Raw genomic sequence first — 57,671 nt, forward strand, 5'->3', positions numbered from 1 at the left:
GTATTGTAAAACTAGCGCGAGAGCATGGTATTTGGATTGTACATGATTTAGCTTACGCGGATCTTTCATTTGATGGTTATCAAGCACCTTCTATCTTACAAGTAGAAGGCGCTAAAGAGATTGCTGTTGAATCGTATACTTTATCTAAAAGTTATAATATGGCTGGATGGCGCGTAGGTTTCATGGTGGGCAATCCGACTTTAATTGCGGCGCTGACTAAGATGAAGTCATATCTTGATTATGGTTCTTTTGCACCGATTCAATATGCAGCGGTTGTAGCACTTACTGGCCCGCAGGATTGCGTGGAAGAGGTTCGTTTACGTTATCAAAAGCGTCGTGATCTGCTGTGTGAAGGATTAGCATCTATTGGCTGGGAGGTTAAAAAGCCGAAAGCTTCGATGTTCTTATGGGCTAAAATTCCAGAAGCATACCGCGCGATGGGCTCTATGAAGTTTGCCGAAAAATTGATTAAGGAAGCATCCGTAGCTGTCTCTCCGGGAATCGGGTTTGGTAAAGGTGGGGAAGGTTATGTGCGCTTTGGATTGGTGGTGGAAAATGACCGAACAGAAAAAGCCATTGAAAATCTTAAAGCGATGTTTATTAAAGATGGTTTTATATAATTTGTTGAAATAACATTCATTCTTTATACCCAATAATTTATTGTCTAATAATGGTATAGTTGCTATGAGCCTACAAACGTATTATGCGTTTGTAGGTTTTTTGTTTAGGATTTGTAGTTTTTCTGAAATAGATGGTGAATTTTTATCTAAAAAGGTTGGTAGATTTACCTTTTTATAAACGGTAAAATGGAGTTGTTTTCAATTTATGTAGGAGATGTGTAGTTATGACGAAGGTTCTTGATGTAGTAAAACCTGGAGTTCTATACGGTGATGATGTTCAGAAAGTATTTGCAGTAGCGAAAGAGAATAACTTCGCGCTTCCTGCAATTAATGTTGTGAATACTGAGTCGATTAATGGCGTGCTAGAAGCTGCTGCAAAAGCAAAATCCCCTGTGATTATTCAATTTTCAAATGGTGGTGCGCAATTCTACGCTGGGCGCGGATTAAAATTACCAGGTAATAACGGTCATGAAGCGGCTGTTCTAGGTGCTGTTGCAGGTGCGAAACATGTGCATGCATTGGCTGAAGCTTATGGTGTTCCTGTGATCTTGCATACTGACCATGCTGCCCGTAAATTACTTCCTTGGATTGATGGTTTACTTGATGCCGGTGAAAAGTTTTATGCAGCACATGGTAAACCGCTTTTTTCATCGCATATGATTGATCTTTCTGAAGAATCCCTTGAAGAAAATGTTGCAACATGCGCAGAATATCTTAAACGTTTAGATAAATTAGGGATGACTCTTGAAATTGAATTAGGTATTACCGGTGGTGAGGAAGATGGTGTTGATAACTCTTCTGTCGATAATTCACTTCTCTATACACAACCAGAAGATGTTGCTTATGCGTATGAAGTATTAAGTAAAATTAGCCCTCGTTTTACAATTGCAGCGTCTTTTGGAAATGTACATGGTGTATATAAGCCTGGAAACGTCGAGTTAAAACCGATTATTCTTGAAAATTCTCAGAAATATGTGGCTGAGAAATTCAATCTTTCAAATCACCCATTAAACTTTGTTTTTCACGGAGGTTCAGGCTCTGATCTTAAAGATATTCGTGATGCAATTAGTTATGGTGTTGTAAAGATGAATATCGATACTGATACACAATGGGCAACGTGGGAAGGAGTTTTAAATTATTACAAAGAAAATGAAGGTTATCTACAAAGTCAATTAGGTAATCCCAAAGACCCTTATGGTCCTAATAAAGCCTACTATGATCCACGTGCTTGGCTGCGTAAAGGTCAAGAAAGTCTGATTAAACGTGTTCTTGTAGCTTATGATGATCTTAACTCTCTAAATCGTAATTAACTATATAAATTCTTAGTAACGCTAAAAGCCCGTAGGACTTAGGTTCTCGGGCTTTTTTGATGCTATTAATTATGATAGTAGAAAGATTATCTACGATATTTCTTTATTGTAAGTTTTTGAGGATGGTTTGTAGTTATGATGTCTTTTTACTGTATAAGATAGATAAAAAAACGCGCTCGTAATGAGCACGTTTTTAAAAGCGAATGGGTCCTCGATATATATCGATCAGTTATTGCAATGATTATTAGTTAATACCCAACTTCATCATGTGGTTTAATTTTCCCACTAAAAATTTTATGAACATAAAATGTATAGAGTAAAATTAAAGGCAAGACAATTGCTACGCCCCAAAGCGTAAATTCAAGGGATTTAGGTGCAGCACTTGCTTCCCATATTGTCAATTCTCCAAGTACAATATCAGGGAAAATGCTGTAACCAAAGCCGATAAAAGTACAGAGAACAATGAGTACCGCGAAGAAGTAGGGCAGCCAATCGCGTTTATAAGTTGTATCTTTTTCAATGAATCGAAGGCTTAAGAAGATAAGTACTGCGAAAATAAGGCATGCAGCTGGAATTGGCGCTAAATAGATAATGTTTGGATAAGAAAACCACTTAGCATAAACGATTGGGCTAGTATAGGGCATTGCTAATGAAACAAGAACAATGGCGATAAATGCTAAGAAAATTGAGTGGCGAATTGACTTTACTGCAAAAAGACGAATATGGCCCTCTGCTTTAAAAATTAACCAAGCAGATCCTAAAAGCGCATAACCAAAACAGACAGCAATACCGATACAAATTGCAAATACCCAATTTGCCGGCGTTGGATTTAATCCAGTTGCATAGAGCCCGATCATAATTCCTTGTGAAATTGTCGCGAGATATGAGCCAAAGCAAAAAAGTTTATCCCACATAGGCTGACGATGAGGCTGTGCGGTATTTCTAAAGTCAAAAGCGGCACCTCTAATAATTAATCCTCCGAGCATAAGGACAGTAGGAATATAGAGCGTTACTAAAATATCCCCATAAGCTTTCGGGAAAGCGATAAATATAACTCCGATTCCAAGCACTATCCATGTTTCATTTGCATCCCAAAAAGGGTCGACTGTTGCGACCATTTGATCGCGATCTTCGCGATTTTTAACAAAGGGGAAGAGAATGCCAACCCCTAAATCATATCCATCAAAAATGATATAGAAGAAAACAGCAGCGGCCATTAATCCCGCAAAAATGACTGGTAAAATTGTAGCAGCATCCATAATTACGCTCCTTGTTGTTCTGCAGCGATATTTTTCTTAATGGTCTTATTGATCATAAAGAAAAGTACTGAAAGATAACTTACTAAGACAAATACGTAGATTAATATGTAAATCAATAATGATGGGATCATTACGGATACACCATGAGGAGCGACGGCATCTGCTGTTTTAATAAGATTATAAACAATCCATGGTTGACGACCAATCTCTGTTGTGTACCAGCCAAAGAGTACTGCTCCCCAGCCAGAGAATGTCATTAAACAAAAGATGCGAAGCATTTTTTTGCCGATCTCTTTTTTACGCATGAGTTGAACGGCGCCAATCCAAGATGTTAGAAGCATCAATAGCCCAATTGCAACCATGATACGAAAGCTCCAGAAGACAATAGCAACGGGGGGATGCTCTTTGAATTCATTTAAACCACGAACTTCCCCATCTAAACTGTGAGTTAGGATAATACTGCCTAAGTGAGGAATTTGAAGTGCGAAGTCATTACTACGAGTCTCTTCATTTGGAAAGGCGATCACATTGAAGGCAACCGGTGCTTCTGTATCCCAAATTGCTTCAATTGCCGCAAGTTTATCAGGTTGATGTTTAAGTACTAAAAGCCCTGATTGATCCCCGATAAAGATCTGGACAGGGATTAAAATTGCCGCAATAATGATTCCTAAATTGAGTGTTTTACGACTAGCTTCTGAAGGATCGCCTTTAAGGATTTTATAAGCGGAAATTCCCGCTACTAAAAATGCTGCGGTTAATCCAGAAGCTAATAGCATATGCGCAAGACGTGTCAAGAATGATGGGGTAAATATAGCATCCCACCAGCTTGTCACATGTGCAACACCATCGATCATTTCATAACCCGCTGGTGTTTGCATCCATGAGTTGAGTGCAATGATCCAGAATGCTGAAAAAGTTGTACCAATTGCAACGAGTAGAGTTGCTAAGTTGTGAATAAATGGCGATACGCGCTTTTGTCCAAAAAGCATCACTCCTAAGAATGTTGCTTCCAAGAAGAACGCGGTTAATACTTCATAGCCTAAAAGTGGGCCTGCAATATTTCCAACTTTTTCCATAAAGCCCGGCCAGTTTGTACCAAATTGGAAGCTCATGGTAACACCGGTAACAACGCCGATAGCAAAGCTAAGGGCAAATATCTTCACCCAAAAATTATAAGCATTAAGCCATTGTTCATTATTTGTCTTTTGATAACGAATTTTAAAAAATAGCAAAATCCAAGCCAGAGCAATATTAATACTTGGGAAAATTATGTGAAAAGAAATATTGATGGCGAATTGAATTCGCGCGAGTACAACTGGATCAAGTTCCATAGAAAGCCCTCTAAAAACATCAAAAATAGATTTCAGCATTATAGACTATTTTTTTGATAAAAAATAATATAACCACTTATTATTTTTCGTTTATTTACATTAAGTTATTTTAAATAGTCTAGGAAAGTTAAATGTTTTGGATTACTCTTGCTATTTGTTAATAGACGTTTATTTTTTTATTAAATTTTAATTTTTTTTTAATAAAGGATTTTAATGAACTCCAAGCCACTCATCATGGACTTTGAATTGAAACATGCGATAATTATTTCATTTTTTTGTAAATGGATGAATAATGGCAGAAGAGTGGATTTATGGATTTCATGCGGTAGAAGCCGCAATCCGAGAAGATAAGGTATTAAGGGTAATGGTAGACCCAACCCGTAAAGATAAGCGAATGCTCTCATTTTTAGATATTCTCCATCAGTTTCATATTCGTTTTGAGCGTGTTGATGGAACAAGTTTAGATCGTGTTGCTGCTGATGGTCGCCATCAAGGTGTTGCGGCACTTGTTGAAGTCCGTGCGCCAGAAAGTGAAGAGTATCTCTATAAATTACTTGATCAATTAGATCATCCCCCCTTTTTATTGATTTTAGATGAGGTGCAAGATCCTCATAATGTGGGTGCATGTCTGCGTAGTGCAGAGGCATTTGGTGTAGATGCAGTGATTGTTCCGAAAGATAATGCCTGTTCATTAACGCCTATTGTGCGTAAGGTCTCTAGCGGTAGTTCTGAGCGTATTCCATTTATAGAGGTGACAAATCTTTCGAGAATGCTTGAAAAAATTAAAGAACGAGGTATTTGGGTGACGGGGCTAGCAGGTAGTGGTGATCGAACTATTTTTGAAAGCGATTTTCGTGGTTCTGTGGCGATTGTGATGGGGGCAGAGGGTTCAGGCATTCGTCGGCTAACAGAAAAGAATTGTGACTTTGTTGTAAAAATCCCAATGGAGGGAGAGATTGAGAGTCTAAATGTTTCTGTTGCAACAGGTGTTACTTTGGCGGAAGCTTATCGTCAGCGTCGTGTCCTTTAATGGTGACAATTATTTAGCTGAACGCTTCTCTTGAATGCAAAAGCCCCAGCCAGGTGCTGGGGCTTTTTATCTTTTTTATATATTAATCAGGCACTTGTCGTTGATATTTTTGTGCCGCATCATGTTCTTGATCAGCTTGCTGACGCATAGAGTTTGGGCGTAAGAATGTGTAGGCAACAAAACCGGTAAACCAGAGTAAAAATCCAACGGGTACGCAGATTGTGACAAGATAGAGTCCAATTTGTTGATAGCCAAAAATCAGTAGCGGAATTCCGATAAATGTTCCAATTAGACTGATAATCATGCCAATATAAAAGAAAAATTTATTCAGAGCGAGCATCGTTAGACCCCTTGAGATTGGTTGGATAGTAATGGTTGTTCATAATATCATATTTTTTTGCGGTAAAATTAGTACTCTCGATCAACATCTACAAGATTACTAGGGGGTAATCCTTTGGTTATTCGTCTGAAATTTTCGATGACTTGTTCTGCAGCCGTTTTTGGATTTGTGGCAGCGGCAATGTGGGGAGTTATGGTTATTTGGGGATGCTGCCAAAAAGGGTGATTGTTTGAAAGGGGTTCTGTTTGAAATACATCGAGAAGTGCACCAGAGAGCTGTTCTTTATTGAGCGAACTTAAGAGATCATTTTCTACAAGATGTTCACCTCGTGCAGGATTAACAAGATAGGCTCCAGATCGAAGTTGATTAAAAAGTGTTTGATTAAGAATTCCTTTTGTTTGTGTTGTAAGCGGTAGTAAGCAAACCAGCAGATCTAGGTCTTTTGCAAAATTCATCAATTGCATTTCACCTGCAAAAGATTCAATGTTATCAAATGTTTTGGAGGTTCTTGACCAACCACGGATATTTTTAAAGCCATTGAGTTGTAGATGCTTTGCAACTGCAAATCCAAGCTCACCAAGTCCCATAATGCCAATATTAAATGTCTCATGAAAATGCCGTCTTTGAGGTTTCCACTCAGATTTTGTCTGTGATATGCGATAGCACTGAAAATTACGGTATGCAGTTAATGCACCAAATAGTACATATTCTTGCATCTGTATTGTCATATCGGCATCAACAATGCGGGCAACAGGAACATTTCTCGGTATATCCGTACATGAGAGAAGGTGATCAATCCCCATCCCTAGAGACTGAATAAGTTTCAGGTTAGGAAGCTTCGAGAAAATTCCTTGGGGTGGTTTCCATGCTAAAACAAATTTAATTTCGCTAAAATCCTGAACTTCTTGTGGCAATACGATAGAAAACGAAGGATCAATCGTTGCAAATATATCACGCCACGAATCAATCCCTCGTCCTGTTTCTGTTAAATAGAGCACTTTTTCCATATTAATCCCTCCTCCTTATTGTCGTTATTAGAGGAGTATAGCAATGGAACTTCGTTAATTTCTATTATTTTGATTTTAAAATATCGCGAATCTCTGTTAAAAGTATTTCTTCTTTTGTTGGCTCTGCCGCAACTTCTTCAGCAACCTCCGTAACTTCTGCATCTTGTTTTTCACGAAGTTTATTCATTACACGAATCGCAAGAAAGATTGAGAATGCTACGATAACAAAGTCGAGGATGTTTTGGATAAAAACTCCATAATTTAACAATACAGCCGGCTCTTCGCCGACCGCTTCTTTTAAAGTAATTGCAAAATCTTTGAAATCAACACCCCCAAGAAGTAGCCCTAATGGAGGCATGATGATATCTGATACTAATGATGATACGATTTTGTTAAATGCGGCACCAATGATTACCCCGACGGCTAAATCGATCACGTTGCCGCGCATCGCAAATTCTTTGAACTCTTTTAAAAATTTCACAACGATTCCCTCTGTAATAATTTAATATTAAATTGTGCGCGTTAAAAATAGTCATGTACGCGCTCGCAATAATACCGTAATTGATGAAAATTTTTAAATGATATTTTAAGAAAAATGTAATTGATTCTATGGGATGTTTTGCGGAGTAGGATCACTTGAAAAGATAAAAAATGGGATTAACTAACAGAGGAAAAAGAGATATGAAAATCGTTGTAGCGCTTGGTGGGAATGCATTGGGAAATAGTGTAAAAGAGCAGGAGACAATTTTACAATCCACCGTGGTGCCGATTGTAGATTTGATTGTAGAAGGTCATGACTTAGTCGTGGCTCATGGTAATGGGCCGCAAGTAGGAATGATTAAGTTGGCGATGGACAGTGCGGAAAAAATATTGGGTAAACCAGAAGTACCGATTACGGAGTGCGGCGCTATGAGTCAAGGATATATCGGTTTTCATTTGCAACGAGCTCTTCGGGATGAGTTGCAACGCCGCAATCTTGATAAAGAAGTTGTTACGATAATTACAGAAGTTGAAGTTGATCCAAAAGATCCTGCATTCAATGCACCGAATAAACCTATCGGTTCTTTTTATACTTTAGAAGAAGCAGAGAAGTTGCGTCAGGCGGGGCATACGGTGATGGAAGATGCAGGCAGAGGTTACCGCATAGTTGTTGCCTCCCCGTTGCCCCAAAAAATTGTGCAGATTAAAACTATCGAAAATCTTATTAAGGCAGGAGAATTAGTGATTACTGTTGGTGGAGGCGGAATTCCTGTTGCAACTGAAGGAGATCATACTATTGGTAAACTTGCCGTTATTGATAAGGATTTTGCCAGTGCTAAACTTGCCGAACAGATTGATGCGGATCTTTTGATGATTTTAACGGCGGTTGAAAAGGTTGCGATCAATTTTGGGAAAGCAGATCAAGCAGATATTTCTGAAATGACGTATGATGAAGCAGAAAAATATATCGCTTCCGGTGAATTTGCACCGGGTTCAATGTTACCGAAGATTCGTGCGGCAATGAGATTTGTCAGGAGTCACCCTGATAAACGAGCGTTAATCACCTCTTTAGAAGCTGCAAAGGCAGGATTTTTAGGAGAGACAGGTACTTGGATTCGATATCAGTAATTATGTTTTTTTTGTTAAAGGAGTAATGAAATGTCCCCACGAAAACCGGCAGAATATTATCACGAGCAATATGGTTTAACTTTACCACACACCGATGTTGTCGAAATGGTTGAGAAGTATGGTGTTGAGCCATGTAAAGTGTTAGATTTGGGATGTGGGCAAGGACGAAATTCACTCTATCTTGCCGATCGTGGTTTTGAGGTTACATCTTATGATCTAAGCCCGGGTATGTTAGCAACAATTAACGATATTATCGCAAAAGAAAATATCGTTAATATTGACGTTCATCAGTATGATATTAATAGTGCCGATATCCAAGGTGAATATGATCTGATTATCTCAACGGTTGTTTTTATGTTTGTAAATCGTGATGCGGTGCCACAAATTATTCCGAATATGAAGGCTCATACAATATCGGGCGGATACAATCTTTTAGTTGCGGCGATGTCGACAGAACAATATCCTTTTGATGGCTTCTCCTTTACATTTGGGGAAGGTGAATTAAAGGATTATTATAAAGATTGGGAATTAGTGCATTACAACGAAAATGTTGGTGAAATGCACCGTTTAGATAAAGATGGTAATCGGCTAAAATTACAATTTGCCACGATATTGGCGAAAAAACCTTAATTTTAGAGCACTTTTTCATTACAATTAGATATTGATAGAGCAAAGATCTAATTCTTTGCTCTATTCATTTTAGGCAGAGTATTGGTGGTAAAGGAATTCTTGGTGATTAGTGATGAAGATAAGCAACTTTTTCGAAACAGTATCGGAAAAGTTGAATCTCTTAAAAACCCAGATGATACGATTCGACATCCTCGTCCGAAGCTTCGTCTTGCTATTCGTAAAGCACTACGAGAAGAAACGCCCTTTTTCGATTTAATGAGTGATGATACGAATTGGATTAATAGTGATCCTGAATCGGAGATGCGTTATGCGCGTGATGGTGTGTCATCTAAATTATTACGGCGTCTCGCACAAGGTGATTTTCTTCCAGATGACACAATTGATCTTCATGGTTTAACAGCAAGTAGTGCGCGAGATGAATTACAGATGTTCCTCTATTCAGCCTTAAAGCGGAATCTTTTTTGTGTGAAGATTATTCATGGGCAGGGCAATAGTTCGAAAAATGCCCCAGTAATCCGCGGATTAATCGATCGTTGGCTACGTCTGCAAATTGATGTGCTCGCTTTTGCTAACCCTCCTCAACGCTATGGTGGTCGAGGTGTTACGCTCTGTATTTTACGAGCTCAAAGTCCTTTTGAAAAATATTCATAGATTTGGGTTTTGTATTATATAAATGATTGATATATTTCCAGTAAAAGCTGATTTTTAGTTGTGTTAAATAAGTATTATTCACAATTTTAAGAGTTTTTTATTTGCGAAATAGTAGAACTCCCGTATGATAAGCTCCACATTATTTTCAATGTTGGTGAATTTAATTCATTAACCCCATTGGGTTCCCTCACCCCAAGTTAATATAAAAGGAAAAGTCATGCGTTATCTCTATTTGACCGCGTATGTGGTCTCGATCTTTGTTGCCAATCTTCTTATTGATAAATTTATCGAACTTCCTTTTTATGGGATGTTGAGTGCGGGCACAATATTTTTTGCTTTTGTTTTTACGCTTCGCGATCATCTTCATCGTTACGGTATTCGATTTGCGTTAATGGGTATTACCATAGCGTTAATCATTAATACTGCTTTGAGTATTATTTTAGAGATTCCTTTTCGATTTATTCTCGCCTCATTTTTGGCAATTATGTTCAGTGAGCTTGCCGATACAGCGGTATTTGAACGATTGAAAGAGCGTTCTTGGGCACTTAAAGTGGTGGCAAGTAATGCTGTGAGTGTGCCGGTGGATAGTGTTGTGATGACGTTAATTGCATTCTTAGGCGTACTAACATTCGAAGAGATGTTAGCGATTATTTTTGCCGATATTTTAGCGAAATATTGTATTGCTTTAACGGTCATTATTCGTCCTAAAACACTCAAAAATTTATGGCAAAGATTCTTTGTAAAGGAGCATACAGATGTTTATTCCCGAAACTAGAAAGATGAGTTATCAATCCCCGCATCATGAGATGACGATTGATTTAATCGCAAATCGCAATCCGACACTATGCACAAAACAATGCCATATTTTGGCAATGCCGATTTTATGTACTAAGAGCCAAAACCCCGGTGAAGGATCAGAGCTCTATATTCGTTATCGAGCAAAGGATTATTTTTTGGAGTTATTTTCACTCGATCGTTATATCGCTGCTTTTTATCAGCACCAAGAGGTTCGCGATATTGAATTTTTAACGCAAGAAGTTGCCAAAGATTGTGCAAATGCCTTAGGACAAAAAGTGACGGTTGAAGCAAGAGTGAATCTTAATGGCGTTGCACAAAAGCAAGTTATTAAGGTAAAAGCAGAGCCAGCGCCTGAATATCGAGCACAAAAAGGCAAAAAACGATATTGATCTAATCAACCTTTAAGGGAATGTCTGCCTTTATAGTGGAAAGATCGTTATAATGAGTGCATTATTATTTCGATTATGAGATTGTTCCGTATGCCAATATCCGCCCAATCAACTCAGGTTTATCCGATCCTCGATCCGCAAACAGTTCCTATTGTGGGGAATATGATGATTGAGGCGTCGGCAGGAACGGGAAAAACCTATACGATTACGCTTTTGGTATTACGGCTTCTACTCGGACTTAACGAAAAGAATCCAGAGCCGAAGAAGTTGCCGGAGATTCTCATTGTTACGTTCACTAATGCTGCAACGGCGGAGTTAAAAGAGCGGATATATACGCGAATTGTTGAATTAAAACGCGCTTTTTTTGTCACATTAACTGGCGCAGAGAGTGGTGATAGTGCATTACAAACGCTGATTAATCAGTTCTTAGAAATCGAAGAGCAACAGCTAGGAACTCGTGGTGCACTTGAAAAAGGTATTAATCTTTTAAATCAGGCAGAGAGTAGTATTGATCAGGCTTCTATTTTTACGATCCATGCTTTCTCTCAACGTGTTTTAAAAGAGAATGCACTCGATTTAGGGCAATCGTTTAAATTTGAACTTGCAACGGATCTGTCGATGCTCCACCGGGAAGCTGTCTACCATTTTTGGCGAGAAGAGTGCTATCCTCTCAATTATGAATTAACTAAAATTGTTGCCGATTACTTTTCGGTCCCAATGGGCAATATTTCTCGGCAATCGAGTCTCTTTTCAAAAATCCGACTATTGTTAAGTTATCCTGATCTAATTGATCGTTCGGGGTTTAATGATGACGATACTTTAGAGATGGTATTGTCATCTCAACAACAATTGCTCAATGATATTCGTGAGCGTGTATTAATCCATTTGGGAACGGTTGAAGATTTCCGAAAATTAGTCGATGAGATTGGTTTAAATAAACGCTCATACAACAAAACGGTTATTGAAAAAAATCATACTCAGCTTATTGAATGGGCAAATAAGGGCGGGATATTAGATTGTGCTGTGAAGGATCGATTCTCTTTATCATCAATGGCGGATCGGCTGGCTGCTAATGGGGATCTTGCAAAATTAAAACCTGAGCATGAAGCGATTTTTGCCGATCTTGATAAAACAGATGCCTTTAAACATGTAGCCCTACACTTTGCGGCTGATCGTGTTGTAAAAATATTACAGACCTTGAAGCATGAATCAGGTGTTTTAGGATTTGACGATCTTTTAACAGTGCTTAACCGTAAGGTAAAAAGTGTTTCAAATCATTTTATAGAATCACTCCATCTGCGTTATAAAACAGTAATGATCGATGAATTTCAAGATACGGATCATCTACAACTTGAGACATTTCGAAAACTTTTTTTTGACCACTCGGACATTGCATTTGTGATGATTGGTGATCCCAAACAGTCGATCTATGGTTTTCGTGGCGCAGATATTAATGCGTATTTAAGTATAAAAAAAGATGTTGATGCGATCTATACACTCAATACCAATTATCGTTCTGGTACATTACAAGTGGATGCTGTGAATCGTCTTTTTGATAATAACGATGTGCCATTTATTGAAAAAGAGATTCCATTTATCAATATTCAAACGCCCGAAGCTGCCAACTTTACGAAAGTGATTGTCGGCGATGAGGATTCATCGGGAATGGTACTGCTTGATTATATCCCTCATGAAGATGAAAAAATGGGGATGCCAATTTTTAGAGAGCGGATAGCTGCTGGAGCTGCAGTTGAGATTGCGAGTCTTCTTGAAAATGGTGAACTTGAGTTAATGAAGGGTGATGAATTGATTAGCCGTAAAGTCATGCCAGAAGATATTACAATCCTCGTTCGAAGTGGAACAGAAGCCGTCGATATGCAAACAGCTCTTCGCGAGAAAGGCTTAAATAGCGTCTATCTCTCCGAGCGAAATTCAGTATTCGATCCTGAGAATAGTATCGTCGTTGATCTCTATCTTTTTCTGAAAAGCTTGGTCTTTAAGCATGATCAAGGACTCTTTCGGCAAACACTTGGTTCTATCTTATATGGATTTTCAGTTGAAGAGCTAGAAACAGTAAAGCATGAAGTTCATCAATTAGAACAATTACTCATTGAACGGAATGAGCTTAATGAAATCTGGAATAGGCATGGTGTTTTAGCGATGCTTCGTACCTTTATGGTTCGAGAGAATCGTTTAGCACGTCTACTTGCTCTAGATAATGGCGAGCGTTATGCGAGTGATCTTTTTCATCTTGGAGAGTTATTACAGCGTGAACAATTTAGCAATAAAGAAGCCTTACTATTGTGGTTGCAAGAGAAGATGCAAAGTGCCGATAGCGGTGAAGGTAGTGAAGTTCGATTAGAGAGTGATTTTAAAACCATTCAAATTATGACGATTCACAAATCGAAAGGTTTGGAATTTCCAATTGTCTTTCTTCCTTTTGGGCTTTTTAAAACGAATGCTAAAAAAGAGGGCGTATATGTTGATTCTAATGGAGAACGCCGTTATCTCTTTTCAGAGGAAGCGGATGCAGAGGCTGTAAACTTTTTTAAGAAAGAGACATTAGCGGAGGATATTCGTTTATTGTATGTCGCCTTAACACGCGCAAAATTCCAAACGTATGTTGGTTTTTGCCAGTCTCTTTCGGATAGTAGTTATCGGGATAATGCGCTTTCTTATCTCTTGGAGTTTGAGGAACAAAAACGCAATGAGGCGCCTTTGGCTGCATATCTTTCACGTTTTTTTGCAGTGAAACCTCTGTTATTGAAAGATCTAAAGTTGGAGAAAAGTGTTCCTAGTATAGCTATGGATACAACTTTAATGCCGGCAATATTTACTCGCAAAATTGCACCATTGTGGCGCTTTACTAGCTTTTCAAATCTCTCCTACAATGCTAAACCCAATTATTTCACGCCATTAATCACGGATGAGAAAGAGCTAAACGAAGATCCGATCAATATGGATCAAGCGGAAAGTCTTTTCCCCAAAGGGAGTATTACAGGAAACTTCATACATGAACTTCTTGAAAATTATACGCCGACACAATTGCAAGATCGTCAGGTTTTAGCGCAGAATATTGAGAAGAGTTTTGCACATATTCTTGAGGCGGAACTTTTTCCACTCTTAACCGATGAACTAGAGAAGTGGCTTAAAGATATCTTCTATGCAGCATTACCATTATCGAGTAATCTTTATGAAATTTTAGAAGGTCATCAAAATGTTAAAGAACTAGAATTTATTTTTCCGATCGAAAATATTTTGCATAAACAAGATCTTAATATGCTGTTAAATAGCCATTTGAAACGTGATGGTGAAGAGATGCTTCAATTTGAAGATATTCGTGGGTTTTTACGTGGGTTTATCGATCTCTTTTTTGAAATTGATGGACGCTATTATGTTGCGGATTATAAATCCAATACTTTAGGAGCACGAAAGAACGACTATCATCTTGCGCAGATGGAGCATTCCATTAAGCACGCACATTATGATCTGCAATATCTAATTTATACCGTCGCAATTGTGAAGTTTTTACGAAATCAAAAACCTGATTTCGATTATGATCATGATTTTGGTGGTGTTTTCTATTTCTATCTTCGCGGAATGGAAGCAGAAATGGCCAGCGGCATCTATTTTATTAAGCCTGATTATCAAGTTGTCGAGGCATTAATGACACTTTTTGGTGAAACAGAAGTGGGGGACTTATAAATGAGTGATCTAAATAGAATCAATAAAACAACTGTTTCAGAAAATACCCCGCAAATTGAGGCATTAGAATTAATACAATTAAAAATTGCATTATCACAGAAAAAGGCTGATTTAGCTGCGGCACAACAAGGGGGGGTGGCCGAACTTAATAATATACAAAAAGCATTTTGGGTGCTGCTTAAACGTTATGCGACACATTTAATTGATCGTCGTTATTTGAGTTATATCGATTTTTACTTCGCAGAGTTTACAGCTAAAAATCGTATTTATAAAGACGTTCATCAGGGACTTGGATATTTTTTATTAACACTTCTAGTCAGTCGTGCTTACGGCTTAGGTCATACAGCTCTACCAAAATCATTTTTATTAGAACCTCAAAAATGGTTTTTGGAGAGTAACGACCCTAATATCGTAAAAGAACAAGAATTTATAGTAACGTTTTTTTTAGGGCTTCAAATGGAAGAATCTGCTTCATTACTTACTAAGCGTTGGTCTGCGGTTACTGAAGAGTTAGCAATTCCATTAGTCAAAAATGAATTTGGAATCTATCTTGATCGTCATTATCAGCAAGAATCAGCGATTGTGGAATTCTTTCATAGCATCGAAGAGAAAGAGTATTCAGCGGAGTCAATGCAGTTTTTGCAAGAACGCCTCGATCATTATTTCCCTATAAACAAAGATGAGGTTGATTGGCAAAAATTCGCAGCAGCCAATACATTATTAAATCATGTTTCTGTTATTTCGGGCGGGCCAGGAACAGGAAAGACGACGACAGTTTTTAAGATTCTACAAATTTTAATTGATTTTTATTATGCAGAGCATAGCGAGAATATTGAGCGTCCATTCTCAATCTATTTAGCGGCCCCAACGGGAAAAGCGACAGCACGACTTTCAGAATCGATTCTAGCGCAAATTCGTCATCTACAAGTACAGGTAATCGATGCACCGCTTGTTGTGCAAGAAAATGCTCAATTACAGATATCATTAATTCCTCATAATGGGCAGACATTGCATCGATTGCTGATGATCAATCCTTTTACGCGAAAGCCTCAATTTGATGCTAATAATCCTTTAGATTTTGACCTTTTAGTGGTCGATGAGGCCTCAATGGTCGATCAGCAGATGCTCGTGCAGCTGATACGTGCTGTTTCGCCTAAAGGACGAATCATTTTTTTAGGGGATAAAGATCAATTAGCATCAGTGGAAGCAGGCTCAATCATGCATGAACTCTGCGCATGCGAGAATTACTCAAAAAACCATTTTGAAAAATTGCAAAAATTACTTTCCACTTCAAAAGTGCCAGAGAAAAATAGCATTGTCCGAGAAAATCAAGCGCCCTTTAATTACCTCTCATTTTTGAAAAAGAGTTATCGCTTTGATGCAAATTCTGGATTGGGGCAATTAGCAACGGTGGTGAATAATCTTCAAAATCTAAGCTTCTCGAAACAATATACAGCTTTAGAAAAGTTATTAGAGACTGAAAACCATTTAAATGAGACAGACCGAAGTGTTGAATTGACGCCATTGCCAATCCATAATCAGCAGTTAGAAACGTTGTTTACAAATGAGTTTGCGTCTTATAAAGAGGCATTAAAACAATATTCAAAAGGGAGATTAGATGTTGCTTCACTTTTTAAAATTTTTACGGGAATTGGCGTATTAACAGCCCGAAGAACGGGAATGAATGGGGCAGTTGATCTTAATCAGCGTATTCGACAAATACTTTTCCCAAAAAATTACCGCCGAGAGTTTTTCCATGGTTTGCCGATTATGGTGACCCATAATAGCAGTGAGAATCAACTCTTCAATGGTGATATTGGGCTTATTTTAGAGGATGAGGCCGGAACGCTTGTTGCATATTTTGAAGGCGTTGATACTCCGCGCCGGTTTTCGATCCATGCATTGCCGCAATTTGAAACAGCATTTGCTATGACAATTCATAAGTCACAAGGAAGTGAATTCAAACGCGTGCTGCTCTTTTTAGGGGATGAGTCTTCAATGGTTTTAACAAAAGAGCTTTTCTATACCGGTATTACGCGTGCGAAAAAATCAGTGCATATCTTTAGTAGTAATTCCGCCCTTAAACAAGCACTCAAAGGGCGCGTTGATCGTTATAGTTTTATTCATAAGCGATTGGAAAATTTACATTTTTTTACTAAATAATTCGCGTAAAAATTGGTTGGCTACTTGTGAATTTCTTGCTTCGGAGCGATAATAATTATCATTTATAAAATTCTTATCGGTCTGTCTCGCGCTTGTGTCCTCAAGTGGTTTCTTTGAGACAGCGTTTTTCTATTCCTGAAATAAAATTACAAAAAGGATCTCATGGAAAAAGTCGACCAACTTCAAGAGCTTCGTGAAGCTCCTATAAAAAAGCTGCTCTGGAAATATTCATTACCTGCCATTATCGGTAGCACTGTTGCAGCACTTTACAATATTATTACTCGGTATTTTGTTGGAAATGCGGATTATCTTAATGACCATGCCTTAAGTGCAATGGGAATTGCGTTGCCCGTTATGACCATGATGGCAGCTTTTGGAATGTTGGTAGGTGCCGGCGCTGCCAGTCGGATCTCAATATTTTTGGGAAACCAAGATCAAGATAAAGCGGAGCGAGTTATTGGAACCTCTTTTCTATTAACACTGATTATTACACTTACGGTGTCTTATTCATTTTTTTTATTTTTAGAGCCGCTTGTCTATAAGCTCGGGGCAGATGAATATACCTATCAATATACGTATGATTTTCTCCGAATCTTCTTACCAGGTTCAATTTTCACAAATCTCTGTTTTAGTTTTAATAATATGATGCGAGCATCCGGTTATCCCCGTAAAGCAATGTATACTATGCTCTTAACCCTCGTTGTCAATACAATTTTAGCACCATTATTTATCAATGTGTTGAAATGGGGAATTCAGGGTGCTGCAATCTCCATTGTGCTCTCTATGATCACTGGGACATTCTTTGTCATGGGGCACTTCATGCATAAGAATAGTATGTTGCGCTTACGTGTTTCTAAAATGCGCTTAACGCCGGCAATTGTTAAAGCAATTTTAGGTATTGGTATGTCACCCTTTTTGATGAATGTGGTATCCGCCGTAATTATTTTTATTATTATCCATCAAGTACGTATTTATGGAGGGTCAATAGGGGTTGCAGCTTATACGATTGCCAATGTAACATTAATGCTTGTGGTCTTAATTTTGCTTGGATTGACGCAAGGTATGCAGCCAATTGTTGGGTATAGTTATGGTTCAGGTGCGTACAACCGACTTAAAGAGGCATTACTCTATACCATTAAGGTGGGAGTTTGTATCGGTATTGTCGCTACTGCAATTGGCCTATTTTTCCCCGCCTTAGTCGTTAGACCATTTAATCCGTCAGAAGCTTTAGCGCAAGAGACAATGGAGGCAATCCATTTTGTAACATTAATGTTCCCATTAGTCGGCTTCCAAATGGTGGTGACTATATTCTTCCAAAGTATCGGTAAAGTTGGGCATTCGATTTTTTTAAGTTTAAGTCGTCAAATTATTTTCTTAATTCCGGCACTTTTCATTTTGCCTCCAATCTTTAATCACTTGGGGTATAAGCCAATTTTAGGCGTTTGGGCATCAGTACCAACGGCGGATTTTATTTCCGCATTCACGGCGGCCCTCTTCTTGTGGATTCAATTACGAGAGTTCCGTAAAATCCGCGATGTAAGAGAAGCTAACCAAGCAAAATCGATTGAAAAAGCGGCGTCAAAATCGACTGCTACTGTAAAAGAAGTTTAGCCGCAAGATCACCATTGCAATATTCAATGGGACTGCTATCGTAGAGATTAGAGATAGCAGTCATTATAATGAAGGAGCAGTCGATGGATAAACAGAAACTCCAAAAGACCAATTTGGATAAAAAACCATCTTTAAACCATGATTTTCAGACGATGAGTTATTCTCGAATGATCTTTAGTGGTCTTGGGAATTTAGTACTGTTAATTATCTGCTTTTGGATTCATTGGGGGCTAGGAATTGCTTTTTTAATTTTTTGGCTCTTTATCTTGCCATATCTTGATTTACGAAGACTTCGTAAAAGAGAAGCTGAAAATCCTCCGACGTTGCCGTCAAGTGATGAGTATGATGATTCCGCCTTTTTCGATAATGACCAAGAAAAATTGGAAGAAGATGATCGTTGGAAAGCTTGGAATGATTGGGATGAATGGAAAAAGGATAATGAAAAATAGTAATTAAAAAAACGCCGCGGTGAGATTTGCGGCGTTTTTTATATAGTAAAGTTACGATGGGTAAAAGTGATTTTTTAAATTCCTTGCTCTACTTCCATCTCTTCAATCGCTTCTAGCTCTTCGATTGCTTTTAACTGAGCTTCCGTGGGCGTTTTATCTTCGCTATTTTGCTGATATGTGCTAAAACCTTCTTCTAAAATCTTAAAACATTGCGTGAATTCTTTTTCAAACTCGGCATTTTCGAAGCGTTTAGCAATTCGATTGGCAAGTTCCACTTCATTTGCTGATAGCTGTTTTAGAGAGATATTCCCGCTGAGTGCTTTAATGGCAAATGCTTCCTCATCTTGTGGAAGATTAGCATCCGCTAGGTTTCGTTCGTAAACAGATGAAACGCAATGGCAATAATCTTCAGTCGCAAGTGACTCTTGCATACAGTACTGAAAGTTTGCATCAGCAATACGTTTTGCCTGTGCTGAATCTGCATAACTGATAAAGGGTAATAGCGCCGTAATTGCAATGAAGATCGTTGCAAAGAGAGATTTTAATAACATAGGTTTCCCTTGAAAGTATTCTAAAAACAGTACAAAAAATGATATTTTGTGAAGTTTAAACTTTTCTTAGTGTAGAGGAATCCTTTTTATTGTGCAAAGTTTAGGCTCTCTTGTTTTTGATATTCTATCTCCGCTTTCTCATAAACATCATCAATCGCTGTAATGGGTTTAAGTGAAATATCGCCTTTATCTACCGCAATAAACTGTTGCGATAATTGTTTGGCTTCCAGACGATTATGTGTGACATAGAGAATTGGAATATTAAATTGCGTTGGTATTTGTGCAAGATATTTTAATATTTCTTCTTTGCGTGCTTGATCCAGTGCCGAAAGCGGTTCATCCATAAGAAGTATATCGGGTGAACTTAAAAGTGCGCGTCCAATGGCGATACGCTGTTTTTCACCGCCCGAGAGATAGGCAATTCGTTTCTTGAGTAAAGGTTTAATTCCTAAAAGATTGGTAATACGTTCAAATAGCTCTGTATTTTTATGTTTCTCACCGTAGAGTAGATTCTTTTCGACCGAATAATGCGGAAAGAGTGTCGGTTCTTGAAAAACATAACCGATGCCGCGTTTATGAATCGGCAAACTAATTTTACGCTTGGTATCTAAAAGAATTTTGCCATTTATTTCTACCAATCCATTCTTTGGAATTAACTTCCCAGAGATAAAGTTTAAAAGCGTTGTTTTTCCAGAGCCGGAAGGTCCAAAAATAGAGATAATGCCATCGTCATTAATCTGGAGATTCGCATGAAAGGTAAAATCTTGAAATGGGTGAGTAATATTAATTTTAATCATCGTTAATTACCGTAATCCGAGACGTTTTTTATGAGCTCTTTGTAATACCTCTGAGAAGAAAAGTGCGATAAAGGAGATCGCAATTGCAATGATACACAGGCGCATTGTCGCGGCTTCCTGATTGGGAATCTGAATGAGCGTATACATAGCAAGCGGTAATGTACGAGTTTCCCCTGGGATATTTGATACAAAGGTAATCGTTGCGCCAAATTCTCCAAGGGAACGGGCAAAAGCTAAAACAACTCCGGCGATAATTCCCGGCATTGCAAGCGGAATAGTGATGGTGAAGAACATTCTTATTTTGGATGCTCCTAGGCTACGTGCTGCAAATTCTAAATTTTGATCAATAGATTCAAAACTAATACGGATCGCTCTCACCAAAAGAGGGAAAGAGACGACTGCCGAAGCTAACGCTGCACCTTTCCAATTGAAGCTAAAAGATATCCCAAAAATCTGATCGATCCATTGACCTGCATAACCATTTCTCCCCATGGTGATGAGAAGAAGATAGCCGATAACAACAGGCGGTAAAACGAGTGGGAGATTAATAAAACTATCTAAAAATGTTTTTCCCTTAAATTCTTTACGAGCAAGAATCCATGCGAAAAATATTCCAATAGGGAGCGAGAAAAGAATGGCGACGCCACCGATTTTTAGGCTTAAAACAATAATAGACCATTCATATTCTGTTAATAGTGTCATAAGTTGGTTTTGGATTGTTAGTTGTAGTAAATGGCTATAAATATTGAATACTCACATCTTCAATGATCATTCGATAATTGTCGGTGTGAATATTCCTTGTTTTGACAGAAAGAAAATGTGTCGAAATTTTCTGCCGATGACATTGCTACTATTTATTTTGCGATAGATGGTGTTGCAAAGCCATATTTTTTAAAGATAGCTGCAGAATCATCGCTTAATAGATATTTGTAGAAACTATCGACCGCTTCATTTGAATGATCCTTGATAATGGCAATTGGATATTCAATTGGTTCATGAAGATCTTCAGGGAAAATTGCGATAGTTTTAACTTTTTGGCTGATACTCGCATCAGAAGAGTAAACCGCACCTAAATCAGCTTCTTTCACCTCAACTAAAAGAAGAGCTGCGCGAACATTTTGTGCCGATGCAACTTTGGGTTCTACGGTTTTCCAGACACCCAATTTTTCAAAAGCTTCTTTCGCATAAAGACCAGCGGGAACATGATCGGGATCACCGAGTGCAATACGTGTATCGGTCAAAGCATTTTTCCAGAACTCATTTGAAGCAAATTCAACTTTATATTTTGTTGGATTATCTGTGAAAGTAATTAGTGCTAATTCGTTTTTAACGATATTTGTGCGAGTTTTGTTATCAATTAGATTTTTTTCCTGAAGATAATCCATCCAGCTTTGATTGGCGGAGATAAAAATATCCGCAGGAGCACCTTGTTCGATTTGACGTGCAAGATTTGAAGAGGAGTCATACAGCGCTTCGATTTGGTCTTTTGAATCAATTTTTGCATAAGCTTCTTTAACTTCGTCAATCGCATTTTGAAGTGATGCAGCTGCAAAAACGGTGATATTTTCGGCTTGAGCCATAACTCCTACATTAAGGAGTAAAAGTGCAAGAGCGCTCATTTTTAATTTCTTCATTCGATGTTTCCTTTTAGTTAAGTTAAACGTAATTTGAAGATATTGATTATTCATAACCTTTATCAGCGATTTCCGTTAAGAAAAATTGCCTGATTCATCAATGTAAGACTTTTTGTTGTAAAATGTAATTACCCAATATAACTATATGAATATGCAATGGTTCGTATGAATTAAGGATATATTTGCGTCTTTGAGCGCTGCCCCCTTAAAAAAAGAGATTGGAAAATCACTTATAACCACTATAAGATGAAAATCGAGAGTATTTATCAGGTATAAATATTGCTAAATAGGGATAGAACCGATAGATATCAGATCAAACAGTGATGTTACAACATTATAAGTAACAAGAGGATTGAATAATGATTGAAAACAGAGAACCCAAACTTCTTTGGCAACATTTTGCTGAAATGAGCAAAATTCCTCGTCCCTCTAAAAAAGAGGAGAAGATCCGTGCTTTTTATCGTGATTATGCAAAAGAGCATAATTTAGATTTTAAAGAAGATGCGATTGGTAATATCGTTATTAAAAAAGCAGCAACAAAAGGGTATGAAAATTCACCAAAGGTTATTTTGCAAGGCCATATTGATATGGTCTGTCAAAAGCGTGATGAGAGTACACATGACTTTGATAATGATGCACTGCAATTGCAGATCAAAGATGGTTGGCTCTATGCAACAGATACGACTTTAGGCGCTGATAATGGTATTGGGGTTGCGGCATCTATTGCTATTTTAGAAGACGAAACTGCTGAACATGGGCCACTTGAAGTGCTATTGACTGTCGATGAAGAACAAGGTATGGGTGGCGTTCAAAATATCGAGGCTAATTGGTTAGAAGGGCAATATCTTCTTAATCTCGATAGTGAACGAGAAGGTGAATGTACCGTTGGTTGTGCGGGAGGTTCTGATTTTGAAGTGACTAAAACGCTCCATTATGATGATGAAACGCGTGGCGTGTTTTATGAAGTGGTTGTGGAGGGATTGCGCGGTGGTCATTCAGGAATTGATGTTCATAAAGAACTTGGGAATGCAAATATTCTTCTTGCAGAAGTGCTTGGGGCATTTACACATCATTCAGTGTTGCGTTTAGCACAGTTTCATGGTGGAACATTGCGAAATGCAATTCCACGCTCTGCAAAAGCAGTTGTTGCGATCCACGATAGTCATAAAGCACAATTTGAAGCATATTTAAAAGATGCAGATGCGATGCTAAAAGCGCGTTTAAAAGGTATCGATAATAATGTTACTGTGCGGTTTAAAGAAACGACTAGTGAAGCAACCATTGATGCAGAAGCATCTTCGGCAGTATTAAATTTATTACTTCTTTTGCCTTGCGGTGTTATACGTAACTCTGTGGAAATTCCTGTTGTTGAGACAAGTTGTAACATTGGGGTTGTTCATATTAGTAAAGAGCATAATCTTCTTGTTGAATTATTAGCGCGATCAATTACTGATCGTGGCTTGGATGTTGTTCGTACCCGCATTAAGGCTGTGAGTAATCTTGTTGGTGCCTTTGTGGAGGAGGGGAATACTTATCCTGCTTGGCAACCAAACCTTAACTCATTACCATTGAAAAAATTGCTTCAAGTGTATAAATCAGAAACAGGAGAAGAGATGACTGTTTCAGTTCTACATGCAGGATTAGAGACAGGGCTTCTTGGTGAAAAATATCCTCAGTTAGAGATGGTTAGTTTTGGGCCAACGATAAAAGGTGCACATTCGCCAGATGAGCGTGTTGATATTGCCAGTGTTGAACGTTTTTATAAGCTGTTAAAAGAGCTGTTAAAAGCTCTGAAGTAGGCTCGTGAAAGGTGACTTGATATATTGATTCTGTGATATTGTATTGAATGTAAAGAGTTTTTGTGGTGAGTGCTCAAGTTACCCAATTAGAAGTGGAGCAGCTATTCTTTTAAAGACATATGTCTAATGATCAGCTTGTTCTGTAAAGAAGTTTTGAAAAAGGAATCGAAATGGATAATCCTAAAAAAGTATATGATTTTGATGAGATAATCAACCGCCGTAATAATAACTCCGATAAGTGGACTGCTTATTCGAAGGATATTTTACCAATGTGGATTGCTGATATGGATTTTACTGCTGCAGATGAGGTTGTGAATGGTTTAATCGCAATGTCTGAAAAGGGAGTTTATGGCTATGGTAAATCTCGACCAGATCGACTTTTAGAAGCGATTATCTATCGTCTTCAACGGCTCTATGGTTGGACCATTGCTAAAGAGAGTATTGTTCTGCTTCCAAGTTTAGTGACAGGTTTTAATATTGCAGCTAATCTTGTTGCAAGACGTGATCGAGAATCATCATATATGTTTCATACCCCGGCATACCCTCCATTTTTCGCAATTGAAAATAATGTGGGAATTACCGGTATAGGAGTGCCATTAAGAGAGTATATAGAGGGAAGCACACTGCGATACGAGATTGATTTTGAGGCAATGGAGCAAGCGATTACCGATAAAACCGCAATCTTGATGCTCTGTAATCCTCAAAATCCATCGGGTCGTATCTTTACGCGAGAAGAACTAGAGAGGATTGCTGTTTTTGCAAAAAAACATGATCTTTTAGTACTCTCTGATGAGATTCATGCAGAGCTTAATTGGGATCGTGAGCATATTCCGTTTGCAACGTTAAGTGATGATACAAAAGCACGTACTATTACACTGATCTCTGCAAGTAAAACGTTTAATCTCCCGGGACTAAGTGGCGGATTTGCTTTAATTGAGAATGATGAATTAAGGGAAGAGTATCATAACGCAATGATGGGCTTTATTCCTCGAATGAATGTTTATGCGATTAAGGGGGCTGAACTTGCCTTTGACTATGGTGATGAATGGCTAGCACAATTAAAACCCTATCTTATTGCTAACCGTGACTATCTGGTGAAAGAGCTTTCAACTATTGAAGGGCTAAAAATGGTTGTTCCTGAAGCGACCTTTTTGATGTGGCTTGATTTTTCAGCAACATCGTTGGGAGAAAATGCGTATCGTATTTTGTTAGAAAATGGTTTAGCGCTTAACGACGGTAAAACATTTGGTGTAACAGGAAATTATGTCCGTCTTAATTTCGGGACATCTCGTTCTCTAGTAGAAAAAGCCGTTGAAATCATTAAAAAATCAGTTAAATAAAATAAATAGTTAATTATTTTTATTAATTTTTATAACCCGCCTGTTTTAAACAGGCGGGTTATTATTTTTTCTAAAGTATTTTTTGGTTTTATTTAATATATAAATATTTACAAAATAAACATTATTATAAAGTTATTTTATTAATTATGAAAAAATGTTGTGCAAAGAGGAGAATCTAAAAAAGGGGGACTTTATGAAAAAAACAAAATCCTTAGAAGAACCAATAGATAAAGCTACAAAAGTTCAACAACTTTCACTAGACGATAAGATAGAGAATGAATCTACGGAAGAAATTTTGGATTGTGGAGGGGATGAATTTGAAAAAATAATGCAAGAACGAAGTAAAGAGAGTGATTTTGGGAATAATGAGCTCTATCTCTATTTTTCAGAAGTTGGTGAATTTAGTCTGTTAGCGCCAGAAGAAGAGAAGGTTTTAGGACAGGCTGCTAGAAATGGCGACAAAACAGCTTTTGATAAAATGGTGCAAGGCAATTTACGCTTAGTTGTTATGATCGCTCAGCGCTATGAAAATCGAGGACTCGATATTCTTGATCTGATTTCAGAAGGAAATCTCGGTCTTATTCATGCGGTACAAAAGTATGAGCCAGATAAAGGTTTTCGATTTTCTACCTATGCGGTATGGTGGATTCGTCACTATATTGAAAAAGCACTAATGAATCATGGACGTACAATTCGTGTCCCTATTCATATTAATAAAGCGATTTCTCGCTTGCTAAAGGAACTTAAGGCGTTATCGCAAAAATTAAAGCGAGAAGTCACCGTTCGTGAGCTAGCAACGGCCACTAATCAAAGCATTTTTGAAGTGATGGAGTTATTGGCAAATCATGAAGCAATACTCTCTTTAGATGCAACAATTTCTACCGAGGGGAATGGTGATTTTTACCAGTTTGCTGCGGATATTAATCGAGACGATTGTATTAAATTTTTAATTGATAATGAAGTGTTCACTGTGCTCGAAGCTATTTTGTTAGAGTTAGAACCAAGTGCAAGAAAGGTGATAGAATACCGGTTTGGGGTAAACGGTAAGCAGGGTAAGACGCTTGAGCGAACGGGAGAGCTCTTAGGATTAACGCGTGATCAAGTGCGATATCTGCAGATGAAAACCCTCGAAAAGATGCGCGATTTATTGAGTGATTGTGATATAAGTTTTGATGATCTCTTGAATTAATCATTCTACATCCCCATTAAATCACTATGGAGAAATACTCGTTGTTTAAAGGATTAGCAACGATGACTTTTTGTGTCCTTGTGGGTGTCAGATTTTGGTGAAATATGGTATAATATTTCGCTATTCGAGCAAAAGCCTAAGGCTTATTTATTGAAATTGAGGGTGTCATTCTAAATTATGAGCAATCAGTCAGATCAAAGAAAACAAGATCAGCTTAAAAAAGAACAAATTAAAAAGCTGATCGCTTATGGTAAAGAGCAAGGATATCTTACCTTCGCAGAGGTGAATGATCATCTCCCCAAAGGCATGGTCGATCCAGAGCAAATTGAAAGTATCATCGCGATGATCGAGGACATGGGGATTAATGTTCATGAAGAAGCACCTGATGAAGATACCTTGATGCTCAGTGAATCACTAGATAGTGACGATGCAGTTGAAGAAGCGGCTGAAGTTCTCGCTCATATTGATGACGAAGAAATCGGCCGTACGACTGATCCTGTAAGAATGTATATGCGTGAGATGGGCACTGTTGACCTTTTAACACGTGAAGAAGAAAAACAGATTGCTATTCGTATTGAGGAAGGACTTCGTTCATCATTAAGCTCTTTAGCGCTCTATGTTCCTGCAAGTTATCATCTGATTGACTCTTATCATGCTGCGATTAAAGAGGAAGGGAGAATTACTGATTTAGTTGTGGGGTTTATCGATCCTAGTTTTTATCTTGAAGATAATGAGAAAGAAGAAGCTGCGGAAGATGAGAATGACAACATTGAAGTGGAAGACAATACTAATGGGCCTGATCCTGAGATCCTCGCAACAAAGATTGCCGAATTACAAACAATAGTTGATAAACTCAATGCGATTAAAGAGAAAGAAGGTGCAGGCAGCAAGTCGGATGCGTTAAAAGAGGTAAAAATTGCAGTCCGTGAAAAATTTATGGAGTTTCAAATTGCGCCTAAATTCCAGACAGAAATGTATGATAAGTTGCGTGAAACGATCGACCGTATTCGCCCGATTGAAAGAAAAATTATGCATATTTGTGTCGCAAAAGCAAAAATGCCACGCACAGAATTTTTAAAAGTATTTCCTCGTAATGAGTCGAATAAAGATATTTTCAAAAATGATATTTTTAAACGTAAAGCAAAATATGTTGACGAGCTAAAAACGTATGAAAAGCACATTTATGAGTTCCAAGATAAACTTGCACAAATTGAGCAAGAAACAGATTTAACAATTTACGAGATTAAAGAGATTAATCGTCAGATTTCTATCGGTGAGGCACAAGCACGTCGAGCGAAAAGAGAGATGATCGAAGCAAACTTACGTTTGGTAATTTCTATCGCAAAAAAATATACTAATCGTGGGCTTCAATTCCTTGATTTGATTCAAGAAGGGAATATCGGTTTGATGAAGGCGGTAGATAAGTTTGAATATCGCCGAGGATATAAATTCTCGACCTATGCAACTTGGTGGATTCGTCAAGCAATTACCCGCTCAATTGCCGATCAGGCGCGTACAATTCGTATTCCTGTACATATGATTGAAACAATTAATAAATTGAATCGTATTTCTCGTCAGTTGCTCCAAGAACTAGGTCGTGAAGCGACTCCAGAAGAGATTGCTGAAGCAATGGGTGAAACTGAAGATCGTGTGCGCCGTGTGCTCAAAATTGCTCGTGAGCCAGTCTCAATGGAAACGCCGGTTGGTGATGATGAAGACTCTAGTTTAGGGGATTTTATTGAGGATGTGTATGCGGTTTCACCTATTGAGTCGGCTACGGATGAAGGCTTAAATGATGCAACGCGCGAGGTGCTAGATACTTTAACAGCCCGTGAAGCGAAAGTCTTAAGAATGCGTTTTGGTATTGATATGAACACGGATCATACGTTAGAAGAAGTAGGTAAACAATTTGATGTGACACGTGAACGTATTCGTCAAATTGAAGCAAAAGCACTACGTAAACTGCGTCATCCAAATCGTTCAGAGAGCTTAAAAAGTTTCTTAGATATTGATTAATTGACGATTTTTTTAATTATCATCGTTGTTTATAAATTAAAATCCCCGGTGTTTGATGAATCTCGGGGATTTTTCTTATAACTCGAAAAGTTCTTGTGAGTTCCTTCGTTCTTTGAAGATGAGATATACAATATGAATGTTTCAAAGTTTTCTGTTGCGCCAATGCTCGATTGGACTGATCGTCATTGTCGTTATTTTTATCGTACTATGAGTAAACATGCGCTTTTATATAGTGAAATGGTGACTACTGGTGCAATACTGTATGGTGATGCAGAACGACATCTTTATTTTGAAGAAGCTGGACCTATTGCACTTCAGTTAGGCGGATCTGATCCTATGGATTTAGCAAAAGCATCTAAGATTGGAGAAGAATACGGTTATTCAGAGATTAATTTAAATTGTGGGTGCCCCTCAGATCGTGTTCAAAAAGGTCGTTTTGGCGCTTGTCTAATGGCTGAGCCGAGGCTTGTGGCAGACTGTTATAGTGCTATGCAAGAGACTGTCTCGATTCCGGTAACGATAAAAACTCGTATTGGTATTGATGATTTTGATAGTTATGATTTTCTAGTAAAATTTATTGAAACGGTAGCGAGCCGAGGCTGTACTCATTTTGTTTTACATGCGCGTAAAGCATGGTTATCAGGGCTTTCACCTAAAGAAAATCGCGATATTCCTCCATTAAATTATGAACGTGTATTTCAGGTGAAACGAGATTTTCCTCACTTGTCGATTGGATTAAACGGTGGTATTTCGACAATTTCGGCAGGAAATGCTTATCTTGAAAGCGTCGATAGTATTATGCTTGGTCGAGCGATTTATTATAATCCATATCTTTTATCACAAGTTGATTCTATGATTTATGGAGACACCACCGCCGTAAAAAGTCGTTTTGAGATAATTGAAACAATGGAGCCCTATGTCACAAAACATATTGAAAATGGAGGCAAGCTTAATCATGTAGGAAGACATATGTTAGGGCTTTTTCATGAGGAGCCAAGAAGTAAACTATGGCGTCGATATCTAAGTCAAAATATGCATCAAGAAGGTGCTGATTTTAGTGTTATTTTAGCAGCCTATCAGCAGATGCGGCAGGGATAATGATTAAAAGAGTGTTTTTTATTCGACTAAGCTAGTCTATATTCAGTATCATTAAGTAAATGCACATTGTCTATATTAAGGATTGATAATGAAAAAGAAAATCTTTGCAACAACACTCCCATTTTTGTTTTTAATGGCTAATGCAAGCTATGCTACACCGATAGACCTTTTTACAAAGGACTATGAAACAATTAACCAAACTATTTATCAAAACACCGTTACTCCTTTTGTCGCTGACATGGCAATAGATGTAGAAGGAGAGGTAAAATCTGAAAATATTGCGGACTTTGATGCTAAAACAGTCATGATTTTTAACAACGAGAATGATTTCCTTGAATCTAAAGAGCAAGGAGAAGTTGTTTTTACGAATTATGCCGAGAATAAAGGTGTTGCAACAATTATATCTAAAGCTGAAGTGCAGCTCTACTCAAAAGGCGTAGCAGAGAATAAATTGTTGATGGATATTCAAGATATTGCGACTCAAAGTCAGATTGATCGTGAAAATCTTGTGTTTAAATCCTCTAGTCAAGTTCCTGAGATGGTCTTAACGAATCCTGATGATCTAAAGCAAGGGGAAATTCGCGTTAAAGATTTTGTGATGAATGATTTTTATATTTTTGAAAATGATTTTTCACATCTTCAAGGCGTTAAACTTCAGATAAATTCTGGTGAAATCTCCGTTGATATTAATGATGGCGTCAATCTTGCAAAAATTGATGCAAAGAAAGGTTCTTTTTTTATGGGGACAGATCCTCAAAAAAGGAGTCAAAAGTCAATCTTAACTTTTGATAAGATTGCAGCAATTACTGGGAAACAAGGTGTTGAAAATGTGAAGGTTGCTGCGGATAAATTCACCTATGAAACAGGATTTTCTGAAGAGAACGGTTCGCAAATTGATGGTGTCGTAGATATTAAAAATATTGTGATTACATCATTGATGAATGATTCTCAAAAAGGGGTACTTGGCGATATCCATTTTGCGACAAATATTGCGCCGCTTGTTACAAATCTTTATGAGATTGCAAATCAAAATAAGGCCATTACAGATTACAATGTCCTTGATACTGGTAACCTCAATACGGTAGCTCTTTTAAAAGATTATTTTATTGAAGGTACAGCGATTAATATCACTTTAAATGGTGTATTGGGGGATAGTAAAACTGAAAACTTTATTAGCATAACTCCTAAATTGGCACTTATTGATAAACTTGCTGAAGCGGACTTAACAGGACAGGGAAATCCTGCGGATGATCTTTTTGGTGATCTAACCTTTTTTGAGTTTGTTGAACAGTATATTGATAAAATTGAATTAAATCTTTTTGCTGAAAAGTCTTATATTGTTGAATTTGGTAGTAATATTATGTTTATTGGTGGTGATGCTATTTCACTGGATCAAGCTCGTAAAGAGATGAATGATTTCTATGAGCAATTTCAGTTAATGGCAATGATTTTAGGTGCAGATGCACCACTTGTTGAATTTATTGGTGGCGGTGCAAAGGTTCAGATACAATATCTAAATGGTGTGTGGATGGTTAATGGTAAAGTGTTTGATCTTAAACAGATTGCGACTCTTTTCAGCTAAATTATGTGATTGATCTCCCTTCAAAAATGTTTGTAGAATATTGATCAACGAAATCACAACATCGATATTTAAGGGAGGCGAAAGTCTCCCTTCTTATTTTTAATTATTAAAATTTAAAGAGGATTTCCATGAAAGTAGAATTACAAAATGCTGTCAAAGAAGCAATGAAAGCAAAAGAGCGCGAAAAAGTGACAACTCTACGTGCTGTTTTAGCAGAAATTCAAGAAGCTGAATTACAAAAGCGTGGTGAAGCTCTTACGGAAGAGGATTATCTCAATATTCTTACGAGAATGGTGAATCAGCGTAAAGAGTCGATCGATCAATTTAAAAAAGCAGATCGTCATGATTTAGTTGAGAAAGAAGAGGCTCAATTACAATATATTTTACCTTATCTGCCCGCACCTTTATCTGAGTCTGAAATAACAGCTATTATTGATGAGGCAATTGTTGCAATGGGAATTTCAGATATGAGTGGAATGGGTAAGCTGATGAGTGCTGTGCGTCCTAAATTGCTAGGGAAAGCAGACATGGGGGCTGTTAGTGGTTTGGTAAAAAACCGTTTAGCGAAGTAAGAGGTCACAATGGCAAAGGGGAAAGGATTTATTCCAAGAGAATTTATCGACTCATTAATTGCTCGGGCAGATATTGTTCAGGTGATTAATCAGCGTGTTCCTCTTAAGAAGGCAGGTAGTAACTATAAAGCATGTTGCCCATTTCACGATGAAAAAACTCCTTCTTTTAGTGTGAGTGAGTCGAAACAGTTTTACTACTGTTTTGGCTGTAATGCGAGTGGTAGCGTATTGGATTTCTTAATGAACTATGAACGCCTTGAGTTTCTCGAGGCGGTTGAGGCGCTTGCCCAGATTGAAGGTGTAGAAGTTCCTTATGAACGTCGTGGATCTCCCCAGTCGAGTGCTGTTATAGAGCAACAACGTAATCTATTGGAAATCATGAAAATGGCGGAAGCTTTCTTTCATAAACAGCTCAGAGTATCGGATGACCGAGATCGCGTGATTGCATATCTTCAAAAACGCGGTTTAAGTGGCGAAGATACTAAAAAGTATGGGATTGGTTTTGCTCCGGATAGTTGGAATGCTTTGATGAGCGAGATGCAAAAATATGGTGTGACAGAATCACAATTGTTAGAAGGTGGTCTTTTAAGTGAGTCTGATAATCACCGTCGTTATGATCGTTTCCGAGATCGCATTATGTTTCCTATTCGTAATCGTAAAGGCGATACAATTGGATTTGGCGGGCGTATTTTAGAACAAGGTGAGCCTAAATATCTTAATTCTCCTGAAACGCCGATTTTTAAAAAAGGAGAAGAAGTTTATGGTCTTTATGAGCTTCGAAAGTATCAGCGAGATTATGAAGAGATCATTGTTGTTGAAGGCTATATGGATGTTGTTATGCTCTCTCATTATGGTGTTGGGAACAGTGTCGCAACTTTAGGAACAGCTATCGGGCGCAAACAGATTGAATTGTTGTTTCGTTATACCTCTCGAATTGTCTTCTGCTTTGATGGCGATAGAGCTGGCCGAGGTGCCGCTCATAAGGCGATGAATGAATCATTTCCTGTTTTGACGGCTGGTAAAGAAATCTTTTTTCTTTTTCTACCAGAAGGGGAAGATCCTGATAGTTATGTGAAAACGTATGGAAAAGATGCTTTTTTAAAGTTGGTGAAAGAGGCAACCCCGCTTTCTCAATATCTCTTTGAATCTTCAGAGGAAGCAGTTGATATGCACACCTTTGAAGGGCGTTCACAATTTCTTGAGAATGTGGGAGAGAAGATTAATGGTATGCGTGATATTCCTTTGAGAGATTTTCTTCGTGCGGAACTTGGGCGAAGAGCAAACTTGGCAGAGAGTCTTTTAAGCCGCTATGTCCGTGAAGGAGTAAAAGGTGGGCAACGCGGTGCTCGAGGTCGTCAATTTCAAAACGGTCAATCGTTAGTCGAGCGGATTATCATTATTATTCTGAATAACCCCCAATTAACCTATAAGTTACAGGGATTACACTTTTTACTTGAAAGTGAGGATCGACAACAAAATATCCTCTATGAAATTATCATGGCGATCAAAGAGTATGATTTACTTCAAAATACAGCACAAATTATTCATTATTTTGAGAATGAAAAGTGGGCAACTTGGTTGCGTCAATTAGCAACTGAAGAGCTGCTAATCGATCAAACACTTCTTGAAGGAGAACTTCATGATCTTTTTAGTCAACTTGCACGTGGTGAATCACCCTTGAAAAAGGTTTTAGCAAAATTACAGAACAATGAGTCATTAACGGATGATGAGTTAAAGTTATTACGACCCCAATCAGTATCTTAATATCGTTTGAAACTATTGTTGAATCACGATAACTTTCAAAAAAGTGCTATAAAAATAAAACCGCTAAATCTTTTAGCGGTTTTTGTTACTTGAAGGCTTGAAAATAATCTTTGTTATTAGAAAGTAGGTTTGAGGTAAGACAACCATCTTTTTTCACAATATTTGAAAATTGCCACCAAAATAAAGGTTAAAATTAGATAGGCAATTGCAGCGATTAAGAATGGGGTAAAAGGTGAATAAGTAAGGCTATATACTTTTCGTGCCCATCCCAAAATATCGACTAATGTTAATACCGATGCTTGCGCAGTTCCGTGGAGCATAAAGATAACTTCATTGCTGTAAGCAGGCAAGGCACGGCGAAAACCTGATGGGAAGATAATTCGTCTAAAGAGCGTAAATTTGCTCATTCCAAAGGCTATTCCCGCCTCAATCTCGCCTTTAGGCGTATGCTTTAATGCACCTTTAAAAATCTCTATCGTATAGGCGCAAGTATTAAGTGTAAAGGCAATTAATGCGCATTTATAGGCATCAGTTAACACATTTTCCCATAGCCAGCCACTATTACGAATAGCTTCAAATTGACCTAAGCCGAAGTAGATCAAATAAATTTGAACAAGAAGTGGTGTACCACGGAAGAAATAACTAAATGCTTCGATCGGTAGACGAATAACTGCCCGTTGTGAGAGCGAAAGGATAGATAGAGGAATCGCAAAAATAAGTCCTGCCAGAGAGGCGATGATGGTAAGTTTAATCGTTAGCCAAATAGCAGGTAATAGATCAGGCAATTCATTAATAATATCTTCCATCATAGCGATACCTCATTTTTAAAACCGGTACTGTAATGACGCTCTAAATATTTAATTATAAAGATTGAAACAGTGGTCAAAAGGAGAAATCCTAGTGCTGTTACGAGATAAAAATCAAATGTTAGGCGTGTGGCTTTTCCAGCATTATTTGCGATGAATACCAGATCATGTAAACCAATAAGTGAGACTAGAGCGGTGGTTTTTAGCATCACTAACCAGTTATTACTTAATCCAGGGAGTGCGAAACGCATTGCTTGGGGAAAGATAATTCTACGGTAAAAGTGGGTTTTTGACATTCCTAATGCAATACAGGATTCAAATTGACCTTTGGGAACCGCCATTAATGCACCACGGAATGTTTCCGAAATAAAGGCGCCAAATATTAAGCCAATCGTAATGACACCCGAAACAAAAGGATTTAGAAAAAGAGGATTTAAACCGAATGAGTCGGTAACACTATTGAGTAATGTTTGTAACCCATAGAAAATGAGGAAGATAAGTACGATATCGGGGATTCCACGAATTAATGTGGTATATAGCACCGAAAGAAGTCGCAATGGTTTAATTTGACTAAATGAAAGGAGCGCAGATCCCAGACCTAATGCGACTGCAATAAAGAACGAGATGACTCCTAATGTTATGGTAATGAAAAACCCCTCAAGGAGTGAGGGGCCGAATTTAATTATCTCACTCAAGCTTATTCTCCGAAACTATCTTTTAACTCAACAACACGGTTGAATGTTAAATTATCATGCTTTGAGTCACGTGCATAGTAGCCAATTCGTTCAAATTGATACGCTTGACTAACAGGCGCATCTTGCAGGGAAGGTTCGCCTTTACCATGAATGATCGTTAATGAGTCATGATTAAGATAATCTGTTAATTCACCAGGCATTGCATTTGGATTTTTTTCTGTAAAAAGAACATCGTAGTTGTGGACGGTAATATCAATTGCATCTTTAGCATTGACCCATTGGATAACCCCACGAGCTTTCGCTCCTTCTACATTTTTGCCAAGCGAACCAGGAACCGCTTCAGCAATGACCTCAACAACATCACCATTCTCATTTTTGATGATATCGGTTGCTTTGATGATGTAAGCACCGCGAAGGCGTACGAAATCACCAAGTACAAGGCGTTTATAACGTTTGTTAGCCGCTTCTTGAAAATCAGCTTGATCAATATAGAGCGTATTACTGAAGTTAACCATACGAGTGCCGCGAGATTCATCTTGAGGATGATTCAGAATTTCTAAGGCTTCATCGGTAGTAATATTTGTTAATGTAACTTTAAGTGGCTCCAATACTGCCATCCGGCGATCTGCTTTTTCATTTAATACATCACGCATTGCTTGGCTTAGTTGTTGAAGCTCGATAAGATTTTCAGATTTTGTTACGCCGATACGATCACAGAAAAGGCGTAGTGCCTCAGGAGGACAACCACGACGACGTAGTCCCGCTATTGTTGGCATTCTTGGGTCATCCCAACCATCAACAAAATTTGATGTTACTAAAAGCGTCAAAAGACGTTTAGACATGACGTTGTACTCAATATTTAAGCGGGAAAACTCATATTGACGCGGTGTGTGTTCCATTTCTGCTTGTTCAACACACCAGTCATAAAGCGGGCGGTGATCAGCAAATTCTAATGAGCATAGAGAATGAGTAATACCCTCAATCGCATCACCTATGGAATGTGCGAAATCATACATTGGGTAGATACACCATTTGTCACCTGTTTGATGATGATTTTCATGACGAATACGATAAAGTGCAGGATCTCGGAGATTCATATTAGGTGAGGCCATATCAATTTTTGCACGAAGAATTTTTTCACCATCTTTAAACTCTCCTTTACGCATTCTTTCAAAGAGATCAAGATTCACTTCAATTGATCGATTGCGATATGGTGATTCAATACCAGGTTCCGTTAAAGTTCCACGCATCTCGCGTATTTCATCGGCATTACTATCATCCACATAAGCCAATCCTTTTTTGATGAATTTAATGGCAATTTCATAAAATTTCTCAAAATAGTCTGATGAGTAGTGAAGAGAATCCCATTTAAATCCCAACCACTCGACATCACGTTTGATCCCATTGACGTATTCAATCTCTTCTTTTGTTGGATTTGTATCATCAAAACGGAGATTACAACGCCCTCCATAATCTTTTGCTATACCAAAGTTAAGGCAGATAGCTTTTGCATGCCCAATATGAAGGTAACCATTGGGTTCTGGCGGAAAACGTGTATGAATATCCGAAGGACTCTGGTATTTACCAGTCTCAAGGTCTTTATCAATAATTTGACGAATGAAATTGGTACGGACAATATTTTCAGACATAAATCTCGCTGCCTTTAACTTTATTAAAATTAGTATGAATTAAATAGCTAGAATCTTAGCATGTTTCCAACTATTTTTCGATTTTAAAAACGCCTCATTTACGGGCTTGATTTTGAAGAATTTTAGAAATCTGATTAACATTATGCTTAAAGAGATCGATGTACGTATTTGCAGGCCCATCTTTTGTTAATGCATCTGAGTAGAGAATGCCGCCATCAATTAAGTTTAAATCCTTCGCAAGTGTTGAAATAAAACGTGAAGGGGCAATATTTTCGCTAAAAATAGCGCGGATATCTTCCTCTTCAACGAGCTTATAAAGTTCCGCCATTTTTTTGGCCGAAGGTTCAGCTAGCGGATTGAGATCTGAGACAGCAATGAAATGGAGGTGGTACTGTTTTGCAAGATATCCAAAACTATTATGGAGAATCATCAAATGAATGTGATCATCATGCGCAAGTTTTTCTTTTGCATATTGATTAAGAATTTCCAACTCTTTTTGGTATTTTTTGAAGTTTTCTGCAAAAAAATCTGCTTTTTCTGGCGCAACATCTGCCAGTCCTTCTTCAATATTTTTAGTCATGACGATAACATTTAATGGATTTTGCCAGATATGCGGATCAAACTCGCCATGATCATGTCCGTGATGATCGTGCTCTGCATGGTTATGTTCATGATCATCATGGTGATGATTTTCGGAGGCATCATGGCCATGATCATGATGATGTTCTGCATTAAAAGTGAGTAATGGTACATTAAGACTTGCATCAATAACTCGACCTTTATAGTCATTTGCAATAATGATTTTTTTGAGCCAATTGTCAAAATCGACACCGTTTAAAATAACAATATCCGCCTGCTGAATCGTGAGAATATCTTTTGGTGTGGGTTCAAAGCTATGGGCATCTTGATCTGGGCCAATAATCGATTGCACTTCAATCTCATCCTGCCCGATATTTTTAGCGAGGTCTTCAAGAATTGAGAAGCTCGTTACTACTTTTAATGGTGCTGAAAAAGCGATGGTTAACGATACTAACGTTGCAAAAAAAGTTGATAAGATGAGGCGTTTCATAAAAAGCTCCTATATTAATATCATGGTAATTGTAACTAATCCTCATTTTGCAAGTCGGCAAAATAATATTGAGGATATGTAAATATGATATAGGACGTGTCAAGCATTTTACTTTAATTAAGGGAGTTTGTCTGATAATCATGCATTTTCGAGGTTGTTACTGTTGAAGCAGGCTGAGTTGAGGAATAACACCTCTATTTTGTAATTTGTCTGCTAAGTTTTTTGACAGCCCTAAATGATTTGTCCAAAGAATTTCTTCTGTGGTTGTATCGACAAGAAGATAGCAATGATTCCTTTCCCAAAGAGGTAGATTTTTTTCTTGAAGTAGTTTCTTTAGTGTTTGACTTCGATTTCTGTTGATAGGATGGAAGCGTTCACCGCCATGACGTTCTCGTAATTCTAAGGAGAGCGATTCCCAAAACTCTAAAGGGGGAGCATGATTAGCTTCAACAAAACGATAGGAAAGAAGATCAGAGAGATTTTTCTCCTTATTTTGATAAAGATAAAGATGATCTTGAAAATAGCCTACCCAAAATGATTCAATATTAAAAGTGGAGTGATGTGTTGGAGGTTGCTCTATAAAAACACGGAAAAACTCATCTAGCTGTTTTTTAGATAAAATCAAATTTAATGGGCGAATCCATGCTTGGAGAAGGTTTTTCTGTCGTAAATAGGTGAATGTTTTGAGAACATCTAGATTTAAAATGCTTTTGATCTCCACTGATATTGACGAGGTATGGGGTCTGATACACTTTTGTAGATCTTCTTCGGCAACTTCTTGCAGTAGATCATCCGCTTCTTGCATAAATTGTGTGACTTGATAGAAGGACTCTTCATAGCGAGGAAAAGATTCTTCCATCGTTTTAAAGAGTCTATTTCGAATAATGTTACGCTCCATATTATCTGCTTCGTGATTGGTATAATCTTCCATCCATGGAATATTGAGTTCTACCGCTGTTTCATACAATGTTTTTTTAGAAATTGAGAGAAATGGGCGAAAGAGGTTAATGGTATAAGGATCAAACTCCACGCTATTAAAATCACGCATTGCTCCCAAACCTCGGATGCCCGCTCGCCGTAAAATACGCTGCATTAAAGTTTCAGCTTGGTCAGATCGATGATGCCCCACGCAAAGTAGTGAGTTTTCTATCATCGTTTCCCCAAATTTACGATAGCGCATTTCTCGGCCTGCCGCTTCTAACCCTCGAGGGTCATGTTCGGTAAAATGTACCTCGTAATGGTAATGAGTAAACCCATAATGTTCCGCACGGCGTTTTGCAAAATTAGCCCAAAGATGAGAGTAATCATCGTGCCAATTATGATTAACATGAATTGTGTAAATGGGTGGAAGTTGCTCTTTAAACGTATAGAGCCAATGGAGCAGGGTATTAGAGTCTACACCGGCACTGAGTGCTACATAGAGCGCACTTTTTGATTGCAATTTCTTTGCATAGTGATTAAAAGTATCAAAATACCATTGAGGCAATTGCATAATCTCTCCACGATAAAATAAACACAAGGTTTTATCATACTCTGATAATACGTTAAAAGCGGTTGTTTATTTACTCTATCAGATAAATGGGCATTGAATATTATAGATCAGCGCCGATGTTTAGATGCAGCCTCACAGTATCACCAAACTCTTTATTAAATCCGTGAGCAAGGTCAAACTTTACTGTACCAATCGGTGAATACCAACGAATTCCAGCGCCGGCCCCATATTTGAGTTCCATTTTGTGATTATAAGCATCCCCTGCATCGACAAATCCAACAATAGAGAAGCTTGGGGAAAGTCGATGTTCATACTCTAAGCTCATTACAGCGAGTTTTTTCCCACCATAAATATCGCCATTGTAGCCTTTATCGCCGATTCCATCATATTTATAACCACGAACAGAGTTATCGCCACCGGCATAAAAACGAAGACTTGGTGGCAAACGGTGGAGATTATTGTTACTAATTTGTGTGTGTCCGACAAGGCCTCGAATAACAAAACGATTATTTTCCGTCATAGGAACAAATGCCGTAATGCCAAGTTTTGCTTGTAGGAAAGAGACTTCTCCTAACAGCGATTTAGAAGAGCCGCGGAGCATTCCTTCGATTTTAAATCCGAGTTTATTAAAAGGAATATTTTCAGCAGTTTTCCATTCACCATAGAGTGCTGGGATTAAAAACTTACTTGTTTGGCGCGCTCCGGTGATATCACGAAATCTATCATATTGGTAATGGAGTGAAAATCCATATTTATATTGTTCTCGTGTTCGCTCTTTAGAGGCTCCTACAAGATAAGTTGTATAATCTTTTGTGGAAGTATTTTCAAAGTCGTATTTTGCAAAAATATTATATTGATCATTGATCGGATCGGAACCAGGAATTTGATAGTTAATAAGGGCATCACGTTTTTTCTGAGCCAAAAGGAAGTTTGTATTGAGGCGATGCCCATATTTGTTAATATAATGCCAAGTAATTCCGCCCATCAATTTGATGCCAATATCTGAGGAGTATCCTGCCCCTAAAGTCAGAGTTCGTTGTTTGCGTAGTCTGAGGTAGATATCCAAAGGAACATCTTTCTCTTTATAATTAATTTGAGGAGCGATCACGACATCCTCGAAGTAGTTCGATTCATTAAAAATTGACTGAAGTTTTACCAGTTTTTGATCACTATAATCATTGTTTTCTCGCATATTATGCAAGAAACGATAGAGAAATTCCGGTGCAAAATACTCTTGATGGAATGTTGTCTCACCAAAAACATATCGATCTCCAAGGGTCATTTCGAGATCAATATCTGCCTGATAAGTATTTAAATTGACGATTAACTCATGTTTTGGGAAAAAGGCATCAAAATATCCAAGTTCAGCCGCTTTTTGGGAGAGCTTTCCTTTGGTTGACTCATACTGCGGATGGCTTAATGGCTGTCCTACTTTCATCTTTGTAGAGTTGATGATTTTTTCAAAAGCTTTATATTCGCTTTTAGCTTCATCTGTCGGGCGATTTTTAAGTACTTCGAGATCAGTTACGCTTAGCGTTAATTGGCCAATAGGAATCTGCTCATTGGGCATTACTTTATAAACAACACTTACTTTTTCGTTACTTTGAATAAGATGAGCATCAATTTTCGCTCGATAGTATCCATAAGGCTCTAGTGCGTCAGCAATTTGCTTTACACCTTCTTGGTAGAGCCATTGGATGCGTAGTTCAGGTGGAGCTTCTTTGCCATTTAGAGAAAAAATTTCTGCTGCATTTTGAGCATTAGTTAATGCTTTTTTATTCGTAATACCTTCGATCGTCACATCCATCATTTGTGCTCCTTGCACAAATGAGAGGGTAGAGAGACTGAGTAATGACGTTAGCAATAATCGCAATTTTTTCATAAAATGGCGCCGTTAAAACAATTTAACGGCGTTTATCCTGTTAATTTTTTAAGTGATTGAGGTTATTATAATAAAAATTAACGATTCTCTCTATTTCTCGTCTAGTTTAAATGCATCATGGAGCGTGCGCACGGCAAGCTCATGGTATTTACTATCGATCACAACAGATACTTTAATTTCTGAAGTAGAGATCATCTTAATATTAATTTTCTCATTCGCAAGCGCTTTAAACATCAAACTTGCCACTCCCGCATGTGAGCGCATACCAAGGCCGACAAGCGATACTTTTACAATATCAGTATCACCAAGAACTTTACGAGCTCCCATCTCTTTAGCTGATTGCTCTGTAATTTCCAACGCTCTATCGAAGTCGGTCTCATTAACAGTGAAAGTGAAGTCTGTTGTACCATCTTGTGAGATATTTTGGACAATCATGTCCACTTCAATATTGGCATTGCTAATTTGCTCAAGAATGTTAAAGGCGATTCCAGGTTGATCCGGGACACCTAAAACAGTTATTTTTGCTTCATTTTTACTTGTGGCAACACCGGAGATAATGGCTGCTTCCATGTCAATATCCTTCTCTGTAGTTATAAGGGTTCCTTCATTTTTCTCGATCAACGAAGAGAGAACACGGATAGGAACCTGATTTTTTGCGGCTAGCTCAACTGAGCGAATTTGTAATACTTTTGAACCAAGGCTTGATAGTTCAAGCATCTCTTCAAAGGCAAGCTTATCAAGTTTACGTGCTTTAGGCTCAATGCGTGGGTCGGTGGTATATACACCATCGACATCAGTAAAAATTTGGCATTCAGATGCCTTTAAACTTGCAGCAAGTGCAACTGCTGTTGTATCAGAACCACCACGGCCAAGTGTCGTTACAGAACCTTCATCTGTCACGCCTTGGAAACCGGCGACGACGACGACATATCCTTTGTCTAAATCTGTTTGAATTGCAGAGGTGTCAATATTTTTAATTCGTGCTTTGGTATGTGCTTTATCAGTCAGAATTCCCGCTTGATTACCAGTATAGGATTTAGCTTTAATTCCCATCGCCTCTAAAGCAATACAAAGAAGTGAAATACTTACTTGCTCGCCGGTTGATACTAGTGCATCCATCTCGCGAGGATTTGGACGTTTTGTTAAGGCTTGCGCAAGCTGAATCAAACGGTCAGTTTCTCCGGACATTGCCGAAAGCACAATGACCATTTGATGCCCTTTTTCGTGATATGTTTGAATACGGCGGGCGACATTTTGGATTCGTTCGATAGTTGCAACAGAACTGCCCCCATATTTTTGTACTAACAGAGTCATTATTTTTATCCTGCCTAATTGATGATAAGTTCGATGTTGTAAGCCATTATAAATATGAGCCAACACTTTTAAATATTACAAGAAAGCGCTAGAAAATCTAGCGCTTTTTTAACTTTTCCTCACAGTTGTTTGTGCTTTTTAGAGGAAAATAAAGTTGAGAAGAATATAGACGGGAACTAAGACTATAATTGCTATAAACATATATCCGAAGAAAGAAGGCATTTTGATTCCTTCTTGTTCAGCCATCGATTTGATCATAAAGTTTGGTGCATTGCCGATATAAGTCAAAGGTCCTGTAAATACTGTACCCATAGAGATTGCGAGGAGCGTTGCTGGCATTACATTCATGAGATAGTCCGCTGCCACCATGCCATCAGGAGCTTGGGCACCTGCCATTTTAAAGAAAACAAGGTAAGTCGGTGCATTGTCAAGGAATGCTGAGAGTACTGCTGTTACCCAGAAGTAAACTACATTGATTGGTGAACCATCTGCTGCATGTGTCACATCGACAATTGCGCCGAGAGCACCTTCACTTCCTGCTTCTAAAATCGCAATCACGGGGACGATCGTTAAGAAAATTCCTGCAAAAAGTTTTGCTACCTCTAAAATCGGTTCCCAATTGAAGTTATTTGCCTGACGGATTGATTTAGAGGTAATTTTGAGAGAGAGAAATGTTAAGAAGATGAAGAAGAGATCACGGAATACGTTTTCCATTTTAACCTTCACACCGAACAGATCCCATGTTTTTTCTGGATGCCATACACCGGAAATAATAATTCCCAGAAGAACGCCTAAAATAATGAAGAAATTCTGTTTTCCGATAATAACAACAGTTGTTTTTTCCGTAGGTTTTGCGATCTTTTCTTTACGGAAATAGTGAAGATCGATAAAGTAGAAAACCGTTAAGAGAACCACCGAGAAAATTAATACGGGTAGGAACATATGTTCTAGGGTCCAGAAAAAATCGACCCCATTCAAGAAACCAAGAAAGAGTGGTGGATCGCCTAGCGGTGTTAAGCCTCCCCCAATATTTGCTACTAAAAAGATAAAGAAAATAGGGATATGCATGCGATGTTTACGATTACGGTTCGCCATTAATATTGGACGAATCAGTAACATCGCGGCACCGGTTGTTCCCATAACGGAGGCCAATATGGTGCCGATTGCTAAGATCGAGACATTAAATTTAGGGCTTGCCACTAAATTCCCGGAAATATTAATTCCGCCGGAGGCGGCGAATAGAACCAATAATAATAAAATGAAAGGGATGTACTCTTCTATTAGTGCATGCGCGAAGATGTTAGCACTAATGTTGAAGTCATAGGTGAAGAGTAGTGGAATAATAAAAAGAAGTGACCATGCGGCAGTAATTTTTCCAAAATGATGCTCCCATATTCGTGGGGCAAAAAGAGGGAAAATAGCAATCGATAAAATAATTCCAATAAATGGAATCGCCCATAGGGGGGAAAGAATGGCACCATCAAATGTGGTTTCACTGCCTGCTAAGGTAAGGCTCGGAAAGAGCGCAATGCTTAATAAAAGAAGAAGGGCTTTACGCATTATACCTCCAATATACATTCGCGTAGTTTAATCGGACTTCGGCTCATAGGCGGGAAGTAATGTATCGAAGAGCTGTTTAAGCATCTGCAGTCAATTTGATCATTGATATTCCTATTTTATAAACAGTATTTACTAGAAAAAGGTATACAAATACAATTTAACCGATAATATTTTTAATTGTATAAACCAAAGACTATTCATAAGAATAGTTTGATTATTTTTATGACTAAGGCTAAAGCGTCTTCGATGTTGACGCTTAGGTTTTCTTTAATACGTATCAATAAAACAGTAAATTAGCACTTTCTTGATTAGACTAACATGCTATGCTATTGCACTACTTTAAATAATTCACAATAGCACAGAATATGAAAAAAATTCAAAAAATAGCCTTAATTCTCAGTAATAAAGAGTCAAGTGAAGTGCAGGAAGCGGTTGCTCGCGCTAAAAATATTATGGCTGAAAGTGGCGTTTCTTATTTTGAAGTTGATAATTATCGTTATCGGACAGATTTAGAATATCCTGCGGATATTATGAATCAAATTGCCGATGTGGATTTGATTATTGCTTTTGGCGGAGATGGTACCTTTTTAGGAATTGCTCGTAAAGTGCATCATTTTAATATTCCCATTTTAGGTGTGAATCTCGGACGTTTAGGGTTTTTAACAGATATTGATCAGCGTACAATCCATACATATTTGTATGAGATATTGGAAGGAAAAGTGTCATTTGAAGAGCGGTTTCTTCTTAAAGCATCGCTAGATCGTGATTTTCGCTCTTTTGCGATGAATGATGTGGTCATCCATAAGACCGAATTATCTCGCCTCATAGAAATTGATGTTTATGTGAATGACCGTTATCTTTCAACATATCGTGCAGATGGTTTGATTCTTGCGACACCTACGGGATCTACCGCTTACTCGTTATCAACAGGCGGCCCGATTGTCTATCCGACATTACCGGCAATTGTGATTTCACCTGTTTGTCCACATACCTTGAGTCATCGTCCATTAGTTGTGCCATCGAGTAGTAAAATTACTGTGATTACGAGTGATCGTGAGCGTGCGCCGGTAAATGTGACATGTGATGGACAAGAGTTATTTACGCTTTCAGCAGGGCAGGTTCTGACAATCGAGCAATCGGAATTCCCATTAACACTTCTTCACTCAAAAGATTATCATTATTTTTCAACATTACGTGAAAAATTAAACTGGGGAAATCAGCCTAATATTCGTCGCTAGCAGCTGGTGAAAAGATATTCGAAGATATTTTAGGAATAAAGCTTGCAAATTTTTTTTTGAAGCATAGAATGTACTCGTTTGTTTTGAACACGGCAATTAGGAGAGATAAAAAATGCAAAAGAGAGAACGATCTTTCGCGGTAGGGGATTTCCGAATAGGAGTTCGCCGTACTATTTCTTCTAATTCTATTTTTTAAAAAAACCTCCAATTTGTTGGAGGTTTTTTTTTGTCCGTAGTAACGCCGTGATGAATTTTAAAAAATAAGGAGATTCCTATGAGCACATTAGTTGAGAAAGAGCATCGTATTTACACAGACACTCGTAGCGTCAAGGCATATCTGCTAAATAATATTAAAAAAAATGGTGGGTGGGTGAATGCTCATATGCATGGAGATCGTGCATTTACGATTGATTATGAAGGATTTGAAGTCTACCAAACCCAAACATTAATTGAAAAATGGGATACAGTTGATCGTATTAAACGTAATATGACGGAAGAAGATTATTACCGTCAGTTCTCGATGGGAATTGAACGTATGATCGAACAAGGTGTTTCAGCGGTAGGAAGTTTTATCGATGTCGATCCTATTTGTGAAGAGCGTGCAATTAATGCCGCACTTCGTGCTCGTTTAAATTATGAAAAAGATATTACAATTAAATTGGTGAACCAAACGTTGAAAGGCGTTATTGATAAAGAGGCACGTTACTGGTTCGATAAAGGTGCCGACAAGGTCGATATTATTGGAGGGCTCCCACGTCGAGATCTCCGTGACCATGGTGAAGGTATGGATGCTGTGCATATGGATGTATTGATGCAGACAGCAAAATCACAAGGAAAAATGGTTCATGTTCATGTTGATCAGTTTAATTCTAAGGATGAAAAAGAGACCGAGCTTGTTGCTGATAAAACAATTGAACATGGCATGGAAGGACGAGTTGTTGCGATTCATAGTATTTCGATCACTGCACATGATGAAGCATACCGTAAAATGCTTTATGAAAAAATGCGTCAAGCAAAAATGATGGTGATTGCATGCCCATTTGCTTGGATCGATAGCCCTCGGCGTGAAGACCATGGCCCGACACGTAATGCTATTACACCGGCAGATGAGCTTGTGAAGGCAGGTATTCCTGTGGCAGTTGGAACGGATAATATTGCAGATTATATGTTGCCATTTAGTGATGGTGATATGTGGGAAGAGTTAAAGCTTCTCGTTACGGGTTGTCGTTACACCGATTTAGATGAAGCGATCAATATTGCGACCAAATATGGTCGAATGGTGTTAGGATTAGAGCCTTATAAATTAGCAAAATAGAGTTATTTAAATCGTTACTAAAAGAGAATTTTAGCGAGTTCTTTGAAAAAGAGTTTTATAGAATGTTATAAAACTCTTTTTTATTATTTCTTAGATTCAAGTATGAAGTGCAACACTCTTTAACTATTTGAAAAATAAGTAACATGTAATAAATACAGCCATTATCCATCCCTTTAAGAAGTCGAATTATGTTGCACAATTCACATCCTATCTTAGATGAACGATTTAAAATTTCTGTATTAATGCAAAACAACATTGCTGTTACAAAGATAGCAAGAACACTTCATTGAGATAGAAGTACTATCTACCGAGAAATAAAACGCAATCGAGGATTAAGAGGCTATTGACCAAAATAGGCCAATACATTTGCAAGGGATCGCAAAGCTTATAACCAAGTACGATTAACTGAGTTTTTCTGGCATTATGTAGCGTATCTTTTACAGAATCACTGCTCTCCTGAATAAATAATGGCCGATTAAAGATACTTGGTTGGAGGGATGTGGGATCCATTGAGGCGATCTACCTTTTTATCTACCAAAATAAAAAAGCAGGGGGACTCTCTATACCTTTCTACGTAACCCAAAAAATGTACCGAAAACGATCATTTAACGGTAATGATTATCGGGAAGAGTTGAGAGTTGGGAAGAAGGCACGATTTTTGGGAAGGATCACCGTGGTGTACTATTAACCTATGTTGACCGATAAAATTAGAGATTTGCCCAATATAAAAGCTGAGTTAATAGTAAAAGTGAGCATTGAGCTTTTGGAGATCACCCCGTATTAACGATTACATTTGATAATGGAAAAGAATTTTCAGATCATGAGAAAATTTCTGAAGAGCTAGGGGGAAATATCTATTTTGCAATGCCATATCATTCCTGGGGCGAGGAACGAATGAAAATACAAGTGGCCTAATCCAACACATCTTCAAAAAAGATCAAGCTTTAGATAATCTAGATCTAGCAGATGTACAGCGAGTTGAAGATCTTCTGAATAATAGACCTAGAAAAGTGTTAGGATATTTAACGCCTTGTGAGTTTTTAGCTAAAAACTCATCTGTTACACTTTGTTCGTATTTGAATTTACTGCATAAGTAAATAGATCATAATTTCCTATTAGCAATACTCTAAGAAAGGTACAATAACCTGAATATACCTATTGACTTAATACATAGGGGTACTAGTTTTGAAAAAAGTAGTAAATAATATGAAAGTTCTTATCTCTCGCTCAAACAAGAAAATAAAACTATTATACGAGTTTATGAGTGGGGGAATATACAAATCACTGATCTGACTTTCTAATAAAACTTAAGAGATACTGAAAAATGTTTGAAAAATTTGTTAAATGGATAGATTCTAACGTTAAGAATATTTCATTTGAAAAAGAAGAAGTCAACAATATCAAGAGTATATTCGATTTTTTCTTACTAAACAAAACTATCGATCTTGATATTTCTTTTTTTAATCAGATTCATGATAAAAATAAACAAAAGCTTTTAGGGATCACATATACTCCTGAAGAAATTAGAAACATAATTATTCAAGATACTTTTGCTAAAGTCAGTGACTATAAAAATATAAAAATTTGTGACCCTTGTTGTGGTAGTGCCGCTTTTTCTATCGATATAGCTATTAATCTGCATCAAAAAGGGATTGGTATCATAGAAGCCTTCAATAAAAATATATTTATGAAGGATATAGATAAATCATCAATTCTCTTGTCTCTATGCAATATTTACTGTTTTGTTATAAATAAAGCAATTGATCCAACATTGATATATCCCAACATTGAAAATTGTGACTTCCTATTTTCAGATGATAAATTTGATATTTTTATAACAAACCCACCTTATATTAAATTACAAAACATTAAAATAGAGGATAGAGAAAAATTAAAAGCTAGATTTAAAGACGTGTTTACAGGATCAATTGGTACTGCACCATTGTTTATTGCTAATATGCAAAAAAATTTAACTGATAAAGGAGCTATTGGCATTATTACCCAAAATAATTTATTTACTTCGAATTCTGCTGCAAATTTAAGAAAAAATATTGGGGAATATATATTTAAAATATTGACATTTGGAGCCAACAAAGTATTTAAAGATATAAGTGCTTATACTTGTCTATTATATATATCTTCTGAAAAACAACAGAAGTTTAATTATATCAAAGATGATAATTGCTATACCCTATACAATTCTCAATTAAATTATAAAAAATGGAGATTAGGATCTCCTGATGAGTTGGATTTTTTAATAAAAACAGAGAGTAATGGGGAAAAGCTGAAAAATTTATGTGATATTTGGGTAGGAATTGCGACCTTAAAAGATAAAGCCTTTACTGTTTTTAAAGATGAAAATAACTTGTGGTACTCTTCATGTCCTAATGGTAATCTCTTTGAGATAGAGTCAGACTTAGTGATGCCTTTAATAAAAATATCTGATATTAATCATAGCGATGATATTAATAAAAATAATAGAGGAATTATTTTCCCCTATTTAAATAATATACTTATACCTGAAGAAACTTTCAGAGTAAAATTTCCAAAAACATACATAGCTTTATTACAGTGGAAAGAAGAGCTACTAAATAGAAGCTCTTCTAAGAACAATAAATCACTTTGGTTTGAATGGGGCAGGAATCAAAGTATGACTCCTGTAAAAAACAAACTTCTAACAAAAACTTTTAATAATGGTAGTAATTTTATATATGACCATACAAGCAGTTTATTTTCTAATGGTTACGCGTTAAAACCCAAAGAAGATACCTCTCTAACGTTGGAGTTTATTCAAAAAATATTAAATAGTGATTTTTTTGAAAATTATGCAAAGTTAACCTCTTTTGAAATAGAGGGAGGTTATCAATGCTACCAAAAAAACTTCATAGAAAACTTTTGTATCCCCAATAGTCTAATATCCGACCAAAAAAAATTATTAGATAGTAATATTTGTATTGATGATGTAATTAAAGATTATTATTTTTAATATAAGCTTTAATTAATCTTTCCTGAAATCCCCTAGGTTGTATCAATGAAAATTCTTCACAAATATTCTCTGGATATCCTAATTCCAAAAGACTCATAGAGTCAAAAATAATTTGACCATCATTATTTAAATCTATAATTAATAAGCAAGAAGCATCGACCATATATATTTCATCTTGATCATCGCTTCTAGTCATAAAATGAAATTGACGTATAAATTTAGCAATATCAACAGGTTTACTAACTGTCTTAAAAATATCTTGATTTGACTTTTTCGTATCTAGTTCGACCAATGGTATAACATATAACTCTCCTAGAGTTACATTAGGTAATCGAATCCTTAAGTTTACAGTTTCGGCAATGGCTCTCTCCATTAAGGTATCAAAGTTCTTATTGACACTGCTCATTTGACTACGTATACCACATAGAATACTTTGATTTGAAGCAGTAAACCCTACTTGATCGGTCACTTCAAGCTTCTCTAGATATTCTTTATTTTTAGAAGATCTTAAAAAAGTTAAATCTTGATCCTTTCCTTTTAATGCTCCATATATCTTTTGCTCGGGTTTTATATCCCCTAACGGTGGATATACATCCCAGCTAAACTTATTTAGTTTTTGATTATTCATCAGAGCATCATACAAACTACGCTGCAAATACAAATGAAATATTTGGATTAAAGTTTGACTTCTAATGAGTGCTTCCTTAGATTTTGTTCCTGAAGGATATTTTGTTCCATTATAAGTTCTAGTGACAATAGCTTCTTTAATTGTCTTAGTAAAATCGAATGCCGATTGTTGTAAATCGATCATATTAATCTCCAAAATTTCCCACTATAACAAAATTAAAAAACATCCTTATAAATATACAGAAAAATTTTACCTAGAAACACCTCAATTATTTTTAGAGTTCAGTAAGCATCTATCCCAAATATATTTATCTAATGATAGTTTGGATAGGCTACCCCATTAGTACGATTTTTAATCGATGGATTCAACAAGATATGAAGATCGGTTCTTTTAAAGAAAAGAACAATCGTTCTGAGGAAGAAAATGAACTCATTCAATTGCGAAAAGAACCTAAAATTCTCAGTATGGGAAATAATATATTAAAGCAAGTAGCATTGATAATGGGACGAAAATAATTTTTTCATCGAAATTACCATGCGATTATCGGATTTATCAACTCAAAAAATTGTTAGTCACAGCATAAGGGATTCATAAAAATGCTTTTCTTGTCACGACTGCTATTAGTCAATTATCAATGAATCTATCAAGCATTGATATTTTCCACTCTGATCGAGGTAAGGAGTTTGATAATCAGCTAATAAGCGATAGTTGAACAACTTTTGGTATTAAGAGATCGCTGAGTAAAAAAGCTTTCCGTACGATAATGGCGTTGCAGAAGCGACTTTTAAATCCATCAAAACAGAGTTTTTGAATTTGCGTGACTAAAATATCTGAAGTTTAATTACCAACCGCCAGAAGCGCCACCACCTCCGCTTCGACCGCCGCCGCCACTTCGCCCACCTCTGCTGCTTCCACCTCCGAATCCCCCGCCTCTTCCTCTTCCGCCAAAGCCGCCACCACGACTGACTGAAGAACCGACTGATATTTGAATGGGTTCTTTCATCAATCCCGTTGCTAGGCCAATTGTTTGAACAATGAGAAAACCAAATCCAATAATCAGTCCTAAGGAGATCCCAACCCCAGCTCCTGCAAAAAAACCGATGATCAAACTCGATGGTAATGCACGTAAAAGACTGTATCCCCACTGATAACGAGCAGGCACAAACATAATCAAGGATTGAAATAGGGTGACTGGTGTTCCAAGATATAGTCCATATGTCCAACTATGACAGATCATGGCAAAAATAGTGCAGATCGTGCTCCAAATAAAGAGTAAAAAGAGTATAGTGACGATAATTTGTATCGGTGTTTTGTGAAAGGCTTGTAATCGTTCTTCTTTGCTTCGTGTTTTTTTTGAAAAAACATTAATAAACGGTTTAGTCCGAGCGCTTATTATATTTTGCTGCCTGCGTGAAAAGGCTACTAATGAAATTCCTAATAGAAGGGCTCCAATAGCCGAACCAATGAGTAAAAATGTAGGAGATAGAAGGGTTGTTTGTGTGGGAGCGGTCGCTGTTGATGTTTCGCCAGGATATTGATATTCACCGCGAATGGCGCTAATAAGAGAATCTACGGCATCGGAAATTCCTTGGAAATAATTTCCTTCTTTGAACCTCGGGAAGAGCACATCATCTAAAATAATGCCTGCTAAGATATCAGGGATAGCCCCTTCTAGTCCATAGCCGACTTCAATACGTGCTTGACGATCATTCACAGAAATCAGCAGTAATAATCCGTCATCAATTCCTTTTCGTCCAAGTTGCCACTTCTCCATGACTTCAACACCGTATTCAACAATATCTTCTCCTTGAAGAGATGGAATGATAAGCACAGCAACTTGAGAGCCAATATCCGCCTCAAGTTTCATGATTTCCTGATTAAGTGTCTCTTTTTGTATCACTGTTAATAGTGCAGCCTCATCCATAACGCCATTATCTAGCGTAGGAATTGTCGGGGCAGCAATAGCCATCTGCAACATCGAGGAGAACATAAAAAAAGTTACAATAAACAGCTGTTTAAAGTGTTCAGAAATAGTGCGTAGAAGAGTCATGTTACTAATGCGTCTGAATATGAAATAGGAATAGCCTATTGTAGCGGTTATGGGGTAAATGTATGAAATATCTTCTTTCTAAATGTAACTATTAAAATAGAGTGGCTAAAAGATGCTTTATTGGCTGATGTTGTAAATAGTTTAAAATGCTTTCGATCTATTGTTGTGGATTGGTTTTGGGTAATGGTATTTTACCAGTGCCAAATCGATAACTATTGTAGAGCAGAGAAAGGATTCCAACGGCTAAACCTATTTTCATATTTAAGAAGATTGTGGCGATCATTAGGTAGATGATGGATGTCGGCAATGCATGAATAATGGCAATCGTCCATTTGAAGCGTTTAGGGAGATAGGGCAGTAGTGATGCCGAAAGGACCAAAAGCAGTGCCATGCTAATACTGAAAGGTCGATTGCCTGTAAAAGCTGTTAAAACGATGGAACCAATTGTGGTACCAAAAACGATCATGATGCTTATTGATACAATTTTCCTACGAGAGTTTAGCACGACTCTTTGAGCTTCTAAGTCGCTGATTTCTAATGTAGAATCGGAAGGTGCTGTGTAGATGGGTATTGGTACATGAATTTCTGGAGTGCTCTCTTCAGTAGTTACTTGGGTAACAATATCATTTGTGGTATCAGGTAAAAAGGGGAGTTCGATTTTGCTAGAAGAGTATGGAGCTTTATCTGTCGGCGGGACTTTAAATGCATCGAGTAGTTGTTGATTGAAATCTTTTTGCTGACTTTTTCGTTTAAAGATTCGGATAATAATTGATAGAAAAATGACGATAAACAGAACCACAATCGCCATGATTTTCACAGAATGAAAATCGGTTAAAAGATTCGAGAGTGAAAATGTCTCCTCGCCCATTTGAGCATGACTGAACGATGGAATAAAGAGCAGTAAAATCAAATTAAACTGTTTGCTAAAGAGCAATTTTAAGTAGTTTTTTAACTGAAAAGTCATACTAGTTCATCCAAATATCGATATTGCTGACGACTTCTGATATTTCATTGCTGAACCGAAATATCATTCGTTTGAGTCGAAAGTAGTAGTGCAACATAATGATTATAAAAAAGAATAAAGGCGAGTAATTCTTTTTCAGTCAATGATGGGAAAAGACGATCCATGGAGCGAGCATGAGTGCAGTTTGCAAGAAGATTACTCAGCGCACTCTGTTCATTGCTATCGAGTTGTTCAATTTTCGTTTCATTTTGGAGAATTTCGATAAATAGTTCAGGATTCCAAGCACCATCAATATTAAATAATGTGGGGAGTGCTTCCTCTAAACGAATTTTACAATCAATAAAGCTCTCCGTATCGAAAAGCTCTTTTCCATTACTCCCGTAAAAATAGGGTAAAGGTGCTTTCATGCCGAAGAGGTAACCATCAATAAGTCGATCTAGCATTCGCTCGGCTTCATCCCGTGAAATATTACTAAATATCAACGGATCAAGGTAAGAATCTCGGCAGATAAAGTGTAATTCGGTAGGTACATTCTCATCGGTTTTAGTCGCATGATAGAGGAGATTCGTCATTGCTGCTCGTAATAAGCGCTTGTGATTTAAACTGCCGACATCCCATAGAAGAAGTACTCCATCAGCGGTAGGGGTTGGTACTTTACCAAATAGATTAATAGATCCAGAATAATGCTTTGTTAAGAGATTATTAGCGCGATATTGATGAGTAAGAAGGGATTCTGTGATCTGCTTTGGGAGCTCGCTCTGCTGTGCCCATGCAATTTTACCAAAGGCAAATTTGGGTAATAATCCTTCTAAATGAAATTCCTGATAGATTTCTTCAAGTATTTTTATGAGAAATACTTCATCTAATAACTCAGCAGTACCAATTTGATCTGCATTCTTTGTGATAGACTCAATTTTCTGTAAACATTTTTCCGTAATCAATTTTTGTAATTGGTAACTGTCGAGTCCAGAAGAAATGCTAAATTGTTCATCATCTTCAACAAGTTGCTGTTGTTCGTGATATTCAGAGAAGTAGAGTGCACGTTTCGCAAAATAATCACTTGGATTATGGTAGAAATTGACAAGTTCATGAATGGAGATTGACTGAATCGGATTTTCCTCTAATTCTTTTGTTCTTTTTGCAACAAAATCGGCGTAGTTATATGGCGAATGATAATAATGTGGTTGTTCATTGGCAAAAATCCACTCATTTTGAAAACTCTGTATTTTGGATCCTTCCTCAAAAAGTGTCGGATTATAAGAGGCCATTGGGTGATGATAAGTTATTTGTTTTGATGCAAGTTCGCCATTTTGTGTGATGGATATCTGGTCGATATAGCGTAAGAGCTCATCAATAAGTAGTGATGGGAAGAGATTACTATTATCACGAATCGATTTACCAACATAGCTTAAGTAGAGGATCTCTTTTGCAGATAATAACGCTTCTAAAAAGAGGTAACGGTCATCGGTATGACGATTACGGTCACCACGCATTGATTGATATTGCATTAGATCAAAACTATGATGAATACTGGATTTGGGGAAATCTGCTTGGTTCATTCCGATCATTGCAATCATTTTAAAAGGAATGGTTCGCATCGGTATAAAGGAGCAGAAAGTGATTTTCCCTTGGATAAAGTTTTGTTCCGGTTTATCTTCCAAAAGGTGAGACTCCAGAAGTGGTATGAGTGCTTTAAGTGGAAGTGTTTTTTTAAATTGACTCGTAAAAGCACCTTCTAATAAGGCATTCCACACCCGCTGCGTATAGCGTAATTTATCATTATTGTCGCTGTTCTCTTTAAAGAAGCGTTGCCATATCTTCGCAATGATCGGTTGCCACTCTGCGATGGTTTTATCGCCTTTAAGATCTTCCGCGGTCTCTGCAAGCATATCTACGATATGACATAACTTTCCAAGAATCTCAGCATTTTTCCCTTCGATATGTGGATAGGGTCGAAGTCTATGAGGCGTTTCATTACTGTTGTTTGAGGAGCCCAGTGTAAGTGTTTCTATCTCGGTTCCATAGCCAAGGAGCATTCGTTGTAAGCCCCAGCGCCAAGTATTAATATCCCAATCAAATTGATCGTTATAGGGAACTTGGAGATTATCGGTAAGATGTTCGCCATCAAGTGCTTGCTTGATATTGGCATCATGAATCCAAAAATGGAGGAGCGGTAAGTCATCTTTCGTAAAGCCAAAACGATCCATGATCTCCGGCATTTGTAGCAATAGTAGGAGTTCACTTGCTTTAAAGGCACTTTCTGGAAGATGTAATAGCTGTAAAAGTGTTCTAAAGATTGTCTCGCTCTCTTTTAAACTGACATCCGAGATGGCATAGGGTAAAAATCGTTCTTTAGGAGCGCTGCCGAAGATTGCGTGAATAAAAGGCGCGTAGAGTTCAATATTGGGCGTCATAATAACAATATCTTCTGGCGCTAAATCAGGATTATGATTGAGTTGATGGAGAATTTGATTGTAGAGCGCTTCAATCTCTCGCATTGGACTATACGTTAGATGGAGCTGAATGGATTGATCATCCTCTTGTAGATGATATTTTTCGGTATCTAAAAGTGGGCGTAAGTGGAAAATTTCTGATTGAATTTTACTTAATAGTGACGAAACTTTGGGTTCTGAAAAAGCCTCCGTGACATTTACCGGTAATTTGCCATCATATTGTTGAAGTAGATAGAGATGGTCGCGTCCGACTTTGCCAAGTGATGCTAAAAGCGGATGGCCATAACTATTTTGCCATTGTTCATCGAGTAGCGTGCGGACCTCTTCTGGTATATAAGGTGAAATTATATCGCTCCGAGATGTCGTCTTATCAAAAAAGTTTTGCATCTCAAATTGCGGTAGACCGCCACCAGATTTAATAATATCGCCCCAATAGTATTGGGATGGATTATTAAAAAAGAGATGGATATCTATTACCGTTGAAAATTGGGCAATAAGATCTAAAAATAGTGGTGGTAAAGAGTTTAATCCAATAATAAAAATACGTTTAGGTAATTTTGCTTGAATGTCAGGATTTTTTAATCGTGATTTGATAATGGGCGGTAACATTCCCAAATAAAGTGGTCGGCCTAAGTTGTGATAGAGTTTTTCGAAAAGTACAGCTTGCCATTTTTCGAGTTCGACCGGTAGGGTGTGATCAAAATAAGGTGGTGCTAATTGGCCATCAACCCAGGCATTAATCCATTGGCTGCGATAGACAATATATTTATCGAATATAGCCGCAAGTTCTTCGGCTAGATGAAGAACGCCTAAAAGATAATTGGGTGTAGTTTGATGTTTAATCTCTTTTTCGTATTGGATAAGATAATTGCGAATGGGCAGAAATAATTCATTCTGGTCATCACTCTCGATAATCTCATCAATGAGCTTTACTAATGGCCAAAAAATCTCTGTTTTAGAGAGCCGCTCAATAGGTCTATTATTGAGTTCTTCTTCGCTAAAAAGCATATTGACGAGATTCATCATCATTTTAGACGGAAGCAGAAATTCCGCTTGTGTCAAAATACCCAACTGCTTTGCGAGCTTAATTTGCATCCACCTTGCCATTCCAAAGTTTTGCACAAGGAAGTACTCTTTATCAAAAGGTGTTTTCTGTGGATCAACCTTTGTAAGATAGCCTGCGATATATTGCAACGTATCAAGATGGTTTGAGTAGTAGATGTTAAAGCTCATAAACGACAATATTCCTGCTATCGGTGACAATTCTGAAAGCTACGAAGTCTTTGGTCATAGTCTCTATTTAAATGGAGATAAAATCTTTTAAAATAGTCCGTCAAGACACTGTTTTATCTGCTAGAGTAGTATATCAAAGTTGATATTTCTAGGGATTTTATCGGTCTTATAATTAGAAATGGCATTATTTTCAATCAGTTATTGATTACTCCATAAATAATTTTGATAAATTCCTCAAAAGGGTATAAAGATAAATAATGCTTTTAAATCAACATATTAAATATCAAAAAAACGATTGATATATGCAATCGATGGTAATTGGAGAAGCGTCCGATTATCAGTTTTAAATTATATATAGAACATAGGAGTTAATGACTAATCATGGCAGATTTAGAGAGTTTATTTGCAAAGCGCATTCAAGGATCACAAAGTTCGATTGTTCGTGATCTTCTTCAATATAGCAAAATGCCGAATATTGTCTCGCTCGCAGGCGGAATTCCTGCAGCAGATATGTTTGATATGGAAGGAATTAATGCTGCGCTCAAAGAAGTCATTGACTCAGGAGAAGTCAACGCCTATCAATATAGTACAACTGATGGCGAAACAGTTCTTCAAGAAGAGATTGTTAAACTCGTTAAAGCTCGGGATATCAATGCAAATATTGAAGACATTATTATAACGAGTGGCTCACAGCAAGGGTTAGATCTTATTGCCCGTACTTTCTTAGATGAAGGCGATACAATTTTAGTAGAACGTCCAACGTATCTTGCAGCGATCCAAGGGTTTAAAATGACCGGGGCAACAGTGGAAGATATTGAAGGTGGCGTTGATGGTTTAAATGTCGATGCTTTAGAAGCGCGTCTACAAAAAGGCAAAGTTAAAGCGCTTTACATTGTGCCAACATTCGCAAATCCTACGGGGTCAACTTTATCCGTTGAGAAACGTCAACGTATTTTAGAGCTTGCAATGAAATATAATTTTGTCATTTTTGAGGATGACCCATACGGCGAAATTCGTTTTACTGATCATATGGCAAAACCAATTTACTCTTTAGCGAAAACAGAAGAGGAAAAAAAACATATTGTTTATCTTTC

46 protein-coding genes (2 of these 46 running past the window's edge) are annotated in these 57,671 nt (G+C 37.5%); 25 read left to right on the top strand and 21 right to left on the bottom strand.

Features of this window, described 5'->3' with window-relative positions; all coding sequences use genetic code 11:
* Nucleotides 1-620, top strand: partial view of an aminotransferase class I/II-fold pyridoxal phosphate-dependent enzyme gene (locus tag ACPF7B_RS00395; protein ID WP_490505664.1) — the 3' portion only. 580 nt of this gene lie to the left of the window's left edge; 620 of the gene's 1,200 nt are visible here — the last part of the coding sequence; the start codon falls outside the window, past its left edge; its stop codon occupies nt 618-620.
* A gap of 224 nt (nt 621-844) precedes the next feature.
* On the top strand, nt 845-1,930 hold the full coding sequence (fbaA, locus tag ACPF7B_RS00400; RefSeq protein ID WP_490505665.1) for a class II fructose-bisphosphate aldolase: 1,086 nt from the start codon (nt 845-847) through the stop codon (nt 1,928-1,930).
* Between the two features lie 248 nt (nt 1,931-2,178).
* On the opposite strand, the gene ACPF7B_RS00405 is transcribed toward fbaA, so the two are convergent.
* Together ACPF7B_RS00405 and ACPF7B_RS00410 are read right to left on the bottom strand one after the other, a co-directional pair.
* The gene (locus ACPF7B_RS00405; RefSeq protein ID WP_490505666.1) at nt 2,179-3,189 is read right to left on the bottom strand and encodes a cytochrome d ubiquinol oxidase subunit II; all 1,011 of its coding nucleotides are present in this window, start codon (nt 3,187-3,189) and stop codon (nt 2,179-2,181) included.
* 2 nt (nt 3,190-3,191) lie between these two features.
* On the bottom strand, nt 3,192-4,520 hold the full coding sequence (locus tag ACPF7B_RS00410) for a cytochrome ubiquinol oxidase subunit I (RefSeq protein WP_490505667.1): 1,329 nt from the start codon (nt 4,518-4,520) through the stop codon (nt 3,192-3,194).
* A gap of 292 nt (nt 4,521-4,812) precedes the next feature.
* On the opposite strand from ACPF7B_RS00410, the gene rlmB reads away from it, so the two are divergent.
* On the top strand, nt 4,813-5,550 hold the full coding sequence (gene rlmB, locus ACPF7B_RS00415; RefSeq protein ID WP_490505668.1) for a 23S rRNA (guanosine(2251)-2'-O)-methyltransferase RlmB: 738 nt from the start codon (nt 4,813-4,815) through the stop codon (nt 5,548-5,550).
* Between the two features lie 82 nt (nt 5,551-5,632).
* Here the strand turns inward: rlmB and ACPF7B_RS00420 are convergent, their stop codons facing one another.
* The 3 genes from ACPF7B_RS00420 to mscL all read right to left on the bottom strand — a co-directional run bounded on the left by ACPF7B_RS00420 (nt 5,633) and on the right by mscL (nt 7,378).
* Nucleotides 5,633-5,890, bottom strand: coding sequence for a hypothetical protein (locus tag ACPF7B_RS00420; RefSeq protein WP_490505669.1), 258 nt, complete (start codon nt 5,888-5,890; stop codon nt 5,633-5,635).
* 68 nt (nt 5,891-5,958) lie between these two features.
* A complete protein-coding gene (locus tag ACPF7B_RS00425) occupies nt 5,959-6,897 on the bottom strand; it encodes a 2-hydroxyacid dehydrogenase (protein WP_490505670.1) in 939 nt (312 codons plus the stop codon).
* Between the two features lie 64 nt (nt 6,898-6,961).
* Nucleotides 6,962-7,378, bottom strand: a complete 417-nt coding sequence (mscL, locus tag ACPF7B_RS00430; protein ID WP_490505671.1) for a large-conductance mechanosensitive channel protein MscL — start codon at nt 7,376-7,378, stop codon at nt 6,962-6,964.
* A gap of 200 nt (nt 7,379-7,578) precedes the next feature.
* Here mscL and arcC point away from each other — a divergent pair, with 200 nt between their 5' ends.
* From arcC to ACPF7B_RS00475, 9 genes are all read left to right on the top strand, one after another.
* On the top strand, nt 7,579-8,505 hold the full coding sequence (gene arcC / locus ACPF7B_RS00435; protein ID WP_490505672.1) for a carbamate kinase: 927 nt from the start codon (nt 7,579-7,581) through the stop codon (nt 8,503-8,505).
* Nucleotides 8,506-8,535: 30 nt separating this feature from the next.
* Entirely contained in the window at nt 8,536-9,135 is a 600-nt protein-coding gene (gene tehB, locus ACPF7B_RS00440) for a tellurite resistance methyltransferase TehB (protein WP_490505673.1), read from the top strand.
* Between the two features lie 102 nt (nt 9,136-9,237).
* Nucleotides 9,238-9,786 carry a Smr/MutS family protein gene (locus tag ACPF7B_RS00445; RefSeq protein WP_490505674.1) on the top strand — a complete coding sequence of 183 codons (549 nt, stop codon included), beginning with the start codon at nt 9,238-9,240 and terminating at the stop codon, nt 9,784-9,786.
* 217 nt (nt 9,787-10,003) lie between these two features.
* Nucleotides 10,004-10,561, top strand: a complete 558-nt coding sequence (locus tag ACPF7B_RS00450; RefSeq protein WP_490505675.1) for a VUT family protein — start codon at nt 10,004-10,006, stop codon at nt 10,559-10,561.
* Nucleotides 10,542-10,973: a hypothetical protein gene (locus tag ACPF7B_RS00455; RefSeq protein ID WP_490505676.1), complete on the top strand. Its 432-nt coding sequence runs from the start codon at nt 10,542-10,544 to the stop codon at nt 10,971-10,973. The genes ACPF7B_RS00450 and ACPF7B_RS00455 overlap by 20 nt, the downstream gene beginning before the upstream one ends.
* 90 nt (nt 10,974-11,063) lie before the next feature.
* Nucleotides 11,064-14,678: an exodeoxyribonuclease V subunit beta gene (recB, locus tag ACPF7B_RS00460; RefSeq protein ID WP_490505677.1), complete on the top strand. Its 3,615-nt coding sequence runs from the start codon at nt 11,064-11,066 to the stop codon at nt 14,676-14,678.
* Nucleotides 14,679-16,841: an exodeoxyribonuclease V subunit alpha gene (recD, locus tag ACPF7B_RS00465; protein ID WP_490505678.1), complete on the top strand. Its 2,163-nt coding sequence runs from the start codon at nt 14,679-14,681 to the stop codon at nt 16,839-16,841.
* Nucleotides 16,842-17,003: 162 nt separating this feature from the next.
* Nucleotides 17,004-18,452 carry an MATE family efflux transporter gene (locus ACPF7B_RS00470; RefSeq protein WP_490505679.1) on the top strand — a complete coding sequence of 483 codons (1,449 nt, stop codon included), beginning with the start codon at nt 17,004-17,006 and terminating at the stop codon, nt 18,450-18,452.
* A gap of 83 nt (nt 18,453-18,535) precedes the next feature.
* Entirely contained in the window at nt 18,536-18,901 is a 366-nt protein-coding gene (locus tag ACPF7B_RS00475) for a hypothetical protein (protein ID WP_490505680.1), read from the top strand.
* A 74-nt stretch (nt 18,902-18,975) separates the two neighbouring features.
* On the opposite strand, the gene ACPF7B_RS00480 is transcribed toward ACPF7B_RS00475, so the two are convergent.
* The 4 genes from ACPF7B_RS00480 to modA all read right to left on the bottom strand — a co-directional run bounded on the left by ACPF7B_RS00480 (nt 18,976) and on the right by modA (nt 21,883).
* On the bottom strand, nt 18,976-19,452 hold the full coding sequence (locus tag ACPF7B_RS00480) for a hypothetical protein (RefSeq protein ID WP_490505681.1): 477 nt from the start codon (nt 19,450-19,452) through the stop codon (nt 18,976-18,978).
* Nucleotides 19,453-19,538: 86 nt separating this feature from the next.
* Nucleotides 19,539-20,249 (bottom strand): molybdenum ABC transporter ATP-binding protein, encoded by a 711-nt coding sequence (locus ACPF7B_RS00485; RefSeq protein ID WP_490505682.1) that lies wholly within the window; start codon nt 20,247-20,249, stop codon nt 19,539-19,541.
* 6 nt (nt 20,250-20,255) lie between these two features.
* The gene (modB, locus tag ACPF7B_RS00490; protein WP_490505683.1) at nt 20,256-20,951 is read right to left on the bottom strand and encodes a molybdate ABC transporter permease subunit; all 696 of its coding nucleotides are present in this window, start codon (nt 20,949-20,951) and stop codon (nt 20,256-20,258) included.
* Between the two features lie 152 nt (nt 20,952-21,103).
* The gene (gene modA / locus ACPF7B_RS00495; protein ID WP_490505684.1) at nt 21,104-21,883 is read right to left on the bottom strand and encodes a molybdate ABC transporter substrate-binding protein; all 780 of its coding nucleotides are present in this window, start codon (nt 21,881-21,883) and stop codon (nt 21,104-21,106) included.
* A 359-nt stretch (nt 21,884-22,242) separates the two neighbouring features.
* Between modA and ACPF7B_RS00500 the strand changes: the two genes are divergently transcribed.
* From ACPF7B_RS00500 to dnaG, 8 genes are all read left to right on the top strand, one after another.
* On the top strand, nt 22,243-23,682 hold the full coding sequence (locus tag ACPF7B_RS00500) for an aminoacyl-histidine dipeptidase (protein WP_490505685.1): 1,440 nt from the start codon (nt 22,243-22,245) through the stop codon (nt 23,680-23,682).
* Nucleotides 23,683-23,852: 170 nt separating this feature from the next.
* Nucleotides 23,853-25,022 (top strand): MalY/PatB family protein, encoded by a 1,170-nt coding sequence (locus ACPF7B_RS00505; protein ID WP_490505686.1) that lies wholly within the window; start codon nt 23,853-23,855, stop codon nt 25,020-25,022.
* A gap of 193 nt (nt 25,023-25,215) precedes the next feature.
* Nucleotides 25,216-26,211 carry a sigma-70 family RNA polymerase sigma factor gene (locus ACPF7B_RS00510; protein WP_490505687.1) on the top strand — a complete coding sequence of 332 codons (996 nt, stop codon included), beginning with the start codon at nt 25,216-25,218 and terminating at the stop codon, nt 26,209-26,211.
* Nucleotides 26,212-26,388: 177 nt separating this feature from the next.
* Nucleotides 26,389-28,227, top strand: a complete 1,839-nt coding sequence (gene rpoD, locus ACPF7B_RS00515; RefSeq protein WP_490505688.1) for an RNA polymerase sigma factor RpoD — start codon at nt 26,389-26,391, stop codon at nt 28,225-28,227.
* Nucleotides 28,228-28,359: 132 nt separating this feature from the next.
* The gene (gene dusA / locus ACPF7B_RS00520; protein ID WP_490505689.1) at nt 28,360-29,325 is read left to right on the top strand and encodes a tRNA dihydrouridine(20/20a) synthase DusA; all 966 of its coding nucleotides are present in this window, start codon (nt 28,360-28,362) and stop codon (nt 29,323-29,325) included.
* Nucleotides 29,326-29,413: 88 nt separating this feature from the next.
* Nucleotides 29,414-30,907 (top strand): hypothetical protein, encoded by a 1,494-nt coding sequence (locus ACPF7B_RS00525; protein ID WP_490505690.1) that lies wholly within the window; start codon nt 29,414-29,416, stop codon nt 30,905-30,907.
* 128 nt (nt 30,908-31,035) lie between these two features.
* Nucleotides 31,036-31,479, top strand: coding sequence for a GatB/YqeY domain-containing protein (locus ACPF7B_RS00530; protein ID WP_490505691.1), 444 nt, complete (start codon nt 31,036-31,038; stop codon nt 31,477-31,479).
* A gap of 9 nt (nt 31,480-31,488) precedes the next feature.
* The gene (dnaG, locus tag ACPF7B_RS00535) at nt 31,489-33,243 is read left to right on the top strand and encodes a DNA primase (protein ID WP_490505692.1); all 1,755 of its coding nucleotides are present in this window, start codon (nt 31,489-31,491) and stop codon (nt 33,241-33,243) included.
* A 116-nt stretch (nt 33,244-33,359) separates the two neighbouring features.
* Here dnaG and ACPF7B_RS00540 read toward each other — a convergent pair whose 3' ends face one another.
* The 8 genes from ACPF7B_RS00540 to ACPF7B_RS00575 form a co-directional block, all read right to left on the bottom strand.
* Nucleotides 33,360-34,052 (bottom strand): ABC transporter permease, encoded by a 693-nt coding sequence (locus ACPF7B_RS00540; RefSeq protein WP_490505693.1) that lies wholly within the window; start codon nt 34,050-34,052, stop codon nt 33,360-33,362.
* Nucleotides 34,049-34,744 carry an ABC transporter permease gene (locus ACPF7B_RS00545; RefSeq protein WP_490505694.1) on the bottom strand — a complete coding sequence of 232 codons (696 nt, stop codon included), beginning with the start codon at nt 34,742-34,744 and terminating at the stop codon, nt 34,049-34,051. The genes ACPF7B_RS00540 and ACPF7B_RS00545 overlap by 4 nt, the downstream gene beginning before the upstream one ends.
* A 2-nt stretch (nt 34,745-34,746) precedes the next feature.
* Nucleotides 34,747-36,393, bottom strand: coding sequence for a glutamine--tRNA ligase/YqeY domain fusion protein (locus tag ACPF7B_RS00550; RefSeq protein WP_490505695.1), 1,647 nt, complete (start codon nt 36,391-36,393; stop codon nt 34,747-34,749).
* A gap of 94 nt (nt 36,394-36,487) precedes the next feature.
* Nucleotides 36,488-37,462, bottom strand: a complete 975-nt coding sequence (locus ACPF7B_RS00555; RefSeq protein ID WP_490505696.1) for a metal ABC transporter substrate-binding protein — start codon at nt 37,460-37,462, stop codon at nt 36,488-36,490.
* 157 nt (nt 37,463-37,619) lie between these two features.
* Nucleotides 37,620-38,954 carry a tRNA lysidine(34) synthetase TilS gene (tilS, locus tag ACPF7B_RS00560; protein ID WP_490505697.1) on the bottom strand — a complete coding sequence of 445 codons (1,335 nt, stop codon included), beginning with the start codon at nt 38,952-38,954 and terminating at the stop codon, nt 37,620-37,622.
* Between the two features lie 100 nt (nt 38,955-39,054).
* Nucleotides 39,055-40,836 carry an autotransporter assembly complex protein TamA gene (locus tag ACPF7B_RS00565; RefSeq protein WP_490505698.1) on the bottom strand — a complete coding sequence of 594 codons (1,782 nt, stop codon included), beginning with the start codon at nt 40,834-40,836 and terminating at the stop codon, nt 39,055-39,057.
* Between the two features lie 90 nt (nt 40,837-40,926).
* Entirely contained in the window at nt 40,927-42,150 is a 1,224-nt protein-coding gene (locus ACPF7B_RS00570) for an aspartate kinase (protein ID WP_490505699.1), read from the bottom strand.
* A gap of 138 nt (nt 42,151-42,288) precedes the next feature.
* Nucleotides 42,289-43,710, bottom strand: coding sequence for a sodium:proton antiporter (locus ACPF7B_RS00575; protein ID WP_490505700.1), 1,422 nt, complete (start codon nt 43,708-43,710; stop codon nt 42,289-42,291).
* A gap of 365 nt (nt 43,711-44,075) precedes the next feature.
* Here ACPF7B_RS00575 and ACPF7B_RS00580 point away from each other — a divergent pair, with 365 nt between their 5' ends.
* The 3 genes from ACPF7B_RS00580 to ACPF7B_RS00590 all read left to right on the top strand — a co-directional run bounded on the left by ACPF7B_RS00580 (nt 44,076) and on the right by ACPF7B_RS00590 (nt 49,249).
* The gene (locus tag ACPF7B_RS00580; RefSeq protein WP_490505701.1) at nt 44,076-44,948 is read left to right on the top strand and encodes an NAD(+)/NADH kinase; all 873 of its coding nucleotides are present in this window, start codon (nt 44,076-44,078) and stop codon (nt 44,946-44,948) included.
* Nucleotides 44,949-45,222: 274 nt separating this feature from the next.
* On the top strand, nt 45,223-46,263 hold the full coding sequence (locus ACPF7B_RS00585; RefSeq protein ID WP_490505702.1) for an amidohydrolase family protein: 1,041 nt from the start codon (nt 45,223-45,225) through the stop codon (nt 46,261-46,263).
* A 1,324-nt stretch (nt 46,264-47,587) separates the two neighbouring features.
* Nucleotides 47,588-49,249, top strand: a complete 1,662-nt coding sequence (locus ACPF7B_RS00590) for an HsdM family class I SAM-dependent methyltransferase (protein ID WP_490505703.1) — start codon at nt 47,588-47,590, stop codon at nt 49,247-49,249.
* Here ACPF7B_RS00590 and ACPF7B_RS00595 read toward each other — a convergent pair.
* Nucleotides 49,230-50,060 (bottom strand): hypothetical protein, encoded by an 831-nt coding sequence (locus ACPF7B_RS00595; protein ID WP_490505704.1) that lies wholly within the window; start codon nt 50,058-50,060, stop codon nt 49,230-49,232. The genes ACPF7B_RS00590 and ACPF7B_RS00595 overlap by 20 nt on opposite strands.
* A gap of 191 nt (nt 50,061-50,251) precedes the next feature.
* On the opposite strand from ACPF7B_RS00595, the gene ACPF7B_RS00600 reads away from it, so the two are divergent.
* Nucleotides 50,252-50,392 (top strand): hypothetical protein, encoded by a 141-nt coding sequence (locus ACPF7B_RS00600; RefSeq protein ID WP_490505705.1) that lies wholly within the window; start codon nt 50,252-50,254, stop codon nt 50,390-50,392.
* Nucleotides 50,393-50,718: 326 nt separating this feature from the next.
* On the opposite strand, the gene ACPF7B_RS00605 is transcribed toward ACPF7B_RS00600, so the two are convergent.
* The 3 genes from ACPF7B_RS00605 to recC form a co-directional block, all read right to left on the bottom strand.
* The gene (locus tag ACPF7B_RS00605; RefSeq protein ID WP_490505706.1) at nt 50,719-51,927 is read right to left on the bottom strand and encodes a TPM domain-containing protein; all 1,209 of its coding nucleotides are present in this window, start codon (nt 51,925-51,927) and stop codon (nt 50,719-50,721) included.
* 157 nt (nt 51,928-52,084) lie between these two features.
* Nucleotides 52,085-52,891: a hypothetical protein gene (locus ACPF7B_RS00610; protein ID WP_490505707.1), complete on the bottom strand. Its 807-nt coding sequence runs from the start codon at nt 52,889-52,891 to the stop codon at nt 52,085-52,087.
* Between the two features lie 44 nt (nt 52,892-52,935).
* Nucleotides 52,936-56,577: an exodeoxyribonuclease V subunit gamma gene (gene recC / locus ACPF7B_RS00615; RefSeq protein ID WP_490505708.1), complete on the bottom strand. Its 3,642-nt coding sequence runs from the start codon at nt 56,575-56,577 to the stop codon at nt 52,936-52,938.
* A 381-nt stretch (nt 56,578-56,958) separates the two neighbouring features.
* On the opposite strand from recC, the gene ACPF7B_RS00620 reads away from it, so the two are divergent.
* A protein-coding gene (locus ACPF7B_RS00620) for an aminotransferase-like domain-containing protein (RefSeq protein ID WP_490505709.1) crosses the window boundary here: on the top strand, nt 56,959-57,671 show its 5' portion. The gene runs 490 nt beyond the window's last position; the window shows 713 of its 1,203 coding nt (coding positions 1-713); the start codon lies at nt 56,959-56,961; its stop codon lies beyond the right edge, outside the window.

The organism is Ignatzschineria sp. 22MB058224, assembly GCF_058188435.1.

Excerpts from the sequence above, each read along its gene's own strand:
- fbaA (WP_490505665.1), top strand. The coding sequence starts at position 845 with ATGACGAAGGTTCTTGATGTAGTAAAACCTGGAGTTCTATACGGTGAT.
- ACPF7B_RS00405 (WP_490505666.1), bottom strand. The coding sequence starts at position 3,189 with ATGGATGCTGCTACAATTTTACCAGTCATTTTTGCGGGATTAATGGCC.
- ACPF7B_RS00410 (WP_490505667.1), bottom strand. The coding sequence starts at position 4,520 with ATGGAACTTGATCCAGTTGTACTCGCGCGAATTCAATTCGCCATCAAT.
- rlmB (WP_490505668.1), top strand. The coding sequence starts at position 4,813 with ATGGCAGAAGAGTGGATTTATGGATTTCATGCGGTAGAAGCCGCAATC.
- ACPF7B_RS00420 (WP_490505669.1), bottom strand. The coding sequence starts at position 5,890 with ATGCTCGCTCTGAATAAATTTTTCTTTTATATTGGCATGATTATCAGT.
- ACPF7B_RS00425 (WP_490505670.1), bottom strand. The coding sequence starts at position 6,897 with ATGGAAAAAGTGCTCTATTTAACAGAAACAGGACGAGGGATTGATTCG.
- arcC (WP_490505672.1), top strand. The coding sequence starts at position 7,579 with ATGAAAATCGTTGTAGCGCTTGGTGGGAATGCATTGGGAAATAGTGTA.
- tehB (WP_490505673.1), top strand. The coding sequence starts at position 8,536 with ATGTCCCCACGAAAACCGGCAGAATATTATCACGAGCAATATGGTTTA.
- ACPF7B_RS00450 (WP_490505675.1), top strand. The coding sequence starts at position 10,004 with ATGCGTTATCTCTATTTGACCGCGTATGTGGTCTCGATCTTTGTTGCC.
- ACPF7B_RS00455 (WP_490505676.1), top strand. The coding sequence starts at position 10,542 with ATGTTTATTCCCGAAACTAGAAAGATGAGTTATCAATCCCCGCATCAT.
- recB (WP_490505677.1), top strand. The coding sequence starts at position 11,064 with ATGCCAATATCCGCCCAATCAACTCAGGTTTATCCGATCCTCGATCCG.
- recD (WP_490505678.1), top strand. The coding sequence starts at position 14,679 with ATGAGTGATCTAAATAGAATCAATAAAACAACTGTTTCAGAAAATACC.
- ACPF7B_RS00470 (WP_490505679.1), top strand. The coding sequence starts at position 17,004 with ATGGAAAAAGTCGACCAACTTCAAGAGCTTCGTGAAGCTCCTATAAAA.
- ACPF7B_RS00475 (WP_490505680.1), top strand. The coding sequence starts at position 18,536 with ATGGATAAACAGAAACTCCAAAAGACCAATTTGGATAAAAAACCATCT.
- ACPF7B_RS00480 (WP_490505681.1), bottom strand. The coding sequence starts at position 19,452 with ATGTTATTAAAATCTCTCTTTGCAACGATCTTCATTGCAATTACGGCG.
- ACPF7B_RS00485 (WP_490505682.1), bottom strand. The coding sequence starts at position 20,249 with ATGATTAAAATTAATATTACTCACCCATTTCAAGATTTTACCTTTCAT.
- modB (WP_490505683.1), bottom strand. The coding sequence starts at position 20,951 with ATGACACTATTAACAGAATATGAATGGTCTATTATTGTTTTAAGCCTA.
- modA (WP_490505684.1), bottom strand. The coding sequence starts at position 21,883 with ATGAAGAAATTAAAAATGAGCGCTCTTGCACTTTTACTCCTTAATGTA.
- ACPF7B_RS00500 (WP_490505685.1), top strand. The coding sequence starts at position 22,243 with ATGATTGAAAACAGAGAACCCAAACTTCTTTGGCAACATTTTGCTGAA.
- ACPF7B_RS00505 (WP_490505686.1), top strand. The coding sequence starts at position 23,853 with ATGGATAATCCTAAAAAAGTATATGATTTTGATGAGATAATCAACCGC.
- ACPF7B_RS00510 (WP_490505687.1), top strand. The coding sequence starts at position 25,216 with ATGAAAAAAACAAAATCCTTAGAAGAACCAATAGATAAAGCTACAAAA.
- rpoD (WP_490505688.1), top strand. The coding sequence starts at position 26,389 with ATGAGCAATCAGTCAGATCAAAGAAAACAAGATCAGCTTAAAAAAGAA.
- dusA (WP_490505689.1), top strand. The coding sequence starts at position 28,360 with ATGAATGTTTCAAAGTTTTCTGTTGCGCCAATGCTCGATTGGACTGAT.
- ACPF7B_RS00525 (WP_490505690.1), top strand. The coding sequence starts at position 29,414 with ATGAAAAAGAAAATCTTTGCAACAACACTCCCATTTTTGTTTTTAATG.
- ACPF7B_RS00530 (WP_490505691.1), top strand. The coding sequence starts at position 31,036 with ATGAAAGTAGAATTACAAAATGCTGTCAAAGAAGCAATGAAAGCAAAA.
- dnaG (WP_490505692.1), top strand. The coding sequence starts at position 31,489 with ATGGCAAAGGGGAAAGGATTTATTCCAAGAGAATTTATCGACTCATTA.
- ACPF7B_RS00540 (WP_490505693.1), bottom strand. The coding sequence starts at position 34,052 with ATGATGGAAGATATTATTAATGAATTGCCTGATCTATTACCTGCTATT.
- ACPF7B_RS00550 (WP_490505695.1), bottom strand. The coding sequence starts at position 36,393 with ATGTCTGAAAATATTGTCCGTACCAATTTCATTCGTCAAATTATTGAT.
- ACPF7B_RS00555 (WP_490505696.1), bottom strand. The coding sequence starts at position 37,462 with ATGAAACGCCTCATCTTATCAACTTTTTTTGCAACGTTAGTATCGTTA.
- tilS (WP_490505697.1), bottom strand. The coding sequence starts at position 38,954 with ATGCAATTGCCTCAATGGTATTTTGATACTTTTAATCACTATGCAAAG.
- ACPF7B_RS00565 (WP_490505698.1), bottom strand. The coding sequence starts at position 40,836 with ATGAAAAAATTGCGATTATTGCTAACGTCATTACTCAGTCTCTCTACC.
- ACPF7B_RS00570 (WP_490505699.1), bottom strand. The coding sequence starts at position 42,150 with ATGACTCTGTTAGTACAAAAATATGGGGGCAGTTCTGTTGCAACTATC.
- ACPF7B_RS00575 (WP_490505700.1), bottom strand. The coding sequence starts at position 43,710 with ATGCGTAAAGCCCTTCTTCTTTTATTAAGCATTGCGCTCTTTCCGAGC.
- ACPF7B_RS00580 (WP_490505701.1), top strand. The coding sequence starts at position 44,076 with ATGAAAAAAATTCAAAAAATAGCCTTAATTCTCAGTAATAAAGAGTCA.
- ACPF7B_RS00585 (WP_490505702.1), top strand. The coding sequence starts at position 45,223 with ATGAGCACATTAGTTGAGAAAGAGCATCGTATTTACACAGACACTCGT.
- ACPF7B_RS00590 (WP_490505703.1), top strand. The coding sequence starts at position 47,588 with ATGTTTGAAAAATTTGTTAAATGGATAGATTCTAACGTTAAGAATATT.
- ACPF7B_RS00595 (WP_490505704.1), bottom strand. The coding sequence starts at position 50,060 with ATGATCGATTTACAACAATCGGCATTCGATTTTACTAAGACAATTAAA.
- ACPF7B_RS00600 (WP_490505705.1), top strand. The coding sequence starts at position 50,252 with ATGAAGATCGGTTCTTTTAAAGAAAAGAACAATCGTTCTGAGGAAGAA.
- ACPF7B_RS00605 (WP_490505706.1), bottom strand. The coding sequence starts at position 51,927 with ATGACTCTTCTACGCACTATTTCTGAACACTTTAAACAGCTGTTTATT.
- ACPF7B_RS00610 (WP_490505707.1), bottom strand. The coding sequence starts at position 52,891 with ATGACTTTTCAGTTAAAAAACTACTTAAAATTGCTCTTTAGCAAACAG.
- recC (WP_490505708.1), bottom strand. The coding sequence starts at position 56,577 with ATGAGCTTTAACATCTACTACTCAAACCATCTTGATACGTTGCAATAT.